At 72.2% G+C, this 57,671-nt stretch carries 46 protein-coding genes (2 of these 46 running past the window's edge); 26 read left to right on the forward strand and 20 right to left on the reverse strand.

Annotation, left to right across the window (positions count from 1 at the left end):
- The 3 genes in view from CHC11_RS05195 to CHC11_RS43665 are tightly spaced (at most 15 nt apart) and all read left to right on the forward strand, a layout consistent with a single transcriptional unit that may run on beyond the window.
- A protein-coding gene (locus tag CHC11_RS05195) for a type 2 lanthipeptide synthetase LanM family protein (RefSeq protein ID WP_089310451.1) crosses the window boundary here: on the forward strand, window positions 1-2,093 show its 3' portion. The gene continues 1,102 nt to the left of window position 1, outside the view; only the last 2,093 of its 3,195 coding nucleotides appear in the window; the start codon falls outside the window, past its left edge; its stop codon occupies window positions 2,091-2,093.
- A 15-nt stretch (window positions 2,094-2,108) separates the two neighbouring features.
- The gene (locus tag CHC11_RS05200; protein WP_089310452.1) at window positions 2,109-3,059 is read left to right on the forward strand and encodes a Nif11-like leader peptide family natural product precursor; all 951 of its coding nucleotides are present in this window, start codon (window positions 2,109-2,111) and stop codon (window positions 3,057-3,059) included.
- Window positions 3,056-4,894, forward strand: a complete 1,839-nt coding sequence (locus tag CHC11_RS43665) for an ATP-binding cassette domain-containing protein (RefSeq protein ID WP_342749953.1) — start codon at window positions 3,056-3,058, stop codon at window positions 4,892-4,894. The genes CHC11_RS05200 and CHC11_RS43665 overlap by 4 nt, the downstream gene beginning before the upstream one ends.
- A gap of 138 nt (window positions 4,895-5,032) precedes the next feature.
- On the opposite strand, the gene CHC11_RS42425 is transcribed toward CHC11_RS43665, so the two are convergent.
- A complete protein-coding gene (locus tag CHC11_RS42425) occupies window positions 5,033-5,320 on the reverse strand; it encodes a MerR family transcriptional regulator (protein ID WP_245918922.1) in 288 nt (95 codons plus the stop codon).
- A gap of 842 nt (window positions 5,321-6,162) precedes the next feature.
- On the reverse strand, window positions 6,163-6,450 hold the full coding sequence (locus tag CHC11_RS05220) for a hypothetical protein (protein WP_089310454.1): 288 nt from the start codon (window positions 6,448-6,450) through the stop codon (window positions 6,163-6,165).
- A gap of 437 nt (window positions 6,451-6,887) precedes the next feature.
- Between CHC11_RS05220 and CHC11_RS05225 the strand changes: the two genes are divergently transcribed.
- Window positions 6,888-7,259 (forward strand): STAS domain-containing protein, encoded by a 372-nt coding sequence (locus tag CHC11_RS05225; protein WP_089310455.1) that lies wholly within the window; start codon window positions 6,888-6,890, stop codon window positions 7,257-7,259.
- Window positions 7,260-7,303: 44 nt separating this feature from the next.
- Window positions 7,304-7,897 (forward strand): GAF domain-containing protein, encoded by a 594-nt coding sequence (locus CHC11_RS05230; RefSeq protein ID WP_089310456.1) that lies wholly within the window; start codon window positions 7,304-7,306, stop codon window positions 7,895-7,897.
- 123 nt (window positions 7,898-8,020) lie between these two features.
- Here the strand turns inward: CHC11_RS05230 and CHC11_RS05235 are convergent, their stop codons facing one another.
- Entirely contained in the window at window positions 8,021-8,248 is a 228-nt protein-coding gene (locus tag CHC11_RS05235) for a hypothetical protein (protein WP_089310457.1), read from the reverse strand.
- Window positions 8,249-8,514: 266 nt separating this feature from the next.
- On the opposite strand from CHC11_RS05235, the gene CHC11_RS05240 reads away from it, so the two are divergent.
- Both CHC11_RS05240 and CHC11_RS05245 read left to right on the forward strand, forming a co-directional pair.
- On the forward strand, window positions 8,515-8,718 hold the full coding sequence (locus CHC11_RS05240; protein WP_024936225.1) for a cold-shock protein: 204 nt from the start codon (window positions 8,515-8,517) through the stop codon (window positions 8,716-8,718).
- A 218-nt stretch (window positions 8,719-8,936) separates the two neighbouring features.
- Entirely contained in the window at window positions 8,937-10,361 is a 1,425-nt protein-coding gene (locus CHC11_RS05245; protein WP_089310458.1) for a DEAD/DEAH box helicase, read from the forward strand.
- A 223-nt stretch (window positions 10,362-10,584) separates the two neighbouring features.
- Here the strand turns inward: CHC11_RS05245 and CHC11_RS05250 are convergent, their stop codons facing one another.
- Window positions 10,585-11,430, reverse strand: a complete 846-nt coding sequence (locus CHC11_RS05250) for a hypothetical protein (protein WP_089310459.1) — start codon at window positions 11,428-11,430, stop codon at window positions 10,585-10,587.
- A 681-nt stretch (window positions 11,431-12,111) separates the two neighbouring features.
- On the opposite strand from CHC11_RS05250, the gene CHC11_RS05255 reads away from it, so the two are divergent.
- Window positions 12,112-18,255 carry an AAA family ATPase gene (locus tag CHC11_RS05255; protein WP_245918924.1) on the forward strand — a complete coding sequence of 2,048 codons (6,144 nt, stop codon included), beginning with the start codon at window positions 12,112-12,114 and terminating at the stop codon, window positions 18,253-18,255.
- On the forward strand, window positions 18,252-20,327 hold the full coding sequence (locus CHC11_RS05260; protein WP_089310461.1) for an MBL fold metallo-hydrolase: 2,076 nt from the start codon (window positions 18,252-18,254) through the stop codon (window positions 20,325-20,327). Before CHC11_RS05255 ends, CHC11_RS05260 begins: the two co-directional genes overlap by 4 nt.
- 399 nt (window positions 20,328-20,726) lie before the next feature.
- On the opposite strand, the gene CHC11_RS05265 is transcribed toward CHC11_RS05260, so the two are convergent.
- Complete coding sequence (locus tag CHC11_RS05265) at window positions 20,727-20,930, reverse strand: DUF397 domain-containing protein (protein WP_089310462.1); 204 nt, start codon at window positions 20,928-20,930, stop codon at window positions 20,727-20,729.
- The gene (locus tag CHC11_RS05270) at window positions 20,927-21,871 is read right to left on the reverse strand and encodes a helix-turn-helix domain-containing protein (protein WP_342749954.1); all 945 of its coding nucleotides are present in this window, start codon (window positions 21,869-21,871) and stop codon (window positions 20,927-20,929) included. Before CHC11_RS05270 ends, CHC11_RS05265 begins: the two co-directional genes overlap by 4 nt.
- 359 nt (window positions 21,872-22,230) lie before the next feature.
- Between CHC11_RS05270 and CHC11_RS05275 the strand changes: the two genes are divergently transcribed.
- From CHC11_RS05275 to CHC11_RS43290, 3 genes are all read left to right on the forward strand, one after another.
- Entirely contained in the window at window positions 22,231-22,521 is a 291-nt protein-coding gene (locus CHC11_RS05275) for a hypothetical protein (RefSeq protein WP_089310463.1), read from the forward strand.
- Window positions 22,518-22,814: a hypothetical protein gene (locus tag CHC11_RS05280; RefSeq protein WP_089310464.1), complete on the forward strand. Its 297-nt coding sequence runs from the start codon at window positions 22,518-22,520 to the stop codon at window positions 22,812-22,814. Before CHC11_RS05275 ends, CHC11_RS05280 begins: the two co-directional genes overlap by 4 nt.
- Window positions 22,815-23,106: 292 nt before the next feature.
- The gene (locus tag CHC11_RS43290) at window positions 23,107-23,232 is read left to right on the forward strand and encodes a hypothetical protein (RefSeq protein WP_281258280.1); all 126 of its coding nucleotides are present in this window, start codon (window positions 23,107-23,109) and stop codon (window positions 23,230-23,232) included.
- Here the strand turns inward: CHC11_RS43290 and CHC11_RS05285 are convergent.
- Window positions 23,229-24,071 (reverse strand): oxidoreductase, encoded by an 843-nt coding sequence (locus tag CHC11_RS05285; protein ID WP_089310465.1) that lies wholly within the window; start codon window positions 24,069-24,071, stop codon window positions 23,229-23,231. The two genes, CHC11_RS43290 and CHC11_RS05285, sit on opposite strands and share 4 nt — an antisense overlap.
- 271 nt (window positions 24,072-24,342) lie before the next feature.
- On the opposite strand from CHC11_RS05285, the gene CHC11_RS05290 reads away from it, so the two are divergent.
- Window positions 24,343-25,542, forward strand: a complete 1,200-nt coding sequence (locus tag CHC11_RS05290) for a low temperature requirement protein A (protein WP_179278695.1) — start codon at window positions 24,343-24,345, stop codon at window positions 25,540-25,542.
- A 213-nt stretch (window positions 25,543-25,755) separates the two neighbouring features.
- Here the strand turns inward: CHC11_RS05290 and CHC11_RS05295 are convergent, their stop codons facing one another.
- Window positions 25,756-26,412, reverse strand: a complete 657-nt coding sequence (locus CHC11_RS05295) for a LuxR C-terminal-related transcriptional regulator (RefSeq protein WP_089310467.1) — start codon at window positions 26,410-26,412, stop codon at window positions 25,756-25,758.
- Between the two features lie 197 nt (window positions 26,413-26,609).
- Here CHC11_RS05295 and CHC11_RS05300 point away from each other — a divergent pair, with 197 nt between their 5' ends.
- Both CHC11_RS05300 and CHC11_RS05305 read left to right on the forward strand, forming a co-directional pair.
- Window positions 26,610-29,609: a serine/threonine-protein kinase gene (locus tag CHC11_RS05300; protein WP_089310468.1), complete on the forward strand. Its 3,000-nt coding sequence runs from the start codon at window positions 26,610-26,612 to the stop codon at window positions 29,607-29,609.
- A 22-nt stretch (window positions 29,610-29,631) separates the two neighbouring features.
- Window positions 29,632-31,062, forward strand: a complete 1,431-nt coding sequence (locus tag CHC11_RS05305) for a serine/threonine-protein kinase (protein WP_089310469.1) — start codon at window positions 29,632-29,634, stop codon at window positions 31,060-31,062.
- On the opposite strand, the gene CHC11_RS05310 is transcribed toward CHC11_RS05305, so the two are convergent.
- The 4 genes from CHC11_RS05310 to CHC11_RS05325 all read right to left on the reverse strand — a co-directional run bounded on the left by CHC11_RS05310 (window position 31,044) and on the right by CHC11_RS05325 (window position 36,226).
- On the reverse strand, window positions 31,044-32,951 hold the full coding sequence (locus CHC11_RS05310) for a sensor histidine kinase (protein WP_179278696.1): 1,908 nt from the start codon (window positions 32,949-32,951) through the stop codon (window positions 31,044-31,046). The two genes, CHC11_RS05305 and CHC11_RS05310, sit on opposite strands and share 19 nt — an antisense overlap.
- A 571-nt stretch (window positions 32,952-33,522) precedes the next feature.
- On the reverse strand, window positions 33,523-34,287 hold the full coding sequence (locus tag CHC11_RS05315; protein WP_089310471.1) for an SDR family NAD(P)-dependent oxidoreductase: 765 nt from the start codon (window positions 34,285-34,287) through the stop codon (window positions 33,523-33,525).
- A gap of 106 nt (window positions 34,288-34,393) precedes the next feature.
- The gene (locus tag CHC11_RS05320; RefSeq protein WP_089310472.1) at window positions 34,394-34,996 is read right to left on the reverse strand and encodes a TetR/AcrR family transcriptional regulator; all 603 of its coding nucleotides are present in this window, start codon (window positions 34,994-34,996) and stop codon (window positions 34,394-34,396) included.
- Between the two features lie 600 nt (window positions 34,997-35,596).
- Window positions 35,597-36,226, reverse strand: coding sequence for a hypothetical protein (locus CHC11_RS05325; protein ID WP_089310473.1), 630 nt, complete (start codon window positions 36,224-36,226; stop codon window positions 35,597-35,599).
- 438 nt (window positions 36,227-36,664) lie between these two features.
- On the opposite strand from CHC11_RS05325, the gene CHC11_RS05330 reads away from it, so the two are divergent.
- Both CHC11_RS05330 and CHC11_RS05335 read left to right on the forward strand, forming a co-directional pair.
- Entirely contained in the window at window positions 36,665-37,837 is a 1,173-nt protein-coding gene (locus CHC11_RS05330; RefSeq protein ID WP_143226935.1) for a PucR family transcriptional regulator, read from the forward strand.
- 33 nt (window positions 37,838-37,870) lie between these two features.
- Entirely contained in the window at window positions 37,871-39,103 is a 1,233-nt protein-coding gene (locus tag CHC11_RS05335; protein ID WP_089310475.1) for a PucR-like N-terminal domain-containing protein, read from the forward strand.
- Window positions 39,104-39,148: 45 nt separating this feature from the next.
- On the opposite strand, the gene CHC11_RS05340 is transcribed toward CHC11_RS05335, so the two are convergent.
- Window positions 39,149-40,627 (reverse strand): cryptochrome/photolyase family protein, encoded by a 1,479-nt coding sequence (locus CHC11_RS05340; protein ID WP_089310476.1) that lies wholly within the window; start codon window positions 40,625-40,627, stop codon window positions 39,149-39,151.
- Between the two features lie 195 nt (window positions 40,628-40,822).
- Here CHC11_RS05340 and CHC11_RS05345 point away from each other — a divergent pair, with 195 nt between their 5' ends.
- Together CHC11_RS05345 and CHC11_RS05350 are read left to right on the forward strand one after the other, a co-directional pair.
- A complete protein-coding gene (locus CHC11_RS05345; protein ID WP_089310477.1) occupies window positions 40,823-41,938 on the forward strand; it encodes a baeRF2 domain-containing protein in 1,116 nt (371 codons plus the stop codon).
- Window positions 41,939-42,108: 170 nt separating this feature from the next.
- Window positions 42,109-42,612 carry a DUF2267 domain-containing protein gene (locus CHC11_RS05350; RefSeq protein ID WP_089310478.1) on the forward strand — a complete coding sequence of 168 codons (504 nt, stop codon included), beginning with the start codon at window positions 42,109-42,111 and terminating at the stop codon, window positions 42,610-42,612.
- 6 nt (window positions 42,613-42,618) lie between these two features.
- Here the strand turns inward: CHC11_RS05350 and CHC11_RS42430 are convergent, their stop codons facing one another.
- Complete coding sequence (locus CHC11_RS42430) at window positions 42,619-44,112, reverse strand: phosphoribosyltransferase (protein ID WP_089310479.1); 1,494 nt, start codon at window positions 44,110-44,112, stop codon at window positions 42,619-42,621.
- 353 nt (window positions 44,113-44,465) lie between these two features.
- Here CHC11_RS42430 and CHC11_RS05360 point away from each other — a divergent pair, with 353 nt between their 5' ends.
- From CHC11_RS05360 to CHC11_RS05375, 4 genes are all read left to right on the forward strand, one after another.
- Window positions 44,466-44,669, forward strand: coding sequence for a DUF1918 domain-containing protein (locus CHC11_RS05360; protein ID WP_089310480.1), 204 nt, complete (start codon window positions 44,466-44,468; stop codon window positions 44,667-44,669).
- A 17-nt stretch (window positions 44,670-44,686) separates the two neighbouring features.
- Window positions 44,687-45,490, forward strand: a complete 804-nt coding sequence (locus CHC11_RS05365; RefSeq protein WP_089310481.1) for a sigma 54 modulation/S30EA ribosomal C-terminal domain-containing protein — start codon at window positions 44,687-44,689, stop codon at window positions 45,488-45,490.
- Window positions 45,491-45,874: 384 nt separating this feature from the next.
- Window positions 45,875-47,146 (forward strand): YncE family protein, encoded by a 1,272-nt coding sequence (locus CHC11_RS05370; protein ID WP_089310482.1) that lies wholly within the window; start codon window positions 45,875-45,877, stop codon window positions 47,144-47,146.
- A gap of 256 nt (window positions 47,147-47,402) precedes the next feature.
- A complete protein-coding gene (locus CHC11_RS05375; protein ID WP_089311023.1) occupies window positions 47,403-47,972 on the forward strand; it encodes a hypothetical protein in 570 nt (189 codons plus the stop codon).
- Here the strand turns inward: CHC11_RS05375 and CHC11_RS05380 are convergent.
- Window positions 47,960-48,688, reverse strand: a complete 729-nt coding sequence (locus CHC11_RS05380; protein ID WP_218825946.1) for an HD domain-containing protein — start codon at window positions 48,686-48,688, stop codon at window positions 47,960-47,962. The two genes, CHC11_RS05375 and CHC11_RS05380, sit on opposite strands and share 13 nt — an antisense overlap.
- A gap of 196 nt (window positions 48,689-48,884) precedes the next feature.
- On the opposite strand from CHC11_RS05380, the gene CHC11_RS05385 reads away from it, so the two are divergent.
- Window positions 48,885-50,411 (forward strand): MDR family MFS transporter, encoded by a 1,527-nt coding sequence (locus CHC11_RS05385; RefSeq protein ID WP_089310484.1) that lies wholly within the window; start codon window positions 48,885-48,887, stop codon window positions 50,409-50,411.
- Between the two features lie 85 nt (window positions 50,412-50,496).
- On the opposite strand, the gene CHC11_RS05390 is transcribed toward CHC11_RS05385, so the two are convergent.
- Window positions 50,497-52,533, reverse strand: coding sequence for a HelD family protein (locus CHC11_RS05390; RefSeq protein ID WP_342749955.1), 2,037 nt, complete (start codon window positions 52,531-52,533; stop codon window positions 50,497-50,499).
- 95 nt (window positions 52,534-52,628) lie between these two features.
- On the opposite strand from CHC11_RS05390, the gene CHC11_RS05395 reads away from it, so the two are divergent.
- A complete protein-coding gene (locus tag CHC11_RS05395) occupies window positions 52,629-53,294 on the forward strand; it encodes a TetR/AcrR family transcriptional regulator (RefSeq protein ID WP_089310486.1) in 666 nt (221 codons plus the stop codon).
- A gap of 76 nt (window positions 53,295-53,370) precedes the next feature.
- Here CHC11_RS05395 and CHC11_RS05400 read toward each other — a convergent pair whose 3' ends face one another.
- The 3 genes from CHC11_RS05400 to CHC11_RS05410 all read right to left on the reverse strand — a co-directional run bounded on the left by CHC11_RS05400 (window position 53,371) and on the right by CHC11_RS05410 (window position 55,901).
- Complete coding sequence (locus CHC11_RS05400; RefSeq protein WP_245918765.1) at window positions 53,371-54,345, reverse strand: YbgA family protein; 975 nt, start codon at window positions 54,343-54,345, stop codon at window positions 53,371-53,373.
- Window positions 54,342-54,854, reverse strand: coding sequence for an RNA polymerase sigma factor (locus CHC11_RS05405; RefSeq protein ID WP_089310487.1), 513 nt, complete (start codon window positions 54,852-54,854; stop codon window positions 54,342-54,344). The genes CHC11_RS05400 and CHC11_RS05405 overlap by 4 nt, the downstream gene beginning before the upstream one ends.
- A gap of 114 nt (window positions 54,855-54,968) precedes the next feature.
- On the reverse strand, window positions 54,969-55,901 hold the full coding sequence (locus CHC11_RS05410) for a MerR family transcriptional regulator (protein WP_089310488.1): 933 nt from the start codon (window positions 55,899-55,901) through the stop codon (window positions 54,969-54,971).
- Window positions 55,902-56,200: 299 nt separating this feature from the next.
- Between CHC11_RS05410 and CHC11_RS05415 the strand changes: the two genes are divergently transcribed.
- Entirely contained in the window at window positions 56,201-57,517 is a 1,317-nt protein-coding gene (locus tag CHC11_RS05415) for a cryptochrome/photolyase family protein (RefSeq protein ID WP_089310489.1), read from the forward strand.
- A 31-nt stretch (window positions 57,518-57,548) separates the two neighbouring features.
- Here the strand turns inward: CHC11_RS05415 and CHC11_RS05420 are convergent, their stop codons facing one another.
- A protein-coding gene (locus tag CHC11_RS05420) for a DUF3140 domain-containing protein (protein ID WP_089310490.1) crosses the window boundary here: on the reverse strand, window positions 57,549-57,671 show its 3' portion. 201 nt of this gene lie beyond the right edge of the window; 123 of the gene's 324 nt are visible here — the last part of the coding sequence; the start codon falls outside the window, past its right edge; it ends in the stop codon at window positions 57,549-57,551.

Genomic DNA, 57,671 nt, shown 5'->3' on the forward strand with positions numbered 1-57,671 from the left:
TCTACGCCGAGCTCGGCGGCTACCTGGCGATCTTCTATGTGCTGGGCGGCGGCGACCTGCACTTCGAGAACGTCCTCATCGCGGACGGCCACGCCTTCATCTGCGACTGCGAGACGGTGCTCGGGGCCCTGCCCAAGGGATGGCCGCGCCCGTCGGGGACGCTGATGGACTCGGTCTTCAGGACCGGCCTGATCGAGTGGCCGAGGAGCGGCGCGGCGCCCGAGGGCGAGATGCGGATCAGCGGGTACACCGGCGGCGGCGGTTACGAGATGCCGATGCCGGTGCCGCAGGTCGACCGCCTGCAGTCCTTCACCTCGTCCGTCAGGTACCGCGACGGGGTGCGGGTCGACCCGGGCGCCGCCAACCGGATCTTCGTCGGCGGGGAGCTGACGCACGCCGAGGAGTTCGTCGACGCCATCGGGACCGGATTCGACCGGGTCTACGAGTGGTTCCGGCGGCGGCCCGACGAGGCGATCGCCCGCGTCCGCGAGCTGTTCTCCGGCTCGGGCGTCCGCTTCGTCAACTGGAGCACCCAGGTCTACTCGCAGCTGCTCGCGGCCGCCCTGCACCCGCGGTGCCTGCTGGAGCCGCTGGAGGCCGACCTGCTGATCGAGACCGTCCGCACCTTCCCGCGCAAGTGGGACCAGGACGCGGCCCTCCCCGACTGGGAGGTCGCCTCGATGTGGCGCCGGGACGTCCCGCTGTTCAGCGTCGAAGCGGGCAGCACCGGGCTCGTCCACGACCACGTGTCCGGGGTCGGGGCGGATCTGGAGACGAGCCCGCTCGACCACGCCGCGTCCCGGATCAGGGGCCTGTCCGCGCGCAACCGCGCCCAGCAGCGCCAGTACATCGCCGCCGGGCTGTCCGGCGGCGACGTCACGAGCGCCGACTTCGCCGAGACGTGCGTCGAGCGCGCGGCCGCGCTCGGCGAGCAGCTCTGCGCGATGCTCCGCGCACCGGAAGCGCCCGCCCCCTGGACGTCCTTCGTGATCACCCCCGACGGGCGGGACGAGGTCGACATCGAGGGCGACCTCTACAACGGTTCGGGCGGCATCGCCCTGTTCCTGGCCTACCTCGACGCCCTCGACCCGCGTCCCGAGTTCCGCGCGGCGGCCCGGCGTGCGCTGGACCACGCCGTCGCGACCTGGGAGCGGCAGCGCATCGGGGCCTTCACCGGGCTCGGCGGCATGGTCTACGTCCTCACGCACCTGTACCGCCTGTGGGGCGAGCCGGCCCTGCTCGACCACGCCCTCGCACTGGGCGACGAGCTGGCCGGACGCATCGACGGGGACCGCCACCTGGACGTCTTCCACGGCGCGGCCGGGCTGATCCCGGTGCTGATCGGCCTGGCCGGCGTGGCGGACGGACGGGGCCTGGAGCAGGCGCACCACTGCGCCGCGCATCTGCTGTCCCGCGCGGAGGCCGAGGGCGACACCCTGTCCTGGCCCGGCTCCGACCTCGGCGCCTCGGGAGCCAACCTGACCGGGCTGTCCCACGGCGCCGGAGGCGCCGGCTGGGCACTGATCACGCTGGGCCGGCTCACCGACCGCGCCGAGTACGTCTCGGCGGGACGGCGGGCCTTCGCCTACGAGGCCCTCCACTTCGACCAGAGCGCGCAGGACTGGTACGACCTGCGCGAGTTCCCCGGCGGGACGCTCTGGGAGGGGCGTCACTACGCCAACGCCTGGTGCAACGGCGCGGCGGGCATCGGCCTGAGCCGCATCCAGAGCTGGGCGGCGCTCGGCAAGGACGACGACGCGGTGCTGACCGAGGCCAGGAGCGCGCTGACGGCGACGGTGCGCAACTTCCCGCGCCTGATGAACGACTCACTGTGCCACGGCCGGTCCGGCAACGCCGAACTGTTCCTGCGGTTCGCGCTGCTGGCGGACGAGCCCGCGTTCCGCCTGGAGGCCAACGTCCAGGTGCAGGCGCAGTGGCGCAACCTGGAGGACGCCCCGCCCGCGTCCGCCGCCGGGTTCTTCCCCGGGCTGATGCTCGGCATGTCCGGCTTCGGCATGCACTTCCTGCGGCTGGCCCATCCGGAGCGGGTCCCCTCGGCGCTCCTCCTGGACCCTCCGCCCGCGTCGATCTGAGGAGTGATCTCACCCATGTCCGTCGAAACCTGCGCGGCCTTCCTGCGGTACGCCCTCCGCGACAGCGGGATCAGGCAGCAGATGAAGGCCATGACCGCGGTCGCGGAGATGGTCCGCCTCGGCCGGGCGCACGGCTACCTGTTCGACGCCCGGGACCTCGCGGCGGCGTCGTCCTCGCCGGACTTCTCCGAGGCCGCGCCCAAAGCGGCGGCAGGGAAGGCGGCGTCCGGCCCGGCGGTGCCCGGCCCGAGGCCCGAGACGGCGCCCGCGGCGCTCGCGGCACCCGCGCCCACCCCGGCCGAACCGACCGCGTTCTACCACTACGAGTACGACATGGCGGACCTTCCCGGTTTCGACGCCGTCCTCGACGAGCTGCCGGCGCTGAAGATCAAGCCGTCCACGGTCGACCTGGCGGAGTTCGACGCCGGGTTCAGCGCGGACGACCTGCGCTCCACGTCGCTGGCCCCGAGCAGCGCGGAGTACCGGCGGTGGCGCGCGGCGCTCGACACCCGGCGCAGGCGCGACTTCCACCTCGTCAACCTCGACTCGCACACCGACCACGCGGACTACGAGGGCTACTACGCGGCCAAGATCCGGCTGGTCGCCGCGCTGGAGAAGGTCTTCGGCGGCGAGGTCCGGCTGTCCGGCAACCTGTGGTACCCGCCGTCCAGCTACCGGCTGTGGCACACCAACGAGGACCAGCCGGGCTGGCGCATGTACCTGATCGACTTCGACGAGGGGTTCTCCGACGCCGAGCACACCTCGTTCTTCCGGTACCAGCACCCGGAGACCGACGAGCTGGTCACCCTGCGGGAACGTCCCAGGCTGGCGCGGTTCTTCAAGGTGGAGCAGGATCCGGACCGGCTGTTCTGGCACTGCATCGTCAACCCGACCCCCCGGCACCGGTGGAGCTTCGGCTGCCACGTCCCCGACACCTGGCTCGACGCCATCGCGGGCCGGCCGTGACGGCCCGTCCCGCCACCGCCGCGCCCGGCGCGGCCGCACCCGCCGGGGCGACGCCCGCGATCAGGGCGGTCGGGCTGCGCAAACGGTACCCCGGCGTCGAGGCGGTGGCCGGGCTCGACCTGACGATCGCACCGGGCGAGAGCTTCGGATTCCTCGGGCCCAACGGGGCGGGCAAGACCACCACGATCGCGATGCTGTGCACGCTGGCGGTGCCCACGTCCGGCCGGATCGAGATCGCCGGCCACGACACGCGGACCGACGCCGCCGCGGCACGCCGCCGCATCGGGCTGATCTTCCAGGAGTCCACCCTGGACGTCCAGCTGACCGCCGCCGAGAACCTGAGGTTCCACGCCGACCTGTACAACGTCCCGCCCGGCCAGGTGGAGGCGCGCATCGAGGAGACGCTCGCCCTGGTCGGGCTGACCGGCTGCCGCGACCGCCTCGTCTCCACCTTCTCCGGAGGCATGCGCCGCCGCCTGGAGATCGCCCGCGCGCTGCTGCACCGCCCGCAGATCCTCTTCCTGGACGAGCCGACGATCGGGCTGGACCCGAACGCCCGCGCCCAGGTCTGGCGCCACCTGCGGCACGTGTGCGCGACCGAGTCCGTCACCCTCTTCCTGACCACCCACCACCTCGAAGAGGCCGAGCAGTGCGACCGCATAGCGATCATCGACGCGGGCCGGATCGTCGCGCAGGGCAGCCCCGCCGAGCTGAAATCGGTGCTCGGCGCCGACCGGGTGGAGCTGCGCACCGGCGACGACGCGACCGCGGCGCCGCTGATCGCCGAGCGCCTCGGCCTGGACGTGACCCGCGACCACCGCGGGCTGCGCTTCCAGGTCCCCGAGGGGGCACGGGTGCTGCCCCGGCTGCTCACCGAGCTCGACGTCCCCGTGTACGAGGCTCGGGTCACCCCGCCCAGCCTGGACGACGTCTTCCTGCACCACACCGGGCACCGGATCCGCGACGAGGCCCCACCGGAACCGTCGGCCTGCCCGATGCGGGTCCCGTCGGCGTCCGAGCCGGGCAAGGGCGGGTGCCGGGCCGAACTGCGCGCCGTGGGGATGGTGTGGCGGCGCGAGATGCTGCACTTCCGGCGGGACCGCGTCGGAGCCGCCATCTCCCTGGTGCAGCCGCTGATATTCCTGTTCATCCTCGGCATCGGCCTGTCGAATCTGATGCCCGGCCCCAACGGTGACGCCTACCAGCTCTTCCTCTTCTCGGGCGCGCTGGTGACGGCCGCGCAGGGGCCCGCGCTCGCCACCGGCACCTCGATCATGTGGGACCGGCAGGGCGGCTTCCTGCGCGAGATGCTCGCGGGCCCCGTCAGCCGCGCGTCCCTGCTGGTCGGCAAGTGCCTGGGCGGCACCACGGTGGCCACCTGCCAGGCCGCCGTCCTCCTCGCCACCGCGGCCCCGGTCGGCGTCCCGCTCGACGGCGTCCTGATCGCTCTCCTACTGGGCGAACTGGTCCTGGTCTCGATGGCCATGACCGTCCTGAGCGTCCTGCTGTCCACCATCCTGCGCCGTCCGCAGACCTTCGGCACCGTCCTGACCGTGATCATGGCCCCGATGGTGTTCCTGTCCGGCGCGTTCTTCCCGCTGAGCGCGATGCCCGTCTGGATGAAGGGCCTGGCACTGGCGAACCCGCTCACCTACGCCGTCGACGTGATGCGCCGCACCATCACGGCCTACCTGCCGGACGCCCCGCACCACCTGTTCCAACCGTTGGCCCTGGGTTCCTGGCACCCGCCGCTCCCCCTCGAATGCGTGCTGATCGCCGCCCTGACGACCGCCGCCCTGTTCTGCGCCGCCCACCGTTTCACCCGCCTCCCCTGAGACCCCGCACACCAACGGGCCCGCCCGCCGGGCACCGGGGCCTCCCGCAGTGGCGTCGGGCCAACCGTCCACCTCGGCCGGTTAGCCCGGCGCCGAGGGACAGGACGAAGCCGGAGGGGCCGAGCAGGCGATCGGGCCTCACTGACCCGGCGGCAGGGACGTCCCGCCTTCCGGGCGTTCCCGCCGCAGTCGGGCGTTGATGCGTTCGGCCTCGGCGAGCTGGTCTTCCAGGATGATGATGCGGCAGGCCGCCTCCAGCGCGGTGCCCTCGTCGATCAGATCGCGGGCGCGCTGCGCCAGGCGCAGCTGGTAGCGGGAGTAGCGGCGGTGCCCGCCGGACGAGCGTTGCGGGACGATCAGGCGGGCGGTGTCCAGGCTGCGCAGGAACGCCGGGGTCACGCCCAGCATCTCGGCGGCGCGGCCCATGCTGTAGGCCGGATAGTCCTCGTCGTCGAACTTGCCCTCGAGCCCAGCGGAGTCGTCCTGCGCGGCCGCCTGCGGTCGCTGCCGGTCGGGCTGGTCGGGCTGGTCGCCGGTCTTACCCGTGTCGGGTGCTTTCACAAGACCTTCCGTACTGCCGTGGATTCGGCAGGCGGCGACGGCAAGGGGCCCCGGCGCCATACTGCGGCGCCGGGGCCCAGAGGTACAACACCACCTACCGGCCCTGATGAGCCGGTCTTCCGCGCAGACCGTCCACCTAGGGGCGGAAACGCGGGGATCGCGTCTGCGTGACCGTAGACCACCGTCCAATCCGGGGAACTGCGGTACCCGCGCGGCGTGACTGGAGCCTGCTGCGGGCGATCCCGATGGCGCCGATCCCTCCTTTCTTCGACATCACTACCTGTACTGCGTGTACTGCGTGTTCTAACACTGCGTGTTCTGGTACTGCGTACTTCTCGTTCTCCACTGCTGACGGCGGCTCGTCCGCCACCGGTCCGACCGGCTGCCGAGGCCCCTTGCACTGCGCTGGCCCCGGCACGCCCGGCCGGCGTCATCCATACCTTCCGGCAGTTCGTCCTCTGCCGCTTCTCATGGATCCGTCTCTCTTCGATGGAAGGAACACTACCCGGTGCCGATCCGAAAATCTACTCCGATCACTGCAGAGTTTCGTAGATCACATCTCTTGGTTCCCTACAGCGGTCACGAGCCCCCGCCACCGCGGGCAGGCGGAGAGCCGGCGAGGGCGGCGTGGCCCCCGAGGGTCGGCCACGGTGACCCGCGCACCCTGCGAGGACTCCGGCTCGCGAACCGCGCGCAGAGGTGGAGGACTAGAGGCTTTCGCTCGTCCAGCGCCACGCGCCGTTCTCATGCCGAGCGCGGACCAGCTGCGTACCGCTGGAGTCCGCCAACTGGGCGATCAGCCGGATCAACTGGCGGTGGAAGTCGGCGGGCGGGCGGTGTCCGCCCGGCGAGCCTTCCAGGAGCGTCACGCTGACCTTCGCCTCGTCGCGAAGCTGCACGGTCAGCCGGCCCGTCCTGTCCATGCGGAGGATCACGATCGCGTCGGCACGGATCAGGTCGTCACTGTCGCCGGCCGAGATCCACACTTCGCTCATGAGCGTCCCCTGCCCGGATCGAGGGCCCCGTACGCCCGGTGTCCCCCTCCCGTACACCGCGCGCCCTCATCGGAGCACGGAGTCGCGGCCCGCCGGCATCGCGGCTGATCAGCGAGGTGCCGCTCGACCGCACCGCCCCGGCGGCCGTCGGGCGCGGGGAGCGAGTGCCGGAGTCCGGCGGGCGTCGGGCCGAAGGGCGTAGACTCTGGGTGAGCTAGGGGTTCTCGATGCGGGCGGCCAGCCGGCGTCCCTCTGGTTCCGAGGATCGGTCTCCACGAGGCCAGACAGGCCGGCGCGCATGACGCCGCTCCACCGTCCCTCTCGAACACGGACGCCCGTTTCTGACGCCGGACCTGCCGCCCGCCCGGGCCGCGGTGCGGCGACCGCGGGTCTTTGAGCGGTCCCGGCCACACGCACACTCCTGATCGGAGCCCCAGATGCATACCGCAGGCACCGCCTCCCCCGAGGCCGGGCTGCGCCGCGAAGCGCTCACGGAACACACCGTCATCACCATCACCGGCGACCTCGACATCGCCTCCGCGCCTTCCCTGCGCGAGCCTCTGGAGATCGCACTGCGTGACGCGGGCCCCCTCGTGGTCATCGACCTGTCCGAGGTGACGTTCTGCGACGCCGCCGGGCTGGCCCTGCTCACCGGCGCCCGCCGCCTCACGGAACCGGACGGCGTCGCGCTCGTCCTCGCCGCTCCCAGCCCGCACATGGTCAGGCTCCTGCGGGTCAGCGGCCTGTCCCGGATCTTCTCCGTCCGCCCCACCGTCGATGCCGCGCGCATCCGATCGGCCGCGGCCTGAGCACGCGGCCCGGCCCCGGTGGAGTGGGAGGACGGGATGACGACATGACGGGCGACCCGGGATCGATCGGGTGGGGCGCCGCCGGAGCCGCACCGAGCGAGACGGACCGCCGGCGCCTCGCGGCCACGTTCGAACTGATGAGCGCGGTGGTCCTGGAGGGGACCGACGTACCGGGCATGCTCGCCCTCGTGGCGGCGCAGGCCCGGGTACTGGCGCACGTCCCGCTGGCGTTCGTCGCCCTGCCCGGCGAGGACGGCAACACGCTGCGGGTGGAGGTCGCGGACGGCCCCGGCGCCGACCGGATTCGCGGGCTGACGGTGCGGCGAGGCCGGTCCATGCTCGGCCGGGCGTTCACGTCCCGCCGGGCCGTGTCCGCGCGGATCGCCGCCGACCAGACGCTCACCGGCCTTCCGGCCGGTCCCATCCTGATCCTGCCGCTGGAGACGGGGGAGGCCACCCGGGGAGTGCTCGCCGTCCTCGGACGGGTCGGAGCGGAGCCCTTCGGCCCGGCGACCGCGCGCCAGATGCTCCTGTTCTCCGACATGGCCGCCCGGCTGATCGAGGTGGCCGGGGCGCGCCTCCCGGGGGCCTCGCCGGGAGTCGCGGAGCCCACCCTCCGGCCGCAGTCGTCCGGCTGAGTCCGACGCGGCCAGCGGCGCCTTTGCCGCTGGGGGATCAGCCTCCGCAGGCCTGTCCGGGCCCGGCCGGCGACGCTCGCCCTGTGGATTCGGGCTGGGCCGCGCCGGGTCCCCGGCGGTCTTTCAGAGCCTGAAGAGCTTCGTGAACGGTGAGAGGATCTTTACTTTCCGTGTCCCGAAGTCGACCAGGACGGCGTTGCCCGGCTCGACCTCCAGGACGCGCCCGAGCCCGTACTTGTCGTGCGTGACCTGGTCGTCGAGGGTGAACTCCTTGGCCGGCGGAGCGGCGGGCGGGGGTTTGAAGGGGCTGGTGGGCAGGTGTCGCCGTCGGGCGGGGCCGGTGGATTTCATTACCTCATTATGCGCGTACCGGGCGGTTCCCTGAAGGCTTCTCGCGGACCGGGCTGGTAAATTATCGCGACAGGCGCCCCCTGATCGGCCCCGGCGAATCCTGTGATACCGTAGCTAGCAGTTGCGGTTCCCATAGACATGTGCGTGCGCCTGTTGGATCTGACCTCAGGCGCACTTTTGTTTTTTCTGGATCTTCCGGATGGGCCATCGCGGCGTCTTCGTCCGCACACGGTGTGCGGACGGGGCACACCCTGAAGGAGAGAGTCATGGCCACCGGTACCGTCAAGTGGTTCAACGCGGAAAAGGGCTTCGGCTTCATCGAGCAGGACGGCGGCGGCGCCGACGTCTTCGCCCACTACTCCAACATCGCGGCCCAGGGCTTCCGTGAGCTCCAGGAGGGCCAGAAGGTGTCGTTCGACATCACGCAGGGCCAGAAGGGCCTGCAGGCGGAGAACATCGTCCCCGCCTGATCACGGCGTAGGCGGTGCGCGGTCCCGAGGGCCGCGCACCGCATTGCTGTCCGGCGCCTGATCCGCGCCCCTCGTCTCACCCGGTCCGCGGCGGAACCCCCCGCTGGACCGCTCCCGGTTCGTTCTTGAGAATCCTCCACTCGGACTTTCGCCGAGTCCGCGGTCCCGCATGACGGAGCACTTCCCTGACACGCACCGCGCCCAAGGAAGGCTTCACCATGCCCCGCGCCCCCAGATCCAGCACCCGAGGTTCCCGGCCTCGCCCCGCCCGCCGTCCGGCGGACGAGCGACGGCCCGCCGCCAAGGCCGCGCCTCCGGCCGCGGTCAAGGCCACACCTCCGGCCCCCGCCGTCACGTCGTTCGCCGAGCTGCCGTTGCAGGCTCCGCTCCAGGAGACGCTGGGCCGCCAGGGCATGACCGCGCCGTTCCCCATCCAGGCCGCCGCCCTCCCGAACGCCCTCGCAGGACGTGACGTCCTCGGCCGGGGCCGCACCGGGTCGGGCAAGACGCTCACGTTCGGCCTGGCGCTGCTCGCCCGCACCGCCGGTCACCGGGCCAAGCCCCGCAGCCCCCTCGCCCTGGTCCTGGTCCCCACCCGGGAGCTCGCCCAGCAGGTCACCGGCGCGCTCGAACCGTACGCGGACTCCGTGGGCCTGCGGATGACCACCGTGGTCGGCGGCCTGCCGATCCCGCGCCAGGCGAACGCGCTCGCACGGGGCGCCGACGTCCTGATCGCCACGCCCGGGCGGCTCGCCGACCTGATCGAGCGCGGCGACTGCCGGCTCGGCGACGTGCGGATCACGGTGCTGGACGAGGCCGACCAGATGACCGACCTCGGCTTCCTGCCGCAGGTCACCCGGCTTCTGGAGCAGACGCCGCCCGACGGGCAGCGGATGCTGTTCTCCGCCACGCTCGACGGCGGCGTCGACCGGCTCGTCCGCCGGTTCCTCAGCGACCCGGTCACCCACTCGGTCGACCCGCCGGCCGGCGCGGTCACCGCCATGGAACACCACCTGCTGCACGTCACCGACACTGACAAGCACGAGACGACCGTGCACATCGCGGCCCGCGAGAGCCGCGTCATCATGTTCGTCGGCAAGAAGCACCACGCGGACCGCCTCGTCCGCAAGCTGACCGCCCGCGGGATCAGCGCCGCCGCGATGCACGGCGGCAAGACGCAGTCGCAGCGCAACCGCGCGCTGGACGGCTTCCACCGCAAGGACGTCACCGTGCTGGTCGCCACCAACGTCGCCGCCCGCGGCATCCACATCGACGAGCTCGATCTGGTCGTCAACGTCGATCCGCCCGCCGACCACAAGGACTACCTCCACCGCGGCGGCCGCACCGCCCGCGCCGGGAACGCCGGAACCGTGGTCACCCTCGTCCTGCCCGAGCAGCGCCGCGAGATGGACGACATGATGACCAAGGCGGGCATCACCCCCCGCACCGTCCGCGTGCGCCCCGGTGACGCCGACCTGGCCCGCATCACCGGCGCCCGCCCGCCGGCCCGCGCCGCCGCCGCCCCGAACACCGCCCCGGCCCGCAAGCCGCGGCCCGCCGCCTCCGGCTCCCCGCGCGGGAACGCCCACGCCGCCGCGCCCTCGCGCAGGCCGCGTCGGCGAGCGCCCTCGCTCAACAGCTGACCCGAGCCCTCTCGGCGGCGGTGAGGAGGAACTCCCATCGCCGCTGAGGCACCGACGTCTGCGCGTCCCGTCGCCGCCGAAGCCGAGACCTCCGCCGGGGCGTCCTCGACACCCAGGTATCCGCCCGTGTAGTCGATCATCTCCCCGACATGCGCGGCGACGCGCCGGGGACATCATCGCCAAAGGCCATCGGCCAAGCCGACCAGTCCGGTCGGCGCGGGCGTCAGCAATTGCGCCAGACCGTGCCGATCTGGGTACCGGCCCAGACGGTGGTGGTGTGCGGGACGCGGGCCATCGAGTACGCGGTCGCCCCGGCGGGCGGGGTGGCACGGGTCCAGGACGCGCCGTCGAAGTGCAGCAGGTGCGCGGGGTCGAACGGGCTGGACACCCAGACGCCGCCCCGCCCGTCGGCGGCGATCGAGCCAAGGAAGCCGACGGTGGACATCGGGTGCGCCTCGCCGACCGGGTCGGACGGGCTCGGCATCCCGTGCACGGTGAACGCGGAGCCGTTCCAGTGGTGCAGCGTCGGCGGCGGGAACAGCGGGTGCTGTTCGAGGGCGTAGAACCAGACGTCGTCCGGGGCGACGTACTCGATCTGCAGGATCCAGTGGCCCCAGGTGGATTCCCACGGGGTGCGCGTCCAGTCCGTGCCGTCGAAGTGCCACAGCGGGGTCGGGCCGGTCTGCGACTCGCCGTATCCCCCGACCCAGACGTCCGTGGCGCTTCCGGCGGCGATGGCGTTGAGCCCGGAAGGCTGCGGGAGGGTGAGCGCATTCGTCCACTGGCCGTGCCGTCGCACCGACACCGTCGTGGCGTCCCCACTGACCCCGGTCGCCCACAGCCCGCCCGTCCGGTCGACCTCGATGGCCTGCAGCAGTTCGCCGGTGGGGCCTGCCACCGTCGTCCAGCGGCGTCCGTTCCAGTGCAGCAGGTCGGTGCGCTCTTGAGCGTTCCGGCCTGCGGCGAGGGCCCACACGTCCGCGGCGTGCCAGGCGCGGACGTCGTTGACGACGACCAGCCCCTCAGGCATCGCGGCGCGGGTCCAGCCGCGCGGGGACCGATGCAGCATGACGGCACGCGAGTCCGGCTCGAACGCGTTCTCGGTACCACCCGCGAAGACATGCCAAGGGTCCGGCGCAGCAAGACCGAGCAGCTGGCTCCGCCCCGCCATCGGCGGGACAGGCACATCGACCCACTCCCCCAGCGCCGGGCCGGCGGCGCGCGCGACCCCACCCAGCGACCCACCGACAGCGGCCCCGACCATCACGGCCCCGCCCAGCCCAAAGGCCCGACGCGACAGCAGGGGATTCAGCGGGCTTCGATCCACAGCGCCTCCTCGAACGACCGAACATCAACGCCAGCATTTACTGGCAAGATCAGAAAAACCACCCCCTGACCTCATACGGCCACCTCAATCCCACCCGCGGCCACCCGCGCCCCAGCCCAACCGCCCGCATCCACCCGGCCGATCTCCTCAGAATTCCCCTCGCGCCCCCACCCGCGGTCGCAGGGCTCCCGTTGCCCTGGCCTTCACCTGACGTGCACGCGCCCAAGGTGTCCTCACCTGGCCTTCGGCATGTGACAGACCACCACGTTCCCTACAGTCCAAGGCGGGGTTGTTCATCCCGAGATGGGACGCATGCACGTTCGGCCCGATATCGGGCTAACGATGATGTCTGTCATCCCATGTAGGCATGGACGCGTCACACACACACCGCGCTCTACGGACGGGTCGGCTTCGGAGGTGGCGATGGGGCGGCAAACTGGTGGTCATGAGGGGCCGGCCCCGTTAGGCCTTCTTGCGGCGCCTGACTGGGATCTCAGGCCCGCAGGTCTCACGGACGCTGTGCTGGCCACAGTCGCCGGCGAGGACGTACAGGTACTCCTTCACGGTTGCCCGCCCAGAGTTCTTCGTGCGGTGCTGGGCCAGGTCGGCTTACGGGATTCCAGAAAGGTTTCGCTGCGGACGGCCGAGATGGTGCTGCGCACGCTGCGCGGCGGAGAGCCGCGCCGCCGCGGCGCCCTCCAGGAAGTGATCAGCGCGGTCTGGCTGCACTGCTTCGGCAATCAGGATGGCCTCACGGACTCCGACTGCCGGGCTCTGTTGACTCCGGCCTCAGCGGCGAGGGTTCTCGCTCATGCCCCCGTGATGCGCGCCTGCCTGGCCTCCCCGCTTCCCATCTCGATCGTGAACTGGTGTCTCGCCCGAGTTGTCGAAGTGAATCGCCCCCTCGCCCCCGTGGCACTCGGCCTGCTTGTCGCCGATCTAGACCGTCTGGGCACTGCGGCGGATGCCGTCTCGTCAGCGTGGGGAGCTCTGCGCGAACGGAACCCCTCACTTCCGAACCGACCTGCCGGACTCGTCGATCTGCGACAGATGGCTCGGCAGGATCCTTACGACCACGAAAGCGAATCCGTCTTGGTCTCGGACCCGACCGCCCCCGCCGTTGCCGATGGCACGGTCAGCGCGGGGCACGACCTTCAGCAAATGACCGACGCGCTCGACAAGCTCCGACTCGGCCTTCAGGAGGCGGCGGACGCCGCCGACCGGGCGGCTGCGGATCTTCGCGCCGGACGCCGCCCGGGGGAGCACGACATCATCCTGCTCGGTGAGGCGGTCACCGATTTCGACGCCCTGCACGAGCAGGTCGCGGCCATCGCGCAAGGCGCTGAACCGGCGGCCGACCTGGCGGTGCTGGCGACCGTGCTGGAGGCCGCACGGTCGGCCGAGGCGCACGCCGGGCACGTCCGCAGACTGACGGGTCTTCAGGGGCCGGAGGCGTTCGCCGAGGCCATCGAAACGGTGCGCCGGATGGCCCGTAGCGCGTCCGGAAGCGGCCTGGCGGACCTCGCCGAGCTGATCGAGCCGACCGAGGGACCGGACGCTTTCGAGCGAACGCACGCGCTCGCCGAATCCGCCCGGCAGCTTCTGCCCGACGGATGCCGCAAGCTCGTCGACCTCGCGCTGATGGGCGGCCTCACGATCGGCGAACCGCCCGCGGAGGGCGGGGCGATGGCAGGGGCATCCACCGCCATTGAGGCGCCCACCACCGCTGATCCGGGCAAGCCGAGGGTCGAGGCCTCGCCAGCGAACGACTCCGAACCGACCCCCGCAAGCGAAGAGTCCCGGCTCGCCGAGGACGAGTTGGATGAGCTGGACGCGTACATCGCCGAATCCTTCCCCGGCATCCGGAGCGGCGGACCCAAGGACCGTCACGATTCCGGTGACCGCGCGGATGGCGAGGTCACGGAGGAGGGCATCCGTGGCGGAATGGCCGCGGAGCCGGCGCCCGAGGAGAAATCCGTCCCGAAGGAGGACACGCCGAGCTCGGAAAGTGCTGAGCCGGGTGCGGCGGGAGACGTGGACCAAGACGAGGGCGAGGCGGCTCGGAAGCTCTCTGCGGCCGTCGTCGCCATGCCGGAGTTCGCGGCCGCCGAGGCAGCGGCGTTGAGCGCCGGGCGGCTCGGACTGGCGGGCTGGATGCGCACCGCGGCCGGCAGGCCGATCGCGGAGGAGGCGGCGCGGCGCTGCGCAGCGATCGCGGCGGAAATGGCGGTCTTCGCGGGGCCACTGTCGGCCGAGTTCGCCGCGGCCGCCGTGGACGTGAATGCCGAAGCTCTGGCCGACGATCCCGCGGGACGCCTGCTGATGTGGGGGGCCGCGATCCGGGGCGGCCTGATTCACCCCACTCCCGAGTCGACCAGGTTGCTGGAAGAGCTCGCCGTCTTCGTCTCGGGCCATCCCGCACTGGTGCACTGCGGAGACGCGTTCGCGCGCGCGGCACGCAGCGGGGCCTATCTCGGTTCGGGAATCGCCGGCCATGCGCGCGGCAGGGCCGAGACGGCGATGATCCGGGCACAGGCCGCGCGCGAGGCGGCCCGGCTGCTGGAGGAGGAGCCCCGGCGCAGAATCAACTATCAGCTGGCCACCGAGGTCTGGAAGGCGCTAGTCCTGCCCCAGGGCACGATCGGGAGGCTGCTGGCGATCGCCGCGCAGGACGACCCGGCAGGCGTCGTCGAGGCCACGCAGGAGATCACCCGGCTGCGCGCCAACGGCGAGATCGACCGGATGATCGACGAGACGCATCGCCGCATCGCCGCGCGGCGGCGCGCCAAAAAGATCATCGGTGGCGCCCGCGCTCAGCTCATCAGCAAGGCCAAGACCGCCATCGACACGGTGGGCGAATGGGTTCGGGCCGTGAAGGAGACCGCCGCTCCGGACGCCACGGCCACCCAGGACTGGAGGCTCGGGGCTCTCGGGAAGCTCCAGGAGTCCGTCATCGAGCGCCGCGCCGAAATCATGTCCGCGCTGGACGAGCTGGCATCCTCCCCGGATGGTGTGTCGGCCGCCGCGGCCGAGGCCACCCGCGGCCTCCTCATGCAGACCCTCGACATGCTTGACGGCGCGTCCGTTCCGCAGACCGAGCCGGCAGCCGCCCACGTGCTGAACCGGGACCTGCTGCTCGCCCCCGACGTCGCGGTGCAACCGGCGTCGTTCGAACCCGTCGAACCGCCGTCGGTGGACCAGCTCATGCCGGTCGCCCGAGCCGACGACCAGGCGTGGCGCGCGGCGTTCGAGCAGCGGGCGCAGCGCGGCGACCACGAGGGCACTCTTGGGATCATCACCGTGCTGGAACACCGGCAGCCGGAACTCGCCGCAGAGCTGCGGGAACGCCGTGAGGCACTGATCGCGAGCACCCGCAAGGCCACCGACGTGCGAATCGACAAGCTCCGCGATCGCGTCGCCGGTTGGGCGCGTGACGGGGTGCTGGCAGAGCACGAGGTCCGCCGCGCGGACGAGACCCTGGGCCCCCTCACCGGTGAGCGGCGCGACTTCGATCGGATCGGACGCTCTCTGGACGAGCTGGCCGTCCGGCTGGAGGAGTGGCGCGCGACCGCGATCGAATGCGAGCGCGCCAGGCTGGACGAGCAGGCTCGAGATGACGCGCAGATCGCCGCGTTTCGCGACCGCATCGCCGAGCGCATAGACGATGGCGACCTCACGACGGCGCGGGAGTACCTGGCTCAGATCCGGGCCGACCGGCAGTTGCACGAGGCCCCGGAGGGCATCGACCACCTGGAGCGTTTCTACCCCGCCTTCCCGAGCGCGTTCGCCGACGACGCGGCCAGAGCAGGAAACCAGGCCCGAAGGCAGGAGACCAGCGAGTTCCTCAACGTCTTGAAGAACGCCTTGAACGCCAACAAGGACGTCGACGACTCCCGACTGGCCGAGCTGTTGCACAACGCCGGGATCAACATCCCGGCCATCCGTAACGCTCGCCGCGCGGAGGCGGGGGAGGCGCTCCGCCAGTGGGCGGCGTGCGGTCTCGGCCGGAACAAGACCGCGGGCAACCTGCGCACGGCGGTGGCCGGCATCCTCCGGATGATCGGGTTGGAGGGCGCCCAGCGCCACGGCCCCGAGGAGCCGCACCGCAAATGGATCGACCTGGAGCAGGTCCGCATGGTGGGCGACGCGCTGCTGCCGGCCTTCGGATCCCGGATGAGCCCGTCCGGCGACCGGCTCCGGCTCCTTCTCGTCTGGCGCCGTCCGGGCCCGCAGAAGCTCATCGAGTTGCTCAAGGAGCAGCCCGAGGACCAGACCGTCCTGGTGTGGTACTTCGGCGTCCTGTCCCCGGAGGAGCGGCAGCAGCTCGCGGCCGCCGCGCGCCGGCGGCCCGCCCCGGTGGCCGGCGTGCTCGACGACGTCGCCGTCGCCTATCTGGCCTGCATGCCCGAACCCTACTGGGCCACCGCCGTGGCGCTCATGGCGCCGTTCACCGGCACCGATCCGTACGCACCGGTCGGCGACGTCCCGGACGAGATGTTCTACGGTCGCGCCGACCAGCTCCGCGAGGTCACCGACCGCACCGGGTCGTCGTTCGTATACGGAGGCCGCCAGCTGGGCAAGTCGGCGCTGCTGCGCAAGGCCGAACGGCACATCCAGGCGACCGCCAAGGACCGGAAGATCATCCTTGAGAACATCCAGACGGTCGGCAAAGTGGCGCCGCTTGATTCACTATGGTCCAAACTCGCCGACAAGCTCGTCCAAGCCGGCGTGATCTCGGCCGGGCCGGTCCGGCGTGAGCAGGTGCGAGACGCCGTGCGGGCCTGGATCCGCAAGGACCCGCAGCGCCAACTGCTGATCCTGCTGGACGAGGCGGACCACTTCCTCAACTGGGACGCCAAGGGCGCGAAATTCGAGAACGTCATCGCGCTGCGCGACCTGATGAACGAGACCGACCGCCGTGTGAAGGTCGTCTTCGCCGGTCTCCACCAGACCGCCCGGTTCCAGAGCCTGACCAACCAGCCGCTCGCCCATCTCGGCACGCCCATCGCGGTGGGGCCACTGGAGCCGCAGGACGCCTTCAACCTGCTCGTGCGCCCGTTGGAGACGCTCGGCTTCCGTTTCCCCGAAACCCTCGCCGCCCGGGTCATCGCAGAGGCCAACAACGCGCCGGCGCTCGTCCAGCTCTTCGCGGAGGCGCTGCTGAAGCGGATGCGCCGGGATCCGCGCGCGACCCGGCACTTCCCGTGTGAGATCACCCCCGCCGACGTGTCGGAGGTGTGGCGGGACAAGAAGCTGGCACGCGGCTTCCGCGACCGCTTCGAGTGGACGCTCAACCTGGACAAGCGGTACAAGGTGATCGCGTACACGGTGGCGCTGCACGCGCTGGCGGACGGCGCGGACGCGACCCTGAGCGTCGGCGAGCTGTCGGAGCAGTGCCGGTACTGGTGGGAGTCCGGCTTCGAGGACTGCACCGGCGACGGCTTCCGCAGCCTGCTCGACGAATGCGTCAACCTCGGAGTCCTCGGGCTGGACGCCGACCGCTACCGGCTGCGGACCCCGCACATCCTCAACCTGCTCGGCGGCACCGCGGAGGTCGAGGACGTTCTGCAGAACGCCGGGGAATTCGAGAGGCCCGACAGCTTCGACGCCCACTCCTACCGCGGGATCTTCAAGGACGGACCCGAGCGCTCGCCCTTCAGCAGCCGCCAGCTCACGGCGCTGCTCCGACCCCATGACCTGGTGCACGTGGTGGCGGGGTCGCGCGCCCTGCACGTCGAACGGGTCACCGCCGCCCTGGAGTCGGAGGAGTCCGGGCACCCCGGGGTGAAAATCCTGCCCGTCGGCACCGGTCAGGGCCTGTACCCCATGGCCGGCGCCCTCTCTCGGGCGAACCGCCATGACGGACACACCGTGATCGTCGCGAACATGCCCGTCGGCAAGACGGCACAGCAGGTCGCAACACGCGTCCGCGAGGCACGCGACGCGGTGGCAGCGCCGCACCAGGGCACCCTCGCCATCGTGTTGGTGACCGGAGCGGGCCTTGCCTCCTCCTGGCTGGATCTGCTGTCCGAGGACGGCGTCGACGTGGTCGAGTTGCGCCGGTTCGACCAGCTCGCCATCCGCCAGTGGATGTGGGAGGACGCGAACGGGTTCCCCGGGGTGGGGGAGCAGGAGGAGCTGCTCCGCCTTACCGGGGGGTGGCCTAAGCTGATCGGCCAGGTGGTCAACCGGCTCAACGACAACGGCGAAGACCGGGACCAAGCGCTGGCGTACTGCCGGGAACAGCTTCGCACGCAGCCCGCCGCCCTCGTCTCGGACACCGGAGTGCGGGCGGATGCGTGCCTGGCCGCAGCGTGGCAGGTGCTGGTCACGGACATCGCGCCCGAGGGACCGCAGAGTCCTGACGATCTGGCCGATCTGCTGACGATGCACGGCGACGAGGGGGCCCCAGGCCTGACGCTCCAGGCGCTGGTTTCACATGGATACTCGGGCACCGCCGACCTAGTTCAGGTCCTTCGCATCTTGGGCGCCTTGGAGCCCATCGATGGACTGCTCCGCTGCGAACCCGTGCTGGCCGAGGCCACCCGGGCCGCGGAGGAACGTTGAAGTCCCAGGACGTCCCAACCGCCGCCGCACCCGTCCTCGACGCAGTGGCCCGGGTGGTGCGGTCTCGGCCGATCTCCGCGCATCTGCCCGGTGGTCCGGACTGGCTGGTCCGGAATCGGCTGCCCTGGCTGCTGGAGATCCTGCGGCGTTTCCCCGCCGTCCGAGCCAGGACCGCCGAGAACATGGCCGACGCGTGGCCCGACGAGCAGACCCGCAGCCTCGCCGCGCTGCTGCTGTCGCCCGACAACGCCGTGGTGGAGGCCGCGATCGACGCGCTCGACCTCGCGTCTTCACCAGCCAAGGACCGGGCCGCTCAACGAACCGCACGCAATATCGCCGAGCTCAGGAAAAGGCTCGCGGCCGAACGGCAGCGACGCGAGTACGCCGAGGACGACGTTCAGAAGGCGGAGCGGCTGCTGACCGAGACCCGCGATGCCAAAGCGGACCTGGAAGAGCGTGTCGACAAGCTCAACCGCCAACTCGCGATCGAACACCACCGATTCCAAGAGCCGCAGGCGGTGGCCGCTGCGCTGCTGCACATCCTGGAGCAGCCGCCCTCCCCGCCGAAGGACGACTCTGCCGCCAGGGACCCGCACAACGAGGCCGCTCCACCCGGCCAGTACAACGGAACGCTCCTGGAAGCCGCGAAAGCCACCGCCCTTGCGCCGGAGAAGCTACTGGACGCCGTACGCGCCATGATCGCCCCGGCACCGCCCCCCGTCCGCGTCACACGAGAGCTCGATCTACGAGTCACGCCTCTCGGCGGCGACACCGAGATCGGCGGCTCATGCCTGCTCGTCGAAGCAGGGGGCACTCGGCTGCTGGTCGATGCCGGTTTGCGTCCCGGCGAACAGGCCAGGCCGCCCCGCGCCATCGAACAGGCGATGTCGGGCGATCTCCACGGCGTTGTGGTCACCCACGCCCACAACGACCATTGCGGGTATGTGCCCGCAATGGTCTCCCGGCATCCCGGCCTTCGCGTTCTGGCGACCGCCGAGACCGTACGGCTGATGCCGGTGATGTGGAGCGACACCGCCAAGCTCATGCGCGGCCGGACCCGCCAGCTGAACCGCTGGGGGGCCGGCGGAACCATGCTGTACGGTCCGCCCGAGGTCGACGCAGCGGCCGCGCGGTGTGAGGAGGTCACCTACGGTGTCCCACGTCGCATCGGTGAGCTGACAGTCGAACTCTTTCCCGCCGGTCACATTCTGGGGGCGGCTGGAGCCGTCATCCGCGCCGGTGACCGCCGTGTCGTCGTGACCGGCGACATCTCCGGCTTCTCACAGGAGAGCGTGGACGGCTACGCGCTCCCCGATTCGGCCGTCGGTGCGGACCTTCTCGTCATGGAGAGCACCTGCTGTGGTGAAAACCACGATGACCGGGCACGGCGCGTCGGCGATTTCATCCGGGAGGTTCGGGAGATATATCAGAACGGCGGCCGGGTACTCATCCCCGCGTTCGCCCTCGGACGCGCTCAGGAGGTGGCTCTCCTGATGCGCCGCCATCTCCCCGAAGTGCCGGTGAGGATCGACGGGATGGCGGTCGAGCTGACCAACGCCTTCGAGACCGCGACCGCCACCTCCGCCCGACCGCTGAAGGTCTTCGGCCCGGCCGTGACTCCCGCGAACCGCCCCGCCGAACTGGACACGTTCCGGAACGGCGTCGTCATCACGACGTCCGGCATGCTGACCGGCGGCCCCGCCGTACAGTGGGCGGCGCGCATCCTGCCCGAGTCAGGCAGCGCCCTCTTCCTCTCCGGCTACCAGGACGAGGAGTCCCCCGGCGCGCAACTGAGGCAGGTGCCCGAAGCAGGGGGCAAGTTCACCCTCCCGGATCACTCTGGTGTAGTGACCGTTTCCGTACGGGCACGCGTCGCAGCCCTACGCCTGTCCGCCCACGCCGACCGGCGAGGCCTCCTGGACATAGCCGATGAGGTTTCCGCCGGTCACACGATGCTCGTCCATGGCGCCCAGCACCGCCAGCGACGCTTTCGCGAAATCCTGCGGGTCCGCGATCACGAGACGACCGAAACCGCCTTGTGGCGCCCCAACTCTCGTTCTCACAGGAAGTGACCGAACTCGAAATTTGTTCAGCGGCAGGCCGGCGCTGCGGCATGCGGGAGTGTCCCCGCGGCGTGTGGCCGCCGGGACGCTTCTGGGGAGTCCAGCCAGAGGTCTGGGGCCCCGGTCTTTGCGCGGGTGAGGAGGGCGGTGAAGGAGGTATGCGGGCGAGGGCCGTGTGACCGACCTCGGAGTTCTTGCTGTCCCGGACGCCGATGGCAGTCGGCGACTGGCCACGTCCACGCATACCTGTTAGAAGTTGCTGCGGCTGCTTTCGCGCCACCTGGCTCCTGCGAAGTCAACGCTCATCGTCGATTCATCTCCCCAGCTGTCCGCCCGGTCGATGTCAAGCTTCCTGCCGGGCGGAGCGGCGTCCCAGATGGTGACTGGGAGCCCCTCCCGGGGGTGTGCTCAGAAGTCCAGGTCGCCGGCCTTCACTCGGGTGAGGAGGCCCGTGAACGTGGTGCGGTCGAGGGGGAGGTGGCCGCCTTCGGGCTTCTTGCTGTCCCGGATGCCGATGGCGGTCGGCAGCTCCGCGACCTCCACGCACTCTTGTTCGGTGTTGCTGCGGCTGCTCTTGCGCCAGTGGGCCGCAGCAGCGACGTCTGTGCTCATCGTCCGTCCATCTCCCTTGCTACCTGCCGGAACAACGCCGAACTGTCCTCCTGGGGCAGAGCGTTGTCCCAGATGACCGTGAAGGCCCCGGCGTAGCGGTCGATCTCGCGGGGTTTATCCAGATATAGAGCCCCGGTGAAGCCTTGTACATACACCGTCGGCGGTTCGTGATCGCGTCCGTCTCCCCTCGTCGGGAACCGCAGGATGATGAACGGCCCCGTGTCCAGTCCGCGATGGGAGCCCGCCGAGAACGGCATGACGCGGACGGACACGTTGGGGCGTTCGTTCAGCTCTGCCAGTCGATCGAGCTGGGCCGCCATGACCGCGGGCCCGCCGACGACTCGGCGAACCACGGCCTCGTTGAGGACGACCTTCAGGTCAGGGGCCGCGGTGACTCGCTTGACCAGGGCCTGCCGTTGCACTCGCAGGCGGACTCGTCGTTCGACCTGTTCGTCCTGGAGATCAGGTCGGTTATTCCTGAACAGCGCGTAGAGGTAGTCGGGGGTTTGGAAGAGGCCCGGGATCAGCTCCGGTGAGTACTCCTCCAAGCTGCTGGCAGCCTCCTCCAGGCCGATGAAGAGGTCGAAGCTCTCCGGGATCACGTCGCCGTAGGCGTGCCACCATCCCTTTCCCTTGGTCTCCTTGGCCAGGCCCATCAGGGCGGACTTCAGCTCCTCGGGTGCGCCGTACACGCGGCACATGGTCTCCACGTCGTGAGAGCGCAGGGACGTTTGGCCGGTCTCGATCCTCCACATCTTGGCTTCGGACCATTCGAGCGCTTTCGCCGTGACATGTACGGTTAAGCGCGCATTAGTCCGGAGTTCCGCGGGAGGTACCGGCCGAGTTGCCGCCGGGGGACGGTCGAACCCGTGGTTACTTCCGACACTCACATCACCTCCATCTCGCATCTCGGGGCCGCATTTCACTCGGAATGAAAGCATCCCCTCACTTGGCCCGCAACAGGTCTCTGACCTGCGAAAATTCTCGGCGGAGAATCGATCCGACTGCTTGCGGACCTCGCTTTCATGGTGCTCTACTCGGAGTCAACAGGGAGTGAATCCCGATAATCCGTGATCACGATGAGCCGGACAGGGCGCCCTGTTCCGCGCATCGCCACATCAAGAGGATCAACCAGTCCCCCGCACCAAAAAGAGGCCGATCATGAAGTACGACCGACGACCCCCGGGCGGCTCCCGCCGGGCGCCCGGAGCGTGACCCCGTGGGAGCGCACGAGCGGACTTCCCAAGGACACCGCTTTCCGCCGCCACTCCCCGAACTGAGCCGAACGCGCGGGCCCGCCATGGTGATCCCGCAACGCGAGCGGATCACCTTTCTGGTCCTTCTCGCGGACGTTCTGGCCCCGTGGGCCGGCGTGGTGACGGCGTTCGCCGTGATCGGGGGGTTCGCCGTCCTCAACGTGATCCCCGTGGAACCGGCACGGCGCGCCCTGGCGATCGGGTGCCGCTACAGCAGGCACGGGGCCTGGTGGCTCTACTACGTGCACGGCGGCGAACTCATCGGACCGGCGAACGACCTGGCCGGGGCGGCGCGCCAGATCAGGAACCAGATGGAAGTGGCGGCAGCGGCATGACTTCGTCGATTCCAGACGACCCCCGCGAGGGCTCGAAGGGCGCGGAGTTCACGACCACGCTTGCGAACCTGTTGCGAGGCCAGAAGCTCGCGGTCGAGAGTGTCTCCGCTCTGCGGTTGCGTGTGGCGAAAGGGCCGGACGCCTGCGGCGTGGAGGTCGCGTGCCGCCGCCGTGCGAGCGACGGCGATCGCTGGTGGTTCGTCCAGGGCGCTGTCTGGATGTGCGAGGCCGACAGCCCCGTGAACGCCGTCGTCCTGGTGAAGGCGGCTCTCGGGGCGGAGGCGGACCGGTGAACGGGCCGATGGGATACCGGGCCAGGCCGGAGGCCATGGGCACGCTGATCTCCAACGTGTTCGCGGACCGGCTGCTGGAGCGGGGCGTCAAGTACGCGCGCGTCGGCCTGATGGCGGTCTTCGTCCAGGAGCGGGTCGGTACGGAGTCGGCTCGCATGGAGCGATGCCCGGCGCATGAGGCGATCGGACGCGCCCTCGGCGTCATGGCGAGAGCCTGGGACGAGGCGATGATCGTGCACGGGATGTTCCGGCAGACGATTCGCGCGGAAGGGCACACGAAAAGGAGAAGGCCGTGGCTGATGACGGAGAATGGGATCGGCGTTCGCTGCTCCGGGGCGTCCGCCGCGACGAACGCGGACGGCTGCTCGCGCTCGTTCTCCCGGCCTGCCATCGTCGAGACGTGCACTCCCACGGCTAACGCTCGTCCGACGGAAAGTCGGTCGAGCTTGTCACGGCGGCCCACCGCTCGGCCTCGACGGCCCGGGCCTCGGCTGACTTGCGGGCGAGAGCCAGGGCGTCGCTGCCGAGGATGAGACGGCGGGGCGGATCATCGGCGGCGACCGCGTCGATGACGGCCTTGGCGGCACGGGCCGGGTCGCCTTGCTGGGTGCCGTCGTGGGCCTGCCGGTAGGTGTTGATGGCGCCGACCGTCTCCTCGTAGTCGGGACCGACCGGGTGGAGTTCCATGGACGAGCCCTGCCAGTCGGTGCGGAACGCACCCGGCTCCACGATGACGACCTTCACGCCGAACGGCGCCACCTCCGCGGCGAGCACCTCGGAGAAGCCTTCGACGGCGAACTTCGCGGTCTGGTAGGCGCCCATTCCGGGGGTGCCGCCCACGCGTCCGCCGATGGAGGAGACCTGCACGAAGACCCCCGAGCGCTGCGCGCGCAGGACGGGCAGCGCCGCCCGCGTCACGTTCACGACGCCGAAGAGGTTCGTCTCGATCTGGGCGCGGAAGTCGTCCTCGGCCATCTCCTCGATCGGCGCACTGTTGGCGTAGCCGGCGTTGTTGACGACGACGTCGAGACGGCCGAAGGCGTCGGTGGCCGCTTTCACCGCGCGGGCGGCCGCGGCGGGGTCGGTGACGTCGAGCGCGACCGTCCGCATGCGCTCGCCGTGCCGGGCCGCCAGGCCGTCCAGCTGTTCAGGACGCCGGGCGGTGGCGACGACGAGGTCACCGGCGTCCAGGACGGCCTCGGTGAGATGGCGCCCGAGTCCTCGCGACGCCCCGGTGATCAGCCATGTTCTGGCCATGAGTCGTTCCTCCGTTCGGTCGGGAGTCCCTCCGGGCGCCGATGCCATCGGCTCCCGTCCGGAGGGGGAAACGGCCACTCCGTCACTTGACGGTGAGACCCGATCTGGTCGTTCCGGCGTCTTGGGCCCTGGCCAGGCGTCGCTCCGGGCGACCCGTGAGGTGATACCCAAGTCGATGGCGTGCCAACAGGCGCCGCCGAGGTGGGGGCCGACACGCGTAGGCCCGCTGACCAGGGGCGACGCGTGGTTCGGCGCCGGATACCCTGTGCCGGTGGCAGACCTCCCGTGGCGGCGCCCGGCGGTCACGCCCGAATCCCATCGGGCGACCTCCTTCGAGATCTTCTTCGACCTGGTCTTCGTGTTCGCGATCACCCGGGTCGTCTCGTTCATGGCGCACTCCCCGTCCGTGCTGACGCTGGTGCGCGGGCTGATCCTGTTCCTGCTGCTCTGGTGGTCCTGGGCGGCCTACGCCTGGCTGGGCAACCGGGTGCGCGCCGATCACGGGGTGGTCCGGACCGGGATGCTCGTGGTGATGGCGGCCCTGTTCGTCGCCGCGCTGGTCATGCCGGACGCCTTCGGCCGCCACGCCGGGACGGTCGACGCGCCGATCGTCCTGGCGGTGGCCTTCTGCGTCGTCCGGGCCGTCTACTTCGGGCTCTACCTGTCCTCCGTGGCGGGCGACCGCAGGCTGCGCGACCAGCTCCTCCTCGACGCCGTCCCCCAGACGATCTCCCTGATCGCGCTCCTCGTGGGGGCGGTGCTCGGAGGGACCTGGCAGACCGTGCTCTGGGCGGCCGCGTTCGCCGTCGACTTCGGCGGAGGCCGGATCGCCTCCGGCCTGGGCGGCTGGACGGTCCGCAGCGCCGGCCACTTCGCCGAACGGCACCGCATGGTGCTGATCATCGCGCTGGGCGAGTCCCTGATCTCCGCCGGCGCCGGGGCGGGCGACTCGGTGGCCGGCACTGCGGTGCTCCTGGCCGCGCTGGTCGGGTTCGTCGCCGTCGTCTGCCTGTGGCTGCTGTACTTCCGGGGTCTGGCGGACGCCGCCGAGGACGCCCTCGAACGTGCGTCCGGCCTGCGCCGCGCCCAGATCGCCCGCGACGCCTACACCATGGTCCACTTTCCGCTCATCGCCGGCGCCCTCTACATCGCCTTGGGCGCCCACGAGGTTCTCGCGGTACTGTCCGGCGACACCGCGGATCACGGTCGGCCCTTGGAATGGCCCGTCCTGACCGCCCTGTACGCGGGGGCCGCCGTCTTCCTTCTCGGGCGGGCGGCGTTCGCCAGGCTCACCGTCCGATCCGTTCCGGCCGCGCCCCTGGTCGTCGCCGTGGCGTTGTTCCCGCTGATCCCCGTCGCCCGGCTTCTGCCCGCGCTCGCCGCGCTCGGTCTGGTGAGCGCGCTGCTCCTCGCGCTGGTCGCCTTCGAGTGGCGGGCGGGCGCCCGGTACGGCGGACCCGAACCCGGCTGACGGCCGCGTCCCGGTGCCACCACGCCAGCGGCGGGGCGGGGTGTTCAGCACCGGCACCTTCGTGCGAGCGATGGCCGCCGCGCCGCTCGGCTGCAGGCACCCGTCCCGTCCCGACACCAGAGAACCGGCTCCCTGAACCACGCGGCCTAACCGAACACACACGGCCGGGGCGTCGCCGCGGGCGAGCCCCGGCGCCGGCGCGGAGCCGCTGCGTCAGCCCGCGTCCGCGCGCTGGAGGTAGGTCAGGATCGCCAGCACCCGCCGGTTGTCCAGCGAACTGCGCGGCAGATCCAGCTTGTCGAAGATATGGCTGACGTGGGTGCTCACGGTGTTCTTGGACACGTAGAGGCGCTCGGCGATCCCCTTGTCGGTCAGGCCCTCGGCCAGCAGTTCGAGCACCTCGCGCTCGGTGCCGCTCAGCCCGGTCAGCCGCCGGTCCCGGTTGCGGGCCTTCATCAGGTCGCCGATCAGTTCCGGCTCCATGACGGTGCCCCCGGCGACCAGGTGCAGCAGGGCCCGGCTCAGCTGGTGGGGCACCATGATGCGCTCCTTGAGCAGATAGCCGGTGCCTTTCTCCCCGCTCGTCAGCAACCGTTCCGCGCACTCCGGAATGGCATGCTCGGACAGCACCAAAATCCCCATGAGGGGGTGGTCGCGGCGGAGGCCGAGCGCGATCCGCACGCCCTCGTCACTGAAATCGGGGGGCATCACCAGGTCCAGGACGACCGCGTCCGGGCGCTGCTCGGAGACCGCTGGCGCGACCTTGTCGGGATGGTCCAGCATGCCGACCACCTGGTGTCCCTCCTCGGTGAGCAGCCGGTGGAGACCGACCCGCGTGATGAGCTGGTCGTCGACCACGAGCACACGCATCGCACATCCCCTCGCCGACCGGCCGCCGCGCCCCGAAATTCTAGGTCGGCCAACGCCTGCGGCCTCGGGACGGACGAAAATTCACCATTTCTCACTAGGCCCGGTTCCGGAGAATCGGCGATGTGCGGCCGAGGTCCCCGACCGTAGCCTGACGGCCTCACCGGCAGGGGATCGGTGCGCGACTGGGGGAGCCGAAGATGAGCGGCTGGCGGGTGCCCGGCTACACCGAACTCGGAGAACTCGGCGCGGGCGCGCACGGACGGGTCGTCCTCGCCCGGCGCGGCGAGGCGGAGGCCCCAGGCGCGATCGAATATGTCGCGATCAAGTACGTGGACACCGGGGACCCCACCGCACCGCGCGTGCCGTCCGACCACGAGGCCCGGCTCATGGCCTCCGTGGAGCACCCGAACGTGGTCCGCCTGCACGACCTCGTCCAGGGCGAGACGGGGATCGCGCTGGTCATGGAGGCGGTCGAGGGCGTTTCGCTGGCCCGGCTGCTGGAGGAGCGGACCGGCCTGGAGGGGCACGCCGGCCTGGAAGCCGAGGCCGCGCTGGCCGTCCTCAAGGGCTCCCTGCTGGGCCTGGCCGCCGCGCACGCCGCCGGAGTGGTGCACCGCGACTACAAGCCCGGCAACGTCATCGTCGGCGGGGACGGCGTCAGCAAGCTCATCGACTTCGGGGTGGCCGCGGTCTCCGGAGACCGCTCCGTCGCGGGCACCGCCGCCTACATGGCGCCGGAGCAGTGCAACGGCGACCCCGCCGGGCCCGCCGCCGACGTCTACGCCGCCACCTGCGTGTTCGTGGAGTGCGTCGCCGGGCGACCGCCCTATCTGGGCGACCGGGAACTGGTGCTCATGGCCCAGCACCTGCACGGGGCGATCCCGGCGGAGCTGGTGCCCCGTGCGCTGCGCGGGCTGGTGACGCACGGGATGGCCAAGAGCCCCGCCGATCGTCCGCCGGGTGCGGCCGAGTTCGTCCGGGAACTGGAGGCCGTGGCCGTCGAAGCGTACGGCGCCGACTGGGAGAGGCACGGACTGGCGGTCCTGGCCGCCGCCGCGCTGGCCCTGCACGGAGGCGGCACCGGTCCGGCGCAAGCCGGGACAAGCGTCGCCGACACGACGATCGGGGACAGCGCCGCGGGGCCCGCCGGGACGGGCGCGGCCGCCGGGGTCGGTGCGGCGGCCGCCCTCCCGTCCATGACGGCGTCCGTCAGGGACGCCGCGACGGAGCAGGCCAGACGTTCGGTCCTTCCCGCGTTGCTGGTCCTCTGCGCCGCCCTGGTGGTGCTGATCGGCGCGGGCCTGTACGTCCTGCGGGACGACTCGACGACGCAGGGTGTGGCGTTCCCCAAGCCGACCGGCCCACCGGCGTCCTCTCCACCCGCATCTTCGGCGCCGACTCCGCGCCCCGGCAAGACCGGCGGGTCGGATCCGGGCGGTGGAGGGGGACGGCAGGGCGGGCCCGCGACGGTCCCCGCCGGCAATCCCGGGCACGGGCCTTTCGACCGTCCTTCGGACCGGCCCGGGACGCCCTGCGCGCCCCATGCCATCGAGCCTTACAACTTCGGCTCGGTCCAGGTCGGGCAGGCGGTGGCGAGGGACTTCACCTTTCCCCGAAGGGCATGCGACGACGTCAGGGCCATGTCCGTCGAGGGGCCGGGCGCGGCCGGTTTCGGCGCCCCGGTGCTCCTTGCGTGCGCGCCGCACGGTGCGCGGTCGCCGTGCCGGTTCCGGGTGACGTTCCGTCCCACCGAACGCGGCCGGCTCTACCGCGCGACCGTCGTGGTGCCCTCGGCCGGCGGCGGGACGGCGGTGACCCTGCGGCTGACCGGAGCGGCCTCCCCACCCGTCCAGTCTTGCCCCAGGCAAGCCCTTCCGGTACGGAACCTGGGCTCGACGGAGGTGGGACGGACCATCTCCGGTGTCCTCGACGTCACCTGGAACGACTGCTACGACGCCTCGGAGCTCCGTTTGGAGGGCGATCCTTCGTTCAGGCAGGCCGGTAGCAGGTGCCAGGCCGGACCATGCCGGATCGCGGTGACCTTCTCCCCGGTCGCGGCGGGGACCCGTTCGGCGATCCTGGTCATCCCGGACCGATCCGGTGAGACGGCGGTGACGGTTCCGCTGACCGCCGCCGCCGCACCGGTCTGCCGGCGCGGCGCGCAAGGGCCGCCGCACCGGTTCGGCGGGGCGACCGATGTGGGCGAGAGGTCCGAAGAACGCGTCGCCGTCCCCTGGGACTCGTGCTACGACGCCGGCACCATGAGCTTGACCGACACCTCCGCGTTCACGTTGCTGGAGGACACGTCCTGCCCGGTCGAAGCCGGCGCGTCGTGCGCGGTGCCAGTGGCCTTCGAGCCCAGAAGCTCGGGGACGTTCTCCGCGAAGCTGGTGGTACGCGACCGCGACGGCGGCGTGGGAGTCAGCGTGCGCATCACCGCGACCGCCGGCGAGTCCTGCCGCTACCGAGGGGAATCCGAGGTCGAGGGCGCGGAGGTGGACCGGACGGTGGAGCGGCGGGTCGCGTTCCGGCCGCCGCCATGTTTCGCAGACCGGGACATCACCTACAGGTTGGAGGGCCATTCGGCCTTCCGGCTAACCGGAGCCGGCTGCTCCTCCGGCGAGGGCACGTCCTGCGAGCTCACGTTCAGCTTCACGCCGCGGGAGGAGACCAGGTACACGGCGACCGTGGTCATGCGGGACGAGAAGGAGCGCGCCGTCGGCACCTACACGGTGTCCGCCCTGGGCCTGCCCCCGGAGGACGAGGGCGAGCCCTGTACCCCCGACCCTTCGGACGGGTGCCCGGCCCCCGCGGGGAGGCCCTCGGGCGGCGGGTCGTCCCACCCGTCGGAGTCGCCCGGCCCGGCGAAGCCGCCCGGCCCGCCGTCGGACCTCGGCACCCCGAAGACCGAGACGCCCGAGGGTCGGCCCTCGACTCCCGAGCCGCACCCTTCGACGCCCGAGCCGGATCCGAGCACCCCGGGAGGGCACGGTGACTCCGGGACTCCGAAGACACCGAAGGCGTCCGACGGACCCGCGCCGGAGAAGCCGGCCTCATCAGGCGGGCCGGAATCGGAGAGGCCCGGCGACCCCGACGAGCCGTCCAAGCCCGCGCCGCCGCATCAGGAGCCGTCCACCGCGCCCCAGCCCAAGGCGAAGGCGTCCGGCCGGGTCCGGGCAGTGCCGACCACGTCGTGACCCAGCGAACCGAGGAGCTTCGATGACGGTACCGCTGCCCGCGGACGGGCCGCCCGGACGCGCCGCCCCGCTGGGGCCCAAGGACCCGCGCTGGTTCGGCGCGTACCGCACCGTCGGCGTCCTCGGCGAGGGCGGCATGGGCAAGGTCTACGCCGGGCGGGCCCGCGACGGGCGGCTGGTGGCGATCAAGGCGATCCGCGCGGAGCTGGCGCGCAACGAGGACTTCCGCGCGCGGTTCCGCCGCGAGGCCGCCAGTGCCGTGCGGGTCCCCGCCTACGTCACCGCGGAGGTCCTGGCCGCCGACCCCGACGCACCCGTCCCCTATCTGGTCACCGAGTACATCGACGGCCCCAGCCTGCAGGAGCTCGTGGCGGGCGGCGCTCCCCTGCACGGGGCCGAACTGCACCAGCTGGCGGTCGCGGTGGCCACGGCGCTGAGGGGCATCCACGCCGTCGGGATCATGCACCGCGACCTCAAGCCCGGCAACGTGCTGCTGTCCCGGCTCGGACCCCGAGTGATCGACTTCGGTATCGCGCGGACGCCGGAGGCGACCCGGATCACCGCCAAGGGCCAGGCCATGGGCACCCCCGCCTACATGGCCCCCGAACAGCTCCTCGACGATCCCCGGCCGGCCTCCGACGTCTTCGCGTGGGGTGCGGTGATGGTGTTCGCGGCCACCGGGCACCGCCCGTTCGGTGGCGACACCGTCAAGGCCGTGATCGGGCAGATCATGCACGACGAGCCCGACCTGCGAGGTCTCCCCGGAAACCTGCGCGTCGCGGTCTCCGCCGCCATGCGCAAGGACGCGGGCGCCCGTCCGACCGCATCGCGGCTCCTGGAGATGCTGGGATCCGCGGACGCCCTCACAGCCGGAGCCCTCACAGCCGACGGCCCGGCCGCCGATCCGGTGGAGCTCACTCGGAGTGAGACGGCCGTCCGCTCCTCCGCGAGGCCCGCGCCCGTCGACCGGACCACGACCGATACGCCCACCGCCCGGCTCCCCGACGCGTTCAGCAAGTCCGGCCACGTCCCGTCGAAGCCCCGGCGGCGCCCCGGCCGCCTCCTGCCGACGCTGCTGCTGCCGGTCCTGGTGGCCGGCGGCCTCTACGTCTGGACGCACCGACCCGCCGGGAGCGCGGGACCGGTCGTGACCGCCGTGAACGTCACGGTCGACGACCCCCGCCCGCGCTGCGGCGACGAGGTCGACGTCACCGGCACGCTCGTCACCGACGGCGCGTCCGGCGAGATCCCCTACCAGTGGTGGCGCAGCGACGAGGACGCCCCCGAGCCGCCCCGCCGCCAAGCCGTCGCGAAGGGCCGCACCCGGGCGACCGTGCATCTGCTGTGGCGGGTCCACGGCACCGGGCGCCACAGGTTCACCGCGACGCTGACCGTCCTGGGCGAACACGCGCTCCAGGACACTGCCTCCTTCACCTACTCCTGCGCGAGGTGACGCGGCTCGCTCGGAGGCTCGGGCACTGCGTGATCCGGCTCGGGCGTGGCGTGCTCCGGGGCCCGCGGGCGGCGCGGTCCGTGCGCGAAGCGGCCGGGGCACGGGATCACGGCCGCGAGGACGGTGCCCTCCCCCGGGTCGGACCGCAGGTGCAGGGTGCCGTCCACGGCCTCCACCCGATCGTGGAGTCCGGCCAGGCCCGACCCCGGGCGGGCGGCGGCCCCGCCCGTCCCGTCGTCGGCGACCCGGACGGTCAGCCGCCCGTCCGCGAGGTCGGCCGAGACGTCCACCCGTTCCGCGCCCGCATGCCGGAGCGCGTTGGTCAGCGCCTCGCTGACGACGAAGTAGGCGGTCAGCGCGACCGGCTGCGGCAGGTCCTTCATCGGGCGGTCCATGTGCAGGCGGACGGGGCCGTCGGCGCGCCGGACCAGCTCGCGCAGCGCGGCCCTCAGCCCCTCGGTCGTCAGCACCGCCGGGTGGATGCCGCGGGACAGCTCCCGCAGCGAGCGCAGGGCGGTGCGCAGCCGCGCCTCGGCCTCGTCGATCGCCCTGTCGACGTCCCTGCGGTACCCGGGCGGAACGGTGCGGGCCACCGCGTCGCGCGCTCGGGCGAGTTGCATCCCGACCCAGATCAGTTGCGGCTGCGCGCCGTCGTGCAGGTCGCGCTGGAGGCCGTGGCGGGCGGCGTCCTCGGCCGCCACGATCCGCGCGAGCAGCGCCCGGACCTGGGCGAGATGGGCCCGCGCGGTCGCCTGCAGCCGGGTGTTCTCCAGCACCAGCCGGGTCGCCTCGGTCACCGCCTCCAGCAGCCTGGGCTCGGCGTGCAGCGTCGGGTCGTGGATCAGCACCGCCACCGGGTCGCCGGGGTCCCCGATCACCGTGATGGCCGTGGCGGCGTCCTGGGCGGGCACCTCGACGGGCCCGCCCTCCGCGCTGATGTACGTCCCGTCCAGGGGGAAGGCGATCCGCAACCGGGGGTCGTGCAGCGTCGCGGCCAGCTTGGACTGCAGCCTGCCGGGCGGCAGTTCGGCGATCTCGCGGACGAGGTCCGACACCCGCGCCTCGTCCAGCCGCTCCCGGAGCAGTCCGGTGAAGAACGCGGCGGGGATGGACACCACCGCGACGAACTGCGCAAGTGCCAGCGTCCTGCCGAAGGCCGGATTGGTGAACCACGGCACCAGCGCGCCCTGGGCGCTCACCACCGTCCACAGTCCGGCCGTGACGACCATCGCGGCGGTGGGGAAGGCCAGTACCCGCCGCTCCCGCCACCCCGCCCGCCGGTAGCGCCGGACGATCACCGACGCGCCGACGACCACCAGTACCCCGCTGCCCGCCGACAGCGCGAGTCCCGCCCCGGCGCTCAGGTGGGAATCGCGGATCGGCGTGATCGGCGCGCACACGTCCTGGCAGGCGCCGTCCGGCCGCGGCAGGCCCACGAGCGCGACGACGACGGCATTGAACGCCCCGAACCAGTAGCCTCCGGCCACCACCCGCCGACCCGCGGTGTCCCGCACGGTCCCCGTCGGGTAGGCGAGGAAGACGTGGGCGCCGAGCGGAAGCTGGAAGGCGTTCAGCCAGGACGATGCCATCACCAGCAGCCGGAGCTCCTGCGACCCCGGCTCCAGGGCGAACGCGGCGGGGGCGGTGCAGCCCAGGAGCAGCCCGAGCAGCAGCATCAGCGGGCCCATCGGCCGCCGGGGGCGCACCCGGATGACCAGGAACCCGGCCAGCAGCCACGCGCCGATCTGCGCCAGTTCCTTGGTGTAGAACAGCGGCCCGAACATTCCCCATCCGACGGCCAGCCGGGCGTCGAATGCGATCAGCGCGGCGCCCGCCGCGAGCAGCGCCCAATGGGATGGGCGTACGGATTCCTCGTGTCGTTCATCCACCGCATTGATTCCGGACAGCCGATTTCCGGATGACACCACTCCCAGATCCATCACCGCAAGCACACCCAGCGTAACAGCGAACGTTCGTTCCGCTGCGCTCATGCCACGATTTCCCTAGGCCGGATCGGCCGAGCCCGACAATCCACGGGACCACTTCTCAGCGATCTTCAGCAGCGGCCGCCCAAGCCTGCGTCACTGCTCGGAGACTCAATGGCCACCTGGTGGCGCCAAGGAGGGTGCGCGCGGCGATGATCTGGACGGGTGGCCACATCCGGCGAAGGGAGAGGTCTACGAGAATTCGATCATCAAGGGTTGCTTGAATGGTCCGTCATGGGAAGTTCCCCCGAGCGGAGATACCGTTCTTCGGAACGGTCCGGGACAGCAAGCCCGCGGAAAGTGCGCTCGCCCAGAAGCGGGGATGAGTCGCGCTCAGTGCGTTACCGATGACGGCGACCAGGCTGCCGGAAAAGGTGGACACCGAGAACTTCGGTGCGCCCAGGCCGCGGGCAGGGCCTGCCACATCCCGGCTGAAGGCTGCGAAGGCTCGGCGTCCTGCCATCCCGGAGTGGCGTCAGGCGGCGATGACGGCTGTCGTGGTGCGGCCGCCGTCCACGTCCAGGGTGATGCCGTGGACGAAGGCGGCCTCCTCGGCGGCCAGGTAGACGGCGGCGTGCGCGACGGCCTGGGGCTCGCCCATGCCTCCGGCCGGAGTGCCGACCATCATGGCCTCGCCCGGGAGCCGCTCTCCCGGCGCGGGTTCGAGGATCACGCCGGGGGAGATCGCGTTCACGCGGACGCCGTGCGGGCCGAACTCCGCGGCCCACGCCCGGGTGAGCGTCTCCATCGCGCCCTTGGTGGAGCTGTAGAGCGCCCCCGCGGGGACGCCCAGGCGCGCGATCCACGAACCGAGGTTGATGATCGCGCCGCCGCCGGCCTCGACCATGGCGGGGGCGACCGCCGCCGTCAGGAAGAACGGCGCCTTCACATTGACCGCGTAGACCTGGTCGAACGTGTTCTCGTCGGTGGCCGCGGTGCCGCCGCCGGGGTAGATGCCGGCGTTGTTGACCAGGACGTCGATGCCGCCGCCGAGAACCGACGCCGCCTCCCGCGCCAGGGCCTGCGAAGCCTCGGCGGTTCCGTCCAGGTCGGCCCGCACGAGGTCGGCGCGACCGCCCCGTGCGCGGATACCGTCCACGACCTCCCGGCCCCGCCCGGCGCTGCGGCCGGACACGATCACGTGCGCGCCCTCGGCGGCGAACGCCTCGGCGATCGCCCGCCCGATGTTGCTGGTCGATCCGGTCACCAGCGCCCGCTTGCCTTCCAGCCGTCCGCTCATCGTGTACTCCCCCTCGGTCGGCCGTGCCGCTCGCTCATGTCGCTCGACCGGTCGGCCGGGCGGCACCCGCCACTCTGCAGGGGGAAAAATGGACCCGCAAGTCCAATCACGCGGGCGCGAGCCGGCGCAGGTCCTCGATCGCCTGGTCGAGGGCGGCCCGCAGGTGGGAGGACCGGCCGGTCGACTGGAGGATCGTCACGCCGCCCTGGATGCCCGCCAGCAGCGCGGCCGCCCGCCGGTCGGCGTCCACGCCGGCGGGCAGGTGCCCGGCGGCCTGCAGGGAGCGGATCCCGGCGGCCAGGCTCGCCTGCCACTGGTTCATGAGCTCGACCACGATGGCACGCGCTCCGGGGGTGGCCCGGCCGACCTGGAGGAACAGCGAGCCGAGCGGGCACCGGTCACCCTGAGCCTCGTAGCGCTCGACCACCACGTCGCGCCACCGCCGCCACGCCTCCCAGGAGTCCAGGCGTCCCAGGTAGGGCTGCTGGTCCTCCAGGACCTGATCGGCCTCGTACTGCGCTACCGCGAGCAGCAACTCGTCCTTGCCCGCCGGGAAGTAGTGGAACAGCTGGCTCTTGCTGGCCCGGGTGCGCGCCATGACGTCTTCGAGGGTCGCGAAGGCCACTCCCCGGTCGCGCATCACCTCGGCGGCGCCCTCGATGATCCGGCTCCGGGTCGCCGCGCCCTTCGCCGTCAGACTCTTCCGCATGCCCCGCCTCACCCGAACTGGACCAGCAAGTCCAACTTAGCGCGGCAGTGGCCGGACGGCCTCCCCAGCGGTCAACAGCGTTGCCGGAGAAGGAGTCGGACGGCGAAAGGCCCGCCCCGGAGAAAGTGAAGCTCCGCCGGTGTGCGCGGCGGCCCTTCTTTCAGGAGATCAGCGTCCTGACATGATCGCGATGGCGGCGAAGAAAAGGATCAGCCCGCCGACGATCTCCCAGAAGCCGGGATAACCGTTCTCCTGCCAGCGGCGGTTCAGGTCGTCGCTGTTACGCCGGCGCCTGGCCTCGGAATCCCAGCGGGAGGACCGGTCCCGCTGCCAGTTGTGGTAGTCGAGGCGGCTATGCGGTTCACCTGTCCACAGGGTGTGGACGGCGCGGAGGCGCCCCCGGAAGACGAACCTTCGGGGGCGCCTCTGCTCGGGCAGTGTTCCTAGCGGCGGGCCTTGACCTCGTAGGTGGCCTTCTTCGGGGCCGGGGTGAGGGCCTTGGCCGTCTTGCGCGGGGTCTTGCCTCGCTCCGGCTCGCCAGGCGGTGCGGATGCCTGCGGGGTGGGCCGCCTCCGCGGTCAGGTGCGCGGGCTCAGGGGGTCACGGCGAGGTGGTGTTGATCTGCGGGAAGGTTCCGCCGCTGTTCTTGACGGTGTAGGCGCCCACCAGCGAGGCGGAGTGGCCGTTGCCCGCGATGCCGAGGCAGCCGGCGGTGACGTTGCTGATCGTCAGGCCGGCGCCGCCGGCCGTCAGCTTGCCTGTGGCGTTGGTGTAGGAACCGGCGGCCGTGCCGGCGATGTCCATCTGGCAGAGGCCGAAGGCCGCCGAGGCGTGCGCGGAGATGCCGCTGATGCTGCCCGCGGTGACGCCGCCCGACGTGGCGCCCGTGACGTTCACCTTCCAGGGAAGGGCGTTCGTCGTCACGGTGAAGGTGAACCCGCCGCCCTTGCAGTTGGTGAACGAGATCGAACTGATCGTGCCGACCTGGAGCGGCGAGGCGCCGCTCTTGACCCCGTTCGGGATGCTGCCCTTGCCGGTGGACGTGGTGCAGGTCACCGCGATGCCGGTGGTGGTGTCGGTGATGACGAGGTTGCCGGAGTTCGTGGCGGTCACCGAGCCGCCGTTCGTCACGGTCGCGGTGAGGTTGGCCGCGTGGGCCGCGGGAGCGAGGAACAGCGCGAGGGCGGACGCGCTCGTCGCGGCGATGGCCGCAGAGGTGATCTTACGCACGGGGAATGACCTTTCCTGGGGGTGGGACCGGGTGCCTGGGGAACGGGCACGGGCCTTCCTGCGTGGGTGGTGTGAGCTCACCATTCACCTACTAGCCGGTACGGTAAGCGGAGATTTTCACGGCCGACAAGGTTCGGACGCGGGGCCGGCACCGATTCCGGCAAGGTCTGTCAACAGATGAGTAAACAGCCCCGCGAGATTGGTGCGCCGATGAGGAAGCACCGGGCGCCCTGAAGGGGTCTGACCGGAACACGCCATGGGGACTCACCGATACTGACAGCGCCGTTGGCTGCCCGCGACGAAGCCCGTCCGCGCCCATACCCCCTTTCGCGCCGCCGTTCCGAGGCCTTTTCCGACTAGGAGCCCCTGGGTATTTTGAACGGCATGTCGCTTCCGTTGGGGCAGCCCGCTTCTACGCTCGGACGGGAGGGTGCGCTCGTGCGACCAGAGCCGGCGCCTCCCGAACTCGTGGAGGTCCTGCGGTCGGGGCTCCCCGGACTGGCCGAGGAGATCTACACGGCCGTCCGCGCCACCGTCCCCGACTACGCGGTCGCGGACGGCAGCGCGCCCAGCCCGGAACGGGTCGTGCGGGAGGCCATGCGCACCTACGTGGCGCGCTTCGCCGACCCGGCGGAGCCGCTGGACGGGCTGCTGGAGCTGCTGCACTCGTTCGGCCGCAAGGAGGTCACGGGCAACCGGAGCCTGGAGTCCCTGCACGCCGCGATCCACACCGCCTTCGACACCTCCTGGCACCGGATCACCGAGGTGTGCGTCCGCAACAAGGTGTCGGGCGCCGACCTGGCCCGCGTCGCGGAATTCCAGATGGCCTTCATGGACCAGGTGATCGACCCGATCGTCCAGGCCTATCTGGACCAGGGCCCGAAGGCGCCGGTCGACCTCGTCCATTCGCGCAGGCTGCTGATACGGGGGCTTTCCACGCGCCCGGTCGCCTCCCGCGAGGCGGTCGAGCACCTCGCCGCGAAACTCGGGTGGAACGTGCCGGAGACGGCGACGCCGGTCGCGGTCCGCCGCGGCACGCGGTGGCGGCCCGCCGCCGCGCGCCGCGACGTCCTGTCGGCCCTCGGCGGGACCGCGCCCTGGCTGCTCGTGCCCGGCGGCGTGGACGAGGCCCGGCGCGCGCTGCTGGGCGCGGCGCTCGACCGCGGGCCCGTCGTGGTCGGCCTGACCGTGCCGCTCGGCGAGATCCCCGACGCGCTGCGCTGGGCGCGCGGCGTGCTCGCCCTCGCCGAGGACGGCGTGATCGGCGCCGCGCCGCTGATCCGCGCCGAGGACCACCTCCTGGACCTGTGGCTGACGTGCGACCCGCCCCTCGTGGAGGAGATCGCCCGGCGCCGGCTCGGCGGCCTGGCCGGCCTGCCCGAGGGCAAGCGGCGCGCGCTCACCGAGACGCTGCGGGTCTGGCTGGAGCAGTGGAGCACGGCGGCGGACGTCGGGCGCCGGCTGCACCTGCACCCCCAGACCGTCCGGTACCGGCTGCGGCAGATCAGGAAGGAGATCGGCGACCGGCTGGACGACCCCGAGACGCGCTTCGTCCTGGAGGCGGTCCTGAAGGCCCGCCGGCGGACGCCGCCGGGCCGGCCCGCCTCCTGACACCCCCGTCACCCACCCCACGGAGCGTGTGCGATGCCGAGGCCGTCATCTCCAGGCGCGTCGCCGCCGGAGTCCGCCGAGCTGCGCGAACTCGTCGCGGCGCTGTCGCCGGACGTCCGGACGGCCGTCGTCCCCGGCCTGGTCGACGAGATCGTGGAGAGGATCCGCGCCGCGATCCCCGCCTACGCGCGACCTCCCGGTAGCGCGTACAACCACGTCATCCGCACCGCCGTCGAACGCAACGTGCTCGGGTTCCTGGACTGGCTGGCCGACCCCGCGCGGCCGCTCGACCGCCGCGACGAGCTCTGCCGCAAGATGGGCGCGTTCGAGGTGATGGAGGGACGCCCGCTCACGGTGATCCAGTCGGCCTACCGCGCCGCGACGCAGGTGGCGTGGTCCCGGATCCGGGCGATGCTGGACGACCGCGTCGCGTCCGTCCTCGCGGTCTCCGCGCTGGCCGAGGCCGTCATCGCCTACATGGACGATGCGGCGGCCCTGTCCAGGGAGGGCTACGAGAGGGCCAGGGCGGAGGCGTGCGATGGACGCGCGGCCGCCCGGCTGGCCCTTCTGCGCGCGCTCGTCGCCCCCACATCGCCGGTCGAGCAGGACCCGGCCGCCGAATGGCCGCTTCCCGACGAGGTCACGCTCGTCGCCCTGCCCCCCGGGACTCTGCCCGTCTGCCCCTTACTGGACGCCGACGTCCTGCTCGACCCGGAGGACCCGGCGCCCTACCTCCTCGTCCCCGGCCCGCTCACCGGCGACCGGCGGGCGATGCTCGAAGCGGCCCTGGCCGGGGAGCGTGCCGCGGTGGGCCTGACCGTCCCCCGGGCGCGTGCCGCCGACTCGCTCCGCTGGGCCAGGCGCCTGCTCGACCTGAAGGACGTCCTGCACGACGGCACGCTCACCCTGTGCGAGGACCACCTGATGAGCCTGTGGCTGCTGGCCGACGGCGCGCTGATGGACCAGATGACGCGCCGCGGCCTGGCGCCCCTCGCCCCGCTCAGCGAGCGGCGCAGGCTGCCGCTCGTCGACACGCTCGCCGTCTGGCTGCGCACCCGCGCGCCCGCGACGCGGATCAGCGAGGAGCTCGGCGTGCACGTGCAGACCGTCCGGTACCGGATGCGCGTCCTCGAACACCTCCTCGGCGACGAGCTCGCCGACCCCGGCACCCGGTTCGCCATCGAGGCCGCGCTGCGCACCCGGCGGCTCCGGGCCCGACGCCTCGATGCCCGCTCGGCGCCCTGCCCGCCCGGCACCGGAACCTGACCCGCGGTCCGCGGGGCGCCGATTCCCCTGCGGCCGCCCGGTCGGTCAGGGTGCGGCGTCCGGGTCGCGCCGCCGGGCGTTGCCGAGCACCTCGTCCAGGTCGCCGAGGCGCTCCAGTTGCTTGACGGCGCGGGCGGTGCGGTAGTTGTGGGAGAGCCGTTCGCGGTGGCGGTGGACGAACTCCCAGTACCCGGCGGTGTAGGGGCAGGCCCGCTCCCCGGTGCGTTCGGTGGGCCGGTAGGCGCAGGGGCCGCACAGGTCGCTCATGGTGTTGATGTAGGCGCCGCCCGCGGCGTACGGCTTGGTGGTGATGCGGCCGCCGTCGGCGTACTGCGACATGCCGATCACGTTGGTGAGCATCACCCAGTCGTAGCCGTCCACGAAGCAGCGGTGGAACCAGTCGGTCACCGCCGCCGGGTCCCAGCCGCGCTGGAGGGCGTGGTTGCCCAGGATCATCAACCGGGGAATGTGGTGCACCCAGCCCCGGTCGCGGACCTGCGCGAGCGTCGTCGAAAGGCAGCGGGCCTGGACGGCGTCGGCGTCCAGGGAGGCGAACCAGTCCGGCAGCGGCGCGTCGTGCCCCAGGGCGTTGGACTCCCGGTAGCGGGGGCCGAAGTACCAGTAGAGGTTCCACATGTACTCGCGCCACCCGGCGACCTGCCGGACGTACCCCTCGACGGAGTTGAGCGGCGCATCGCCCGCGCGGTAGGCGCCCTCGGCGGCCTCGACGCACTCGGCCGGGTCGAGCAGCCCGAGGTTGAGCGAGGCGGACAGCAGGCTGTGGCTCATGGCCCAGTCCTCGGCCAGGATCGCGTCCTCCCACTGGCCGAAGGTGGGGAGGCGCTTCTGCACGAAGGCGCGGAGGGCGCGCCGGGCCTCGGCACGGCCGGCCGGGAACCGCCGGGGGCCGTCCCGGCCGACGAACGAGACGTCCCCGCTCCGCTCCCAGCGGTCCAGATCGGCCCTGACCCGCTCGTCGATCTCGTCTTCGCGCGGCCGGTAGGGGGCGGGCACCGGCAGTGTCGCCTCGCCCTTGGGCGGGGGCTCGCGGTTGTCCTTGTCCAGGTTCCACCGCCCTCCGGCGGGCTGATCGCCGTCCATCAGCAGGTCGTGGTCCTGGCGCACCTGCCGGTAGAAGCTCTCCATCCGCAGCCGCCCGCCGCCGGCGGACTCCGCCCACCGGGCGAACGCGTCAGGCTGGACGAGGAAACCGCGCGGCGGCAGCACCTCCACCTGCCGGAGCCCCTGCACGAAGCCGAGGGCCGCGTGGGACGTGGGGTGGTGGACGGTCACGGGGCCGTCTCCCACGGCCCGTTCCAGCCCGTCGCGGTAGGTCTCCGCCTGGACGTAGTGGACGCGGTCCCCGAGTTCGGCCGCGCGGTGCCGCATCGCGGACAGGACCAGGTGCGCCTTGGCGCGGTGGAAACGGCGCCGCCGGAAGACCGACCGCGCCTCGATCATGACGATCTCGGCGTCCGCCCGCAGGAAGTGCGGGCCCAGCTGGTCTCCGAACAACCAGTGCAAGCCGGTTTCTGAGCGGTCGTGAGCCACGCCGATCCTCCCCCTGGACGCCCGGCCTCCCGCCCAGTGTGGTGCACGGCCCGTCGCGGGCGAAGGCGGCGCGCGACGCGGTCCGTTAGGGGTGGACTCACGAAGGTCCGGCAACCTGTGGACCTTCGTCCCTAATCGGACGGTGGCCCGCTGTACAGGCTGTTTTGCATGAAGCCGGACGAGATGACCGCCACCGAGACCCTGCGTCGGCTCTGTTCCGAAGGGCCGGTCACATCGGTCTACTTCAACCTGACCGCGCCTCCCGGGGAGGAGGACGCCGCGCTGCGCTGGGAACGGCTGGGCAGGCGGCTCCGCTCGCAGGGAACCGACGGCGCCGTGGTGGACGCGCTGGACCGGCTGGTCGCGCGGGCGGAGCCGGGATCCGGGGCGCTGGCCGCCTTCGCCTTCGACGGCGACCCGGTGCCCACGGTGGTCGAGATGCCGGACGCGCGGCAGCCCGATCTCGCCGTCCGCGGTCCCGTGCCGCGCCTCCTGCCGCTGCTGGCGTGGCTCCAGGAGCGTCCGCCGTACGTGCTGACCCTCGTCGACCGCAAGGGCGCCGACATCGAGATGTGCCGGGGCGGGACGGGGGCCGCCACGACGAGGACGATCGACGGCCCCGACGACGAGATCGTGCGCAACGCGCCGGGCGGCTGGTCCCAGTCGCGCCACCAGCACCGCGCCGAGGACTCCTGGGAGCACAACGCGACCAGGGTGGCGCACGCCCTCGCGGACGACCTCGCCGCGACCGGAGCGCACGTGCTGCTCCTCGGCGGCGACGTGCGTGCCATGCAGTACCTCACCAAGCACCTTCCCGAGGGCGTCCGCCATGAGGTGACCCTCGGCCACGTCTCCGGCGGACGGAACCGCGACGGCGCGCGGCAGCGCCGCCAGAAGCAGGTCCGGGAACAGGTGAGCCGGCGTGCGGACGAGGAGACCCGCGGGCTGCTGGAGCGGCTGGACGAGGGGCGGGGCCCGTCCGGCCTCGCGGTGGAGGGCGCGGCCGCGACCCTGCGGGCGCTGGCCCGCGGCCGGGTCCACACGCTGCTGGTGGCCGACGACTCCGCCGACCGGCGGACGGCCTGGTTCGGCCCCGCGCCGACGCAGGTGTCCGACCGGCGGACCTCTCTCGCCGAGTCGGGCGCGGACCCGGTGGAGCACGGGCGGCTGGTGGACGTCGCCGTCCGCGCCGCCTTGCTCACCGGAGCGCAGGTGCGCGTCCTGGAGCCCGGGACGCCGGACCTTCCCGCGCAGGGCATCGGAGCCTTGTGCCGCTATGCCTGAAGAGATGGATGCCGGGAGCCCTGCCCGCCCGAAGCGCCGCTGATCCTCTCAGCCACCCCCTACCTGCGGAAACGCTCCAGACCTGGGACCTTCGTCCCTGCCGCCGTGTGCTCGGGCGGCGGCACGCTGGAATCGTCCGTGTTCGCCGAGACCGCTCTGGAGCCGTTGCGATGACGTTCACAGGGATACAGGGGCTGGATCGGAGCATCGACACCACCAACCGGTGGATCGCCGATGTGGCCGAAGCGTTCGGCACCGAGGACCGCCGGTTCGCCTACCGGGCGCTCCGGGCCTGGATGCACACGCTGCGCGACCGGCTGACGGTCGAGTCCGCCGCGCACCTGGCCGCCCAGCTGCCGGAACTGCTGCGCGGGGTGTACTACGACGGGTGGAGCCCCGGTCACGTGCCCCGGAAGTACGACCTGCACGAGGCGACCGTCCACTACGCCGAGCAGGCGCGCATCGGACGCGACGACGTGCCCAAGACGGCGGCGATCGTCACCGAGGTCGTGTCCTCCAAAATGGCTCCGGGAGGCGTGGACCAGGCGCTGTGGAAGCTTCCCGAGGAGCTCCGCAAGCTGTTCCAGCCGGGCGGCGAGCGGGAAGGACGTGCGGCGGCCCGTCCCGCGCCCCGTTCCGCGGCACGTCCTGCGGCGCCCCGAGCCGTCATGTGAGGCAGGTCAGCGCATGTAGGCGAGGAACCAGTCCCTGGCGTGATCGGTCACGGCCTGGAGGGCGCCCGGCTCCTCGAACAGGTGGGTGGCGCCCGGCACGATGGTGAGCCGGTTCTGGCAGCGCATGCGCTGCTGCGCCCGCTGGTTGAGGCCGACCACCTGCCGGTCCGCGCCGCCCACGATCAGCAGCGTGGGGGCGCGGACGTCGCCCAGGCGGCGTTCGGTCAGGTCCGGGCGCCCGCCGCGGGAGACGACGGCGGCGATGTCGGCGCCGGGATCGGCGGCGGCCCGGAGCGCCGCCGCCGCGCCGGTGCTCGCCCCGAAGTAGCCGATGCGGGCGCCGGCGATCTCCGGCCGGTCGCGGAGCCAGGCGGTGGCGGCGACGAGCCGGTCGGCGAGCATGCCGATGGCGAAGACATTGCCGCGGTCGAGTTCCTCCCCGGTGGTCAGCAGATCGAACAGCAGCGTGCCGAGGCCCGCCCGGTTGAGCCCGGCGGCGACCAACCGGTTGCGCGGGCTGTGGCGGCTGCTCCCGCTGCCGTGCGCGAAAGCCACGACCCCACCGGCCTGAGCGGGGACGGTGAGGTGTCCGATGAGCTCCACGAACCCGCCGTCGATCCACACTTCCTCGTCGACGGCCGGCGGACCGTCCGCATCCGCGCCTGGATCGGACGCTCCCGACGGGTCGGTGGCTGCGCCAGGATGGGCGTTCCCACCGGGCTCGACCACTCCGCCGGGCGTGGCGGCCCCACCTCGGCCAGCCCCGCCAGGGTCCACGGCTCCGCCAGGGTCGGCGGGGTCGGCGGGGTCGGCGGGGTCGGCGGGGTCGGCGGGGTCGGCGTCATGCCGGGCGTCGGAGGGCGGTGTTGCGGCGCGGTCCAGGAGTTCGACCACCTCGCCGTCGGACGTCTGGCCGAACTCGCGGTACCACTGGCCGACGGCGTGGAAGAGGTCCGGTTCCAGCAGGCACACCACGTCGTCGGCGACGCGGCGGAGGCCGGCGATGGTGTCGGTCGAGCCGACGGGGACCGCCAGGATCACGCGGCGGGCGCCCTGGGCGCGGGCGACCTGGCAGGCGGCGCGTGCGGTGGCGCCGGTGGCGACGCCGTCGTCGACGACGACGGCCGTGCGGCCGCTCGGCTCGACCCGGGGACGGCCGCGGCGGAAGCGTTCGACGCGGACGTCCAGCTCGGGCCGCTCGCGCCGTTGCGCGTCGGTCAGGTCCGCCTCGCCGAGGCCCGTGAGCCGGACGATCTCGTCGTTGACGATGAGCACGCCGCCCTCGCCGACGGCGCCCAAGGCCAGCTCGGGCTGGAAGGGGACGCCCAGCTTGCGGACCACGATCACGTCCAGCGGCGCGCCCAGCTTCCGGGCGACCTCGAAGGCGACGGGCACCCCGCCGCGCGGGAGTCCCAGCACGACGGCGTCCTGACCGCGCAGCCAGGCCAGCCGCTCGGCCAGGCGCCGTCCGGCATCGGCGCGGTCGTCGAAGTCCAGCATCGTCACCTCCCGGGCCGGGGGCCGGGCTCCACCGCCACCGGGCAGCGAACCGATCCCCCGGACGCCGACGACCGGCACGGCGGCGCCGTGGGAGGCGACCCGATCAGGATTGGGCGCCTGCCGTTCCGATGGAACATCGGCGGCCTCCCTCCTCTATCGCGAGGGTGTTTCCCTCCTCACCGACCGGAAACGCCCATACAGAAGCGCTTTCGGGCTCACCGAGGCGCACGGCTTCCGTCGGCGGGCAACGTCGAGACAAGAGACTGACCTGCGTGAATATGGACCTTTGGCCCTGGTGGCGCCCCTCCGCTCGCTCGCACGATGGACTCTCAGCGCGACGTGAGGGGGACACGATGCGAGCCAGCGAAGGCGACCGGCTGATCGTCCATGGACGCCATGTGGGCGAGGCGGCCCGCAGGGCCGAGATCCTCGAAGTGCACGGCCACGACGGCGAGCCGCCCTACCTGGTGCGGTGGGACGACGGACATGAGAGCACGTTCTACCCGTCCTCGGATTCCACCATCGAGCACCAGCCGGCCGCGTGGGCGAAGCGGTAGAGCGACGGGAGGACGCCATGGACCGGGCGACGACCAGGGCGGCTCCCGAGGTGGCCGTCGAACACCGGGGAAGGGTGCCGGAGGGCGCCACCGGCTACGCGCGCTCCAAGGTGAGCGCGGTGTTCCGGCGCGCGCCGGAGCCGGTGCTTTTCGCGCGCGTGAAGCTGATCATGTCGCCGGATCCGGCGGTGCCGCGTCCGGCGACGGCCCAGGCCAACCTGGACGTCAACGGCCGCCTGGTCCGGGCGCAGGTGGCGGCGCCGAGCATGACCGAGGCCATCGACCGGCTCCACGACCGGCTGCTGAACCGGCTCGACCGGATCTCCCGGCACTGGGAGTCCCGCCGCGGCGCCTACCCCACGAGCCCCGCGACGGGCCCGCACGAGTGGCGGCACGGCGCCGAGCCGACGCACCGTCCGGACTACTACCCGCGTCCTCCGGAGGAGCGGGAGCTGATCCGGCACAAGTCGTTCACGCTGCCCGCCGAGACGCCCGACGAGGCGGCCTTCGACATGGAGGTGCTCGACTACGGGTTCCTGCTGTTCACCGACGTCGAGACGGGCGAGGACAGCGTCATCTACCCCGCCGACCACGGGTACCGGCTGGCGCAGGCGACGCCGCGCGGACGGGTGGGCACGCCCCGCGCCATCCCGCTGACGATCAGCCCGCGCCCCGCGCCCCAGCTGACCGTCCAGGAGGCGATCGAACATCTGGAGGCGACCGGTCTGCGCTGGGTGTTCTTCCGCGACGCCGACACCGGGAGGGGCAACGTCCTCTACCACCGCTACGACGGGCACTACGGCCTGATCATCCCCGCATAGCGCGCGGCGGCGCCGAAACCCTGTTCGGGACCCCGTTTCGATCGTTCCTGGACCCTTAACGGCCATTCCGGACGCATGATGCGGTCGGGCTCAGCATCCTCCACCAGGTGACGGGAATTCCCTCGACATCGGGTCTTGCGGCGCAGACCACCCCTGCTTACTATCCAGTAACCAAAGTCTGAACACGGTGATGTTCTGATTTGGGCGGATTCATATGCAGCCCACAAGGCGAGCGGAATCCAGGGTCGGCCATGCCCGCAACCGTTCATCACCGCGCAGCCGGCGCCGCGGCCCGCGCGGGAGGTCCCGCCTGCCGCCGTGCGCGCCGGCACGGACACGGAAACGCCCCCACAGGGCGCCCCCACCCCCCTGGGAGAAGCAAGCATGCACGCTGCGACCGCCCCTGCCCGCCCCAGACCGCACCGTCGCCTGCGGAGCATCGCCGCCGCGGCCGTCCTGGCGGCCGGCGCCATCGCCCCCGCCGTCTCCGCGACCACCGCGCACGCGGCCCCCCTGCGCGAGGTGATGTTCGTCGGCAACAACTGGGAGGGCACCGCCGACGTCATCAAGTCCAGCGGCGACTTCGCCAAGATCGGCCGGATCAACGTCGTCCCCGACAAGAGCCAGCGACTCACCGCGATCTACCTCAACCCGATCAACCTGGCCGTCTTCCTGGGCATCCGGGCCACCGCCGGCGAGGGCCACGACCAGCTCGTCGACGACCTGTACTCCACCCCCGACGGCTCCGCGCTGGTCGCCTCGCGGCCCAGCTTCGGCGACGTCGTCTCCATCGACCTGACCACCGGGAAGGTCAAGTGGCGCTTCGCCGTCTCGGGCTACCGCGCCGACCACATGTCGGTCTCCCCCGACGGCACCAAGGTCGCGGTGTCGGCCTCACTCGGCAAGGTCGTCCACGTCCTCGACATCAACACCGGCAAGCAGCTCGGCTCGTTCGCCACCGGCGACAAGCCCCACGAGAACATCTTCACCAGGGACGGCAGGTACCTCCTGAACATGTCCATCGGGAACGTCGAGACCGACTTCGACGACCCGTCCCAGGACTGGACCAAGGGCGACCGGCACATGACCGTCGCCGACACGTCCACCTTCAAGGTCGTCAAGACCATCGACATGCGCTCGCGCCTCGACGCCTTCGGCCGCGAGGACCTGTCGAACGCGATCCGGCCCGCGGTGTTCTCCCCGGACGAGTCGAAGCTGTACTTCCAGGTCTCGTTCTTCAACGGCCTCGTGGAGTACGACATGGCCACCGACAAGATCACCCGGGTGAAGACCCTGCCCAAGAACCCGGCCACCAGCGACGACCGCACCACCTTCGTCAACGACTCCCGCCACCACGGCCTGTCGATGAGCCCGGACGGAAGCAGGCTCTGCGTCGCCGGGACCATGGACGACTACGCCACGATCGTCAGGCGCTCGACCCTCCAGGAAGGCCCCCTGGTCACCGCGTCCAAGCCCTACTGGGCCACCGTCAGCGGCGACGGCCGCGCCTGCGTCATCTCCGAGAGCGGCGCCGACCAGGTCACCGCCATCGACTTCGGCACCGGCCGGAAGATCACTTCCGTCCCCGTCGGCGACCACCCCCAGCGCGTCCGCCTGGCCCACGTCCCGGCCTCCTGGACCGGCACCACCGGCTGACGCCCGACCGCGCGACCGGGACGCGGGGCCCCGCCCCGCGTCCCGGTCCGCCGGTCACATCCCACCACGCGTGATCTGACCCCACGGCGCCCCCCGCGACTGCCTTCACAAGCTCCGGAGGCCGCCGGCATCAAGGTGGCGCAGATTTTTCTAGCGCGGCTAAGAATGATCTTCACCTGCCGCCATCCGGCGACAGGAGATCGCCGGCGTCTGGCGTTCTGCTGTTGGATGGGGCCTGGTGGGGGTGCCGAACCTGATGGCTCTACGTGCGGACATGGCCGCGTTGCTCGCGGACGCCGGGATGCTCGACATGGAGGTCGACGAGGCCGTCGAGGACGAGCATGTCCGGGTTCGCATCTATGTCGAGGTGGTCGCGGCGGTCGCCGCGTCCCGCCGCCCCGAGGCCGAGCGCCGGATCGTGGCCGTGATCCTGCGCGATCCCGTCTCGTCGGTGGCCAGGACGGCGGTCGTTCACCTCGTGGACGAGGTCGCGAAGAGGTCCGCCGATCCGAGCGGGTTCCAGCGGTGGGCGGCTGCGCTCATGCCGGAGCTGGGGAGACTCGATGCGGAAGGGCACGGCCCTTTCGTCCGCCGCCGCGTCCACGACTGGTCCGTCTACCTGACGATCGAAGGCGGGCGGATCCCGGCCTCCGCCGACCTGGCGGCCACCACGCCCTGGATGCAGCGCATGCTCGCGGAGAAGGCCACCTCCCCGCCGATTCTCACCCTGCTCACCGAGGGCGGCGCGACGAGGAAGATACGGAACATCGCCAGGCAGCGGGCCGACGCGCTGAGGAAAGGCCGTAGAGGACGTCAGGTCACCTGACCGGCGAGGGTGTGTCCCTGCAGGATGGCGGTGAAGCGTTCGTCGGCCCGGTCGAGCTGGCCGGTGATGTGCTGCTTGATCCGCTCCTTGAGCGGCGTGTCGGGGCGGTTGACCAGGTCTTTGAGCTCCGGGACCAGCGGCCGGTACTTGCGGGCCAGCTTGCGGAGCTTGGGGCCGGTGGTGTGGATCAGGCCGACACCGTTGTCGGTGAAGTCGGAGACCTTGATGATGCGGGCGGCCGGGTGACGTTCCAGGCTGTCGACCACGTGGGCGCGGTACTGGGCGTGGACGTCCCGGCTGCGGTCGTACACAGGGTTGGTCACGGCGCGGACGAGGTCGGCGACGCGCGGCCCGAACTCGGCGGACAGGACGCCGAGGGCCGCCTCCGCCGGGTCGGCGTGCCCGTCCCCGGCCAGGTCGGCGGGGTGGTCCTCGACGGAGTCGTGCATGAGGGCGGCGACGAGGAGGTCCGCGTCGTCCACCTCGTAGTGGCACATCACGCGCAGCGTCACCCGGAGCAGATGGTTGACCACGGGCTCGCGGACGCGCCGGTCCTGCCGGTGCAGGTCGCCGGCCAGCGCGAGCGCCGTGCTCAGCCGCCGCCAGTCCGGCTCACCGAACCGCAGGATCTCGCGGGCGAACCGGTCGCGGAGTCCGGCCTCACCGTACACCTCGGTGATCGTGTGGAGCGGAAGAGTCTGCAGATAGCCGGGCACCGTGCTCCCCTCGCGCGGAAGGCGGGCCCGTCCGCGGGCCGGAGGGGCGTTCCCGCGTACCGGTCCGACGCCGTCCGCGATCATCCGGTTCCGTGCCGTCGCGCGTTCCCGCTGATCGCGGACGGCCCCGCCGGGCGGTCGAAAGAATTTTCGAGTCGAGCGATGAGTTCTCCGTGCGGCTCCGGTCTACCCCGGCATGACGACGACGCAAGAGCACGCAGGCGGCGGATCGCCGGAGACGGCGGCCCGGGGAGCCGGGGCCGGCCGCTCGAAGACACCCGCCGTGATCCGGCTGCTGGTGCTGGCCACCTTCGTGGTGATCCTGAACGAGACGATCATGATCAACGCGATCCCGCGGCTGATGGCGGACATGAACGTCACCGAGCAGGCGGCGCAGTGGCTTTCGACCGCGTTCATGCTGACCATGGCCGCGGTGATCCCGGTGACGGGGTGGTTCCTGCAGCGGGTCACCACCCGCCGCGCCTACGCCACCGCGATGGGCGTCTTCCTCGCCGGGACGGCGCTGGCCTCGGTCGCGCCGGTGTTCGAGGTGCTGCTGCTCGCGCGGATCGTCCAGGCGACCGGCACCGCGGTGATGATGCCGCTGCTGATGACGACGCTGATGACCGTCGTGCCGCAGGAGGACCGCGGCCGCGTGATGGGCAACGTGACCATGGCGATCTCGGTCGCGCCGGCGATGGGCCCGGCGGTCTCGGGCCTGATCCTGCAGCTCGGTTCGTGGCGGCTGTTGTTCGCGGCGGTGCTGCCGATCGCGGCGCTGATCACCTGGCGCGGCCTCGGACGGCTGGAGAACGTCGGGGAGCCGCAGGCCGGCACCATCGACTGGTTCAGCGTCGCGGCCGCCGCTCTCGGCTTCGGCTCCCTGGTGTACGGGCTGAGCAGGTTCGGGCAGGGCAGTGCGGTGCTTCCCGCGGCGATCGTCGCGCTCGGGGCGGTCACGATCGCGGTGTTCGCCCTCCGCCAGCTCCGGTTGCAGCGCCGCGACGTGCCCCTGCTGGACCTGCGCGTCCTGCGGCACCCCACCTACACCCTCTCGCTGCTGCTGATGGCCCTCGGGTTCATGGCGATGATGGGGTCGATGATCCTGCTGCCGATCTACCTGCAGAACCTGCGCGGCCTCACGCCGCTGGAGACGGGCCTGCTGATGATGCCCGGCGGGCTGGCGATGGGGCTGCTCGGCCCGGTCGTGGGACGGCTCTTCGACCGCTTCGGCGGGCGGATGCTGATCATTCCCGGGGCGGCGGGCATCGTGCTCGCCCTGGCCGGCTTCACCCAGATCTCGGCGACGATGCCGTACTGGCAGGTGCTCGGCCTGCACTCGCTGCTCATGGTGTCGCTGGCGGCGGCGTTCACCCCCGTGTTCACCCTCGGCCTCGGGGCGCTCCCGGCCCCGCTCTACTCGCACGGGAGCTCGATGCTGGGCACCCTCCAGCAGGTCTCCGCGGCCTTCGGCACGGCACTGGTGGTGACCGTGATGACCGGGCGCGCCGAGAGCCGGATGGCCGACGGGGTCGCCGCCACGCTCGCCCAGCTCGACGGGATGCGGCTGGCGTTCGTCATCAGCGCCGCGCTGTCCCTGGCGATGGTCGGGGTCGCGTTCCTGCTGCCCCGGCGCGTGAAGGCCGCCACCGAGCCCGAGCCGCCGCTGACCGCCGGGCAGCCGGAAGCCGCCGACCGGCTCCTGGAGCCCGCCCCCTACTGAACGTGCCCTCGCAGGACGGGCCGGTGGCGAGCTTCGCGCTCGCCCCGGCCCGTTCGGTGCGGGGACGATGCCGGGCGGCCTGGGCTCAGCCGGTGAGGATCGCCGGAAGGGGCCGCGCATGGACGATGTCGAGCCGCGACACCGCCCGGGTGAGCGCCACGTACAGCCGGTTGGCCCCGCGCGCCTCCGCGGCGACGATCCCGCCGGGCTCCGCGACGATCACATGGTCGTACTCCAGCCCCTTCGCGACGGTCGCGGGGACCAGCGACACCCGGGCCGGGCCGCCCGGTTCCCCGGTCTCGAACCCGGCCGCGCGCAGCGCCGCCCCCAGCGGCCCGATCGCGTCGTCAGCGGCGATCACACCGACCGCGCCGTCCCGCGCGAGCGCGTCCCGGACGGCGGCGACCACCTCCTCCGCGAGGACGTCCGCCTCCCGGAACCGGACCTCGCCGTCGCCGCGCGTGGAGCGTCCGGGCGGCACGTCCACGTCCAGCGCGGTGAGGACGCGGGCGGCCAGCGCGAGGACGGCGCCCGGCACCCGGAACCCTTCCGTCAGCGGGACGATCCGCGCCTTCGGCACGCCCAGGTGCGCGAGCTGCTCCGCCCAGTCGCGCGCGGCCCACGGAGCGGTGCCCTGCGCGAGATCGCCGAGGACGGTCAGGGACCCGCGTCCGGCCCGCCGGGCGATCACCCGGCACTCCATCGGCGACAGGTCCTGCGCCTCGTCGACGATGACGTGCCCGGCGCCGCGACCGGGCTCGACGAGGCCCGCGGCCTCGTCCACGAGCACCGCGTCCGCCGCCGACCAGCGCGCCGCCCCGGCCGAACGGCGACGGTCCCAGCTGATCGCCGCCTGCTCCGCCGCGGTCAGGACGCCGTCCGCCGCCCGGGCGAGCACCTGCCGGTCCCCGAGCAGCGCCGCGACGAGCTCCTCGGGCTTGACGGCCGGCCAGACCCGGCCGAGGAAGGCGCCGACGGCGGCGCTCCGGCCCACCTTCCGCTGCCACGCCTCGTTCACCGGACGTCCGCGCCGCTCCGCCTGCCGCTGCAGGAGCGCGACGACGCGGGCGCGCACCCGCTCGCGTCCCGTCCCGTACGGGACCTGCTCGCCGCGGACGCCGGCGACGATCGTGCTCAGTTCCTCGGCCGGGATCCGCCAGCGGTAGGCGCCGTCCGGTACGACGAGCGCGTCCTCGGGCGCGGTCACCCCGGCGCCCAGCGCCCGGTGGAGCACCTCCGCCATCCGGGCGTCGTGCTTGACGAGCGCCGCGGCCTCCGTGTCATCGGCTCGGACGCGCGTACGCCCGAGAAGGCCGAGCAGGGTGGTCTGCTCCACATCAGCCTCCCCGAGGGCCGGGAGCACGGCGGCGATGTAGCGCAGGAACGCCGGATTGGGCCCGATGATGAGCACACCGCTCCGCTCCAGCCGCTTGCGGTGGTGGTAGAGGAGGAACGCGGCACGGTGCAGGCCGACGGCGGTCTTGCCCGTACCCGGCGCGCCCTGGACGCAGATCGACTCGTCCAGGCCCGCCCGGACGAGCTCGTCCTGCTCCGGCTGGATCGTCGCCACGATGTCGCGCATCGGCCCCTGCCTGGGACGGGTGACCTCGGCGTCCAGGATGTCGCTGGTCCGCGAGTCCTCGCCGGGGTCGAACCGCTCGTCCTCGAATCCGGTGAGGACGGCGGGGGCGGCGAGGTCCCAGCCGAACCTGCGGCGCAGAGCGACGCCGTGCGGTTCCCCAGGGCTCGCCCGGTAGAACGCCCTGGCCACCGGCGCCCGCCAGTCGAGTACGAGCGGTGGGCTCTCCGGACCGCCCGGAATGTGCCGCCGCCCGATGTAGTACCGGCGGCCGGACCGGCCCGCGTCACCGGCGCACGCGTCCTCATCAGCGGCGTCCGCACCGAGGTCGAGCCGCCCGAAGAAGGGCGGCCCGTCCGGCTCGTTCGCGAGCCGTTGGAGGTTGCTCTTCAGCAACCGGCCCAGCGATTCGAGCGCGTACCGATCCGCTCCCGCCCCTTCACCGATCTCCACCTGGTGGCGGGCGTCCGCCACCATGCGCCTCAGCCCGTCGCGCGCGGCGGCCGCGTACGCACGCTCCGCCTCCAGTTCGCCGTCAGTCACCCCAGGTCCTTCCTTCGACGACACGATCTTAACTCAGTTAAGATACTGACTGAGTATAAAAATTAACCCGGGAAACAAACTGCTATGCTCGCGGAATGACGGGCGAGCCGGGCCTACGCGAACGCAAGCGGATGCGCACTCACCAGGCGATCTCGGACGCGGCGATCGCGCTCTTCCTAAACCGCGGCTTCGACCGGGTGTCCGTGGCGGACGTCGCAGCGGCGGCCGAGGTCTCCAAGCCGACGCTGTTCAAGTACTTCGCCACCAAGGAGGACCTGGTCCTGCACCGGATCACCGACCACCGGGGCGAGTACGCGAAGGTCGTCCGGGGCGCGCCCGGCGATCCGCCGCCGGCGGCGCTGCGCCGCCACTTCACCGACGGCCTCGCGCGGCACGACGCGGTCACCGGCCTCAACGACCATCCCCAGGTGCTCGGTTACCACCGCATGGTCTTCTCGACGCCGAGCCTGCTGGCACGCCTGTCCCAGCACGCCGACGCCGAACAGGAGGCCCTGGCCGCCGCTCTCGTCGAGCACCCCGCCGCCTGCGCCGACGACGGCGCCGACGATCTGACCGCCCGGCTGGCCGCGGCTCAGATCGTCGCGGTGACCCGCGTCCTGGCGCGCGACAACTGGCGGCGGCTCGACGGGGGGTCCAGTGCCGATGCCGCCCATCCCGCCGCGCTGGCCGCCGCCGACCGTGCGTTCGACCTCCTCGACGCCGCCTGGGCCGCGGCGGTCACCCTTCCTGGGAGGTCGTGACGTAGACGCGATGCCGCGAGGCGTCGTGCCGGCTACGGCACCGGCGGGGCCGGCCTCACCAGTGCCGTCCGGGGCGTCACAGGTGGTGGCGGAGTGTGAGGTCGGCGGGGTACGGGTCCAGGTAGGTCTGCTGGGTCAGGTAGTCGAGGTCCTCGCCCATGGCGTGGTGGCGCAGGAGAGCGATGGGGACGCTGAGAGGGGCCTGTCCCTGGCGGTAGGTCTCGATTGCGGCCAGGAGGTCGTGGCGGCGGGTGTCGTCGAGGTGGTCGCTGAGCATCCCGAAGACGTGCTGGAGGGCGTTCATGTGGCGGCCGCGCTTGGGACGGACGGCGAACGCCGCGCTGAACGCCTGCCGGTAGTCGTTCTCCAGCTCGTCTCGTGGACGGGTCCCCGCCTGCGCGACGATCCGTCCGAGCGCCTGGTAGGCGGACGGGTCGTGGGCGAGGATCTGCAGCTTGTGGCGGCTGTGGAAGGCGACGAGGTCGCGGGGCCGCCAGTCGGCGCCGACGAGCTCGCGGAGCCGGGCGTGGGCGAAGATGCGCTCGATGAAGTGCTCGCGCAGGACGGGGTCGCGGAGGCGGCCGTCCTCCTCCGCGGGCAGGTCCGGGAGCGCCTCGCGGACGAGTTCGGCGAACACCCCGCGGCCCTGGCGGTCCACGGGCTGGCCGTCGGTGCGCTCGCCGGGCCTGCCGGAGGCGTAGCGCGGCAACCGGAACAGCCCGCAGGACGGCGAGCGCGACTTGAGCACGTAGCCGTCCAGGTCCTCCAGCTGGGGGACGCGGGTCTCGGCGAGCGCGGTCATCGCGGCGGTGTGGTCGGCGGACCCGTCATGGGCGACGAGGTGCCCGTCGCTGAGCAGCCGCAGCGTGGGACGCGGCGTCCCGAGGCCGATCTCCATCTCCGGGCAGACCGGGACCCAGTCGACGTGCGGGTCCAGGACGTCGGTGAGGAACCGGTCGCGGCTGTGGCCGGCGTTGTAGCGGACCGGGGCGCCCAGCAGGCAGCTCGACACCGCCAGCCGGGGGCGCGGATGCGGGCCGGCGGCGGTCACAGGAGCTCTCTCATCCGGCGCAGGCCGCGGGCCGTGCGCGCCTTGACGGTGCCCAGCGGGACGGAGAGCCGGTCCGCGATCTCCGTCTGCGTCAGCTGCCCGAAGTGGGCCATCACGATCGCCTGCCGCTGCGGCAGCGGCAGGACGGCGAGGGCGTCCCGGACGTCGCAGGCGGTCTCCACGGACGGCGAGGCGTCGGGCGTCCGCGCGGCGGGCAGCTCCGCGTGGTCGTCCAGGGGCAGCGTCCTGCGGTAGTGGCGGGCCTCGGCGCGGAGCTGGTCGATGGCGCGCCTGCGGGCGATGGCGAGGACCCAGGGCTCCAGGGCGCGCGCCGGGTCGAAGCGGCGGCGCGATCGCCAGACCTCCAGAAAGACCAGCTGGACGACGTCGTCCACGGCGTGCCGGGGCACGAGCCGGACGACGTGGCGGCGGACGAGTGGGCCGAGCACGGTGTAGCACTCGGCCAGCGCGGTCTCGTCCCCGCGTGCGAGCCGCTCTCCCAGGTTCATGAGCTGGGCATTTCCCAGGAGAATCGTTTCAAAACTTGTTCATAGTTGATTCCGGGGGCGGTGTCGGTCCCGGCACGGCGATGGGCGATGCGGGCGCGCGGCTTTCGCGGCGTATCAGGGCGCCGCGGGGCCGTCCAAAATCTCGGTGACGGCTTGGGAAAGGCTTGTCACGAGGCGGACGGCGTCCGGCAGCCGGTCCCGCCTCCAGCCCGGCCCGCCGGCCAGGAGCCGCACCACGGGACGGGTGCCCGGGAGATCGGCCAGCCAGTCCGGGTCGCCGGTCTCGGCGATCTGCGACCAGACGAAGACGGTGCCCGGCCCCGTGCGCCGGATCGCGGCGGCGAGGGCGGCCGGGGGGACCCGCGCCCCCAGCAGGCTCGCCGCGGCACCGCCCTCCGCCAGCGCTGCGGCCAGCGCGTACAGGGGCAGGCTGTGCTGCTCCTCCGGGGCGCAGGCGAGCAGGACCGGCCGGACGTTCACCGGCCGCGCGGGCGGCGGCACCTCCGCCAGCCGGCCGAGCACCACCGTGGACAGCAGGTGCTCCACCTCGACGCAGTCACCGCCCGCCGCGTGCTTGCGGCCGATGCCGACCATGACCGGGACCATCAGCCCGTCCCAGGCCCGCACGACCCCGTCCCGCGCGATCGCGGTCCGGACGGCGTCGTTCATCGCGGGGACGTCCAGCGACATCGCCGCGCGCGCCAGGCCGCGCACCTCGGCGGTGTCCGCTCCGGCGGGCGCCTCCGCGACGGGCACGCGGTTGCCGCCGGCGCCGTGCCCGCGCGGCGGGCGCGGCGCGCCGGGCGGCTCGCGCAGCGCGGCGAGGGCGGCCTCGCCCGGCGGGGCGCCCGCGAGGATCAGCCGCTGCATCGCTTCGAGCCGCGCCACGTCCGCGGGCGTGTAGCGGCGGTGGCCGCCGGGGCTGCGCCCGCTCGGGCCGATGCCGTACCTGCGGTCCCACGTCCGCAGGGTGGCGGCCGCCAAGCCGAGGCGCCGCGCCACCGCGCCCACGCCAAGGCCCGGCCCCTGGTCCGTCTCCCCACGCATGCGTTTCGGTCTCCTGTGCTGCTCCGACGGCACAGCGTACGGCGTCCCCGGCCTGCCGACGTCACCGGTCGCACGGCTCACCGGTCGTGCGGTCTCACCGGTCGTGCGGTCTCACCGGTCGTGCGGTCTCACCGGTCGTGCGGTCTCACGGTCTTCGCCGGAGCCGGTCCCTCCGGTTGCATCCCGGGGAGCGCCGCCGCGCTGCTCCCCCACGCGGCACGGTGCGCGTTCGCCACCGCGCTGAACGGCGGCATCGCCTACCGCAACCGTTCGCGCCCGCGGCTCCGAAGACTCGGGTGATGGACACCTCGCTGATGCTGTTCACCCGCGACCTCCGGGTACGCGACAACCCCGCCCTGGCCGCGGCCTGCGAAGCCGGACGGGTCGTCCCGGTCTTCGTCTTCGACGACGCGATCCTGGACGGGCCGTTCGCCGCGCCCAACCGCGTCCGGTTCCTCCTCGAAAGTCTCGCCGACCTGCGAAAGTCGCTCAGCGAGCGGGGCGGCGACCTGGTGGTGCGGCGCGGCGACCCCGCCGAGGAGGTCGCCCGGCTGGCCCGGGAGACCGGCGCCCGCTCGCTGCTCCTCGCCGACGAGCGGTCGGCGTACGCGGCCCGGCGCCTCGACCGCCTCCGCGAAGCCGTGCACGCGGACGGTCTCGACCTGGACGTGTCGGCGCACCCCGGCATCACCGTGGTCGCGCCCGGCGACCTCGCTCCCACCAGCGGCGACCACTATAAGGTGTTCACCCCGTACTGGCGGGCCTGGGAGGCCGCGCGGTGGCGTCCTGCCGCGGACGCGCCCGAGAAGATCCGGCTGCCGTCCGGGGTGGAGCCGGGGGCGCTGCCGCGGCTCGCCGACCTGACCTCTGGGTCCCCGTCCCCCGAGCTCGCGCCCGGTGGGGAGGGCGCGGGACGCGAACGCATGAGGGCGTGGCTGCGCGAGGACGCCGCCGCGTACGACGACGTCCGCGACGATCTCGCCGCCGACCGCACGTCCCGGCTCAGCCCCTACGTGAAGTTCGGCTGCGTCTCGCCGCGGGAACTGGCGGAGGCGGCGCCGGACGCCTACCGGCGCCAGCTGGCGTGGCGGGACTTCCACCACCAGGTCGCCGCCGCCTTCCCCGACCTTCCGCGGCGCGACTACCGGCCGCGCGACCGGCGGTGGAAGGACGACGAGGACGCCTTCGCCGCGTGGTGCGACGGCACGACGGGCGTCCCGATCGTGGACGCGGGGATGCGCCAGCTTCACCGCGAGGGGTTCATGCACAACCGCGCCCGGCTCATCACCGCCTCGTTCCTGACCCGCGACCTCGGCGTCGACTGGCGGAAGGGCCTGGGCCACTTCAACGAGTGGCTCCTCGACGGCGACGTCGCCGACAACGCGGGGAACTGGCAGTGGGTCGCCGGAACCGGCAACAGCACCCGGCCCGACCAGGTGATGAACCCGTTCCGGCAGGCGTCGCGCTTCGACCCGCGCGGCGACTACGTCCGCCGCTACGTCCCCGAACTGGCCGGTGTCGAGGGGTCGCGCGTCCACCGGCCCTGGACGCTGGACGAGGACCGCAGGCGGTCGCTCGATTACCCGCCGCCGATCATCGACCCCGGCGACCGGTAGGCCACCCGTGCTCGCGACCCGCGCCCCCTGCTCACTTCAGCGGATCGTGCCCCCAGTTCATGAGCGAGTAGCGCCACCGGGTGTCGGTGACGTCGCCCGAGGGGCGCTGCGCGAGATGGCGGTGGACGTAGCCGACCACCTTGTTCATATGGTC

This window comes from Actinomadura mexicana (genome assembly GCF_900188105.1).
In the GTDB taxonomy this organism is placed as follows: Bacteria; Actinomycetota; Actinomycetes; order Streptosporangiales; family Streptosporangiaceae; genus Spirillospora; species Spirillospora mexicana.

Coding starts and splice junctions, on each gene's coding strand:
- CHC11_RS05200 (WP_089310452.1), top strand. CDS start 2,109: ATGTCCGTCGAAACCTGCGCGGCCTTCCTGCGGTACGCCCTCCGCGAC.
- CHC11_RS42425 (WP_245918922.1), bottom strand. CDS start 5,320: ATGGGCCGCGCCGCCGAGATGCTGGGCGTGACCCCGGCGTTCCTGCGC.
- CHC11_RS05220 (WP_089310454.1), bottom strand. CDS start 6,450: ATGAGCGAAGTGTGGATCTCGGCCGGCGACAGTGACGACCTGATCCGT.
- CHC11_RS05225 (WP_089310455.1), top strand. CDS start 6,888: ATGCATACCGCAGGCACCGCCTCCCCCGAGGCCGGGCTGCGCCGCGAA.
- CHC11_RS05230 (WP_089310456.1), top strand. CDS start 7,304: ATGACGGGCGACCCGGGATCGATCGGGTGGGGCGCCGCCGGAGCCGCA.
- CHC11_RS05235 (WP_089310457.1), bottom strand. CDS start 8,248: ATGAAATCCACCGGCCCCGCCCGACGGCGACACCTGCCCACCAGCCCC.
- CHC11_RS05240 (WP_024936225.1), top strand. CDS start 8,515: ATGGCCACCGGTACCGTCAAGTGGTTCAACGCGGAAAAGGGCTTCGGC.
- CHC11_RS05245 (WP_089310458.1), top strand. CDS start 8,937: ATGCCCCGCGCCCCCAGATCCAGCACCCGAGGTTCCCGGCCTCGCCCC.
- CHC11_RS05250 (WP_089310459.1), bottom strand. CDS start 11,430: ATGCTGCATCGGTCCCCGCGCGGCTGGACCCGCGCCGCGATGCCTGAG.
- CHC11_RS05255 (WP_245918924.1), top strand. CDS start 12,112: ATGGGGCGGCAAACTGGTGGTCATGAGGGGCCGGCCCCGTTAGGCCTT.
- CHC11_RS05265 (WP_089310462.1), bottom strand. CDS start 20,930: ATGAGCACAGACGTCGCTGCTGCGGCCCACTGGCGCAAGAGCAGCCGC.
- CHC11_RS05270 (WP_342749954.1), bottom strand. CDS start 21,871: ATGCTTTCATTCCGAGTGAAATGCGGCCCCGAGATGCGAGATGGAGGT.
- CHC11_RS05275 (WP_089310463.1), top strand. CDS start 22,231: ATGGTGATCCCGCAACGCGAGCGGATCACCTTTCTGGTCCTTCTCGCG.
- CHC11_RS05280 (WP_089310464.1), top strand. CDS start 22,518: ATGACTTCGTCGATTCCAGACGACCCCCGCGAGGGCTCGAAGGGCGCG.
- CHC11_RS05285 (WP_089310465.1), bottom strand. CDS start 24,071: ATGGCCAGAACATGGCTGATCACCGGGGCGTCGCGAGGACTCGGGCGC.
- CHC11_RS05295 (WP_089310467.1), bottom strand. CDS start 26,412: ATGCGTGTGCTCGTGGTCGACGACCAGCTCATCACGCGGGTCGGTCTC.
- CHC11_RS05300 (WP_089310468.1), top strand. CDS start 26,610: ATGAGCGGCTGGCGGGTGCCCGGCTACACCGAACTCGGAGAACTCGGC.
- CHC11_RS05305 (WP_089310469.1), top strand. CDS start 29,632: ATGACGGTACCGCTGCCCGCGGACGGGCCGCCCGGACGCGCCGCCCCG.
- CHC11_RS05315 (WP_089310471.1), bottom strand. CDS start 34,287: ATGAGCGGACGGCTGGAAGGCAAGCGGGCGCTGGTGACCGGATCGACC.
- CHC11_RS05320 (WP_089310472.1), bottom strand. CDS start 34,996: ATGCGGAAGAGTCTGACGGCGAAGGGCGCGGCGACCCGGAGCCGGATC.
- CHC11_RS05335 (WP_089310475.1), top strand. CDS start 37,871: ATGCCGAGGCCGTCATCTCCAGGCGCGTCGCCGCCGGAGTCCGCCGAG.
- CHC11_RS05345 (WP_089310477.1), top strand. CDS start 40,823: ATGAAGCCGGACGAGATGACCGCCACCGAGACCCTGCGTCGGCTCTGT.
- CHC11_RS05350 (WP_089310478.1), top strand. CDS start 42,109: ATGACGTTCACAGGGATACAGGGGCTGGATCGGAGCATCGACACCACC.
- CHC11_RS42430 (WP_089310479.1), bottom strand. CDS start 44,112: ATGCTGGACTTCGACGACCGCGCCGATGCCGGACGGCGCCTGGCCGAG.
- CHC11_RS05360 (WP_089310480.1), top strand. CDS start 44,466: ATGCGAGCCAGCGAAGGCGACCGGCTGATCGTCCATGGACGCCATGTG.
- CHC11_RS05365 (WP_089310481.1), top strand. CDS start 44,687: ATGGACCGGGCGACGACCAGGGCGGCTCCCGAGGTGGCCGTCGAACAC.
- CHC11_RS05370 (WP_089310482.1), top strand. CDS start 45,875: ATGCACGCTGCGACCGCCCCTGCCCGCCCCAGACCGCACCGTCGCCTG.
- CHC11_RS05375 (WP_089311023.1), top strand. CDS start 47,403: ATGGCTCTACGTGCGGACATGGCCGCGTTGCTCGCGGACGCCGGGATG.
- CHC11_RS05385 (WP_089310484.1), top strand. CDS start 48,885: ATGACGACGACGCAAGAGCACGCAGGCGGCGGATCGCCGGAGACGGCG.
- CHC11_RS05395 (WP_089310486.1), top strand. CDS start 52,629: ATGACGGGCGAGCCGGGCCTACGCGAACGCAAGCGGATGCGCACTCAC.
- CHC11_RS05405 (WP_089310487.1), bottom strand. CDS start 54,854: ATGAACCTGGGAGAGCGGCTCGCACGCGGGGACGAGACCGCGCTGGCC.
- CHC11_RS05410 (WP_089310488.1), bottom strand. CDS start 55,901: ATGCGTGGGGAGACGGACCAGGGGCCGGGCCTTGGCGTGGGCGCGGTG.
- CHC11_RS05415 (WP_089310489.1), top strand. CDS start 56,201: ATGGACACCTCGCTGATGCTGTTCACCCGCGACCTCCGGGTACGCGAC.